This is a genomic window from Liquorilactobacillus hordei DSM 19519 (assembly GCF_019443985.1).
GTDB lineage: Bacteria > Bacillota > Bacilli > Lactobacillales > Lactobacillaceae > Liquorilactobacillus > Liquorilactobacillus hordei.
Window position 1 is genome coordinate 2,191,515 of the sequence record NZ_CP049303.1, and the last position, 48,614, is coordinate 2,240,128.

The window sequence follows — 48,614 nt, forward strand, 5'->3', positions numbered from 1 at the left end:
GGGACCTATCTGAACAAAATATTTTAGTAGATAAAAATTTAAATGTCTATTTAATTGATTTCGAGATAGCTAGTATCGAGAATGAGAAACTACCCATATCTGGTTTCACTGTTGGTAAGTCACTTATTGATTGGAAACATGTAAACAATCGACGTACCTCAAAAGAGGACGATTATTTTGCATTTGGCAGTATTATTTTTTTTATCACAACATCCTTCAATACAGGATTTAATGAAGCTACACATAATTACTCTTTGTCCGATTACTTCCAAAAACTAAATAATATTGCTTTATCTAGCTGTAAAGGTAACTACTTAAACCTCGCACTTTTAGCCGTTAAAATTATGCAAAAAAAGCAGTTACCATCCATTGATGAATTCCATAAATTTCCTACTAAATTGCAATTAACCATTGACGATAAGTTATTAGCAAAAAAGAAAAAAAATCTAGCACATCGTTACCTATATTTTAAATTAACATCATTAATCATAACAGATCGTAACGATGTTTTTAATTCAATAGGAATACTAAAAACAGCTAAATTTTATATGCAAAAAACGAATGACTTTACTATATATGATTGCTCCTATGTCAATAAATGGCACATCTTTTTCTAAACACTCGTTCTAATTCTGTCGGAATTAAACCAACTGATGTAATTTGAGGTTCGGATTACCAAGTCCTCAAAATTGGAAAAAGTTGTTTGAAAGGCAAACTCTCTCTTCAACAATGAGTGAAAAGCTTCAATTGGCCCATTATCATAAGGATAACCTTGTTTTGAGTATGAGTGGCTAATCTGATGCCGTTCAAGTAAAGTTTCAACTTCGTTGCTGGTGTACTGTGAACCCATGTCAGAGTGAAAATATTGTGGCTTTTGATGACATTCAAGCGCCTGATTAATCGTTTCTACAACTAACGGCGCCTCCATCTGACGACCAATCTTGAAAGCAAGAACTTGATGAACCTTTGGTTCGTAAATAGAACTGAGATAAACCCAGGTTCCTGGACGTAATTCCAAATAAGTAATGTCAGCACGCCATATCCTTGCATTGGGCTGGTGCTTGATTAAATTGGGGCGTTGTGAATGATCCACATGAGTGCCAGGTTTTTTAAATCGCCGATTCATTAAAGAGTGAATCTCCATTTCCCTCATTAATCGTAAAATTCGTTTTGACCCAACACGGATGCCTGACTTGCGAAGCACCATCGTTATTCGTGGATAACCATAGGCACGATAATTATTTTCCCAAATCAATTTAATTTTTTCTTTGAGCTGATTATCAACACGTTCGTGTTGACTAGGTTGATATCTTTTCCAATGGTAATAGGTGCTACGCGGTAATTTCAGTGCCGAAAGAATAATTGATAAGCGGTGTCGCAATAACTGATCTTCTATGAAGACAAGGCAATTAATTCGTCCTAATGCTTTCCCAGTAACACCGCCGCAGCTTTTAAAATTTCAAGTTCCTCCTTTAATCGCTGATTTTCCTTTTGAAGTTGTTTGAATTCTTTGGACGTTACTTCAGTACCGTCTTCTAGCTCAACTGATTTAGCGCCTTTAACCCAGTTATGAATTGCGGCTGGAGAAACACCGTATTCCTCGGAAAGCGAGCGAATAGATCTTTTCTCTTCACGATGCATCTTCACAATGCTGGCTTTAAAATCATCTTGATATCGTTTCATTGGAATGCTCCTATCTTGTTTTATTAATTATGGCATAACTGTTCAGAAATTTATGTACCAAATACTAGGATAGGAGCAGATCGTTTTAAGCAACGTTTAGAACAAGTAATCAAATATATTAGTTCTCACAAAAAAGAAAACTACAATCATTCAGTAATCAAGGGTGATCTTCCTTTAATTGGAATAATGTCTTGGGCAAGAAAACTTGAAAAGCACAATAATAAATTTTTGTATATAAAATTCACAGTTTCACTTCTTGATGAAATTAAAAAAGATATTTCTTCACTATATTCCGGATATGGTTTTGGTCTAGCAGGAATTGGTACAGAACTATTACAGAATTTACAGGACGAACAAGATAAAACTCTTTATAATCAAGAAATTAATCTTGTAGAACAAATAGCTACTGAGCTAAAAAAAAGAACTTATTATATAAATAATGAAATAAAATTTGATTATGGATCTCCACTTGGCTTTATTCAGAATGAAGATGTGAATAATTTTAGATACGGGAACAGTGGTATTGGGCACTTCTTTTGTAAATACTATGATCAATTCCATGATACTTCTATATTACGATTAATAACTCAATTACAACACAAAGTATTAAATTCATTATCAATAGTAAATGCTAATCAACTTGTTTTTAAAGATTTTGAAGGTGAAGCAACACAACTATCAGGTTTGGCACTTGGATATGGTGGTCCTCTCATATTTTTATTTGAGAGTTCAAAATTTATAATAAATCCAGCAAACTTGACTAACCTATCAAATATATTGCAGATTTCAGAAAAAAAACGAGATCTTGTATGTGCAAAATTATCAACGGGTGTTGCAGGACAGATATTGCAACACCATATTCTTGGTAACAATAAGTTAGTTGTAAAGTATCAAACTATATTATTGAATTTAAAATCAGAAAATAGTGATGTACCTTTTTGGACTCCACAAAATAAGTATTTTTCATATGATGATGATTTTTTTGAAGGAAACTCTGGTATTGTGTACTCCTTAATTATGTAGCAGATAGATTATGCGCTTAACACTTATTTTCTCGCTATTACTAATTAAAAAGATTATCCATCAACTCACTCTTCATAAAAACTACAACATTTATTATTCTTTGATTATTGCTATTACATTTCATATTATTTTTGGGTCAATTGGGCCATTAGGGCATGTTTTTAAACTCATTCCACAACACTAAAACTTCGCAGCATCCGTCCAAAATATGCCACCTAATATTTCGTTTCTTGTCAGTTATTGACAATTTAAAATAATCTAACGTAACAAAAAGTAACAGTATTCAAGTAAATACTTGAGACACAAAAAAGCCATGGCCCCTTTGAGGGAAGCCATGGCTTTTAATATTTATTATCGTTTGTTATTAAAGTTTTTCTTTGCTTACAATGTTCAACTTTTCATCCAAGTCATAAACAACTGGTTGACCTGTTGCCATTTCAACATCCATGATGTCTGCATCTGAGATGTCTTCAATGTATTTTGTAAGGGCACGTAATGAGTTACCATGTGCTGCGATGATAACATTCTTGCCTTCAAGCAACTTAGGAGCAATTTCGTCTTCCCAGAATGGGATAACACGTTCCAAAGTAACCTTCAAGTTTTCGCCACCAGGGATAGCACGTGGATCAAGGTCTGCATAACGACGATCTTGTGCTGCAGAGCCTTCATCGTCAGCACTCAAGAGTGGTGGAAGTACATCGTAAGAACGACGCCAAATATGAACTTGGTCTTCACCAAATTTTTCAGCAGCTTCTGCTTTATTTTGGCCTTGTAATGCACCATAATGACGTTCATTTAAGCGCCATGATTTTGTTTCTGGAACCCATAATTGACCTGATTCTTCCAAAGCAAAATGCAACGTCTTAATAGCACGAGTCAATACTGATGTATAAGCTTGATCAAATTCGATTCCTGCTTCTTTTAACTTACGTCCAGCTTCCTTAGCTTCTTTTTCACCTTGTTCACTTAAGTTAACGTCAACCCAACCGGTGAAAAGGTTCTTCAAGTTCCATTCACTTTGTCCGTGACGGATAAAAACTAATTTTGTCATAACTAGCAAAAACCTCTTTCATTTATATGATTTGTTTACAACTCACATTTTACACTGAAAACTTGAAAATTCATAGCCTAAAAAAGTTACAAATTGTGAAAAAAATAATTAGTTCTTTAAAGCCATCAAGATAGCATTAACAGCCTTTTCAACATTTTCAGGTGTTGTTGCAAGATTCAGTCTGATAAATCCGTTCCCAGCAGTTCCAAAGATTTCGCCATAATCGACTGCAATTTTTGCTTTGTGCTGTATTAGTTGGTGCAACTTCTTGGAATCTACAACCTTACGCATATCGACCCACGCTAAATATGTGCCTTCAAGTTCTGTAATTTTTATTTCGGGAACTTCTTTTGCAAATTGTCTTTTAAGATAATTAAAATTATATTCAATCAGTTCAATCATCCCATTCAACCAATCCGCTCCTTCACGATAAGCAGCTTCCGCAGCAACTTTTCCAATTAAATTACCACTTGGTAGACACAATTTTTCGATATACTCATCGTAACGTTCACGAATCTGTGGATTTGGTATTACTACATGACTATTTTGAAGGGCCGCTAAATTAAAAGTTTTTGAGGCTGCATCAAGCATGATAATATTATCGCGATAGAATCCATCTTTAATTGAGAGCGCAGAAATAAATTTGTTATTTCCCACAATCAGATCATGATGAATTTCATCTGAGATTACCAATACCTGCTCTTCACGGCAAATTTCAAGCAATTGTTCAAGTTCTTCTTTTTTCCAGACTCTGCCAACTGGATTGTGTGGTGAACAATTAATCAACAACTTAACATGTTCTTTTTTGATTTTAGTACGAATATCTTCAAAATCCATCTCATAGTGTCCTTGATTGTTCTTCAAATTTGAAACAACTAGCCTACGACTATTATTTTCAATCACATGCATAAATGGATGATATACGGGTTGCAACACCATGACTGCATCATCTTGAAGAGTCAAAATATTTACTAATGCGCTGATTGACTGAACAACTCCTGCCCCAAAACGAATCCACTCCTTATGTAGTTCCGTTCCATATCGCTCTTGCTGCCATTCAAAATATGCTTCGTAATAACTATCAGGGGTCAGTGAATAGCCGTACGCCCCATGTTCAATTCTTTTTTTCAAAGCATACATTACTGCTTCGGGTGCCTTGAACTCTGTATCTGCAACCCACATTGGGAGAAGATCATTTGATCCAAATCCACTTTTCATTCCATCCCATTTAACCGAATCAGTATTTTTGCGTTCAACTGCATATTTTTCTACAAAATCCGCAACCTTCATAACCATCTACTCCTTATGACTTAATTTATTCTTGATTTTACCTAATGTAGCTTTTTTCCGTTTGATAGGTTTCACACCTAATATATCCAGCAAGAAGGTAAAAATTGGAATACCAACAATTAATCCCCATACTCCGAAGAATTTCTCTGCCACAAATAATACTACGAAAGTATAGAAAATTGGGAGTTCCGTCTTATTAGACATCAACTTGGGATTAAGTACATAAGACTCCAATGAATGTACTACTAGTAACATAATAACAATATAAAATACATAATTAAGTCCACCTACCGAATAACCGATAATTCCCATCGGAATCGCTGAAATAATAACTCCAGCCACTGGAATAAGACTCATTAAAAAAATCAATAAAGACAAACTGAACAACTGTGGCATTTGCATTACTGCAAGACAAATTGTTGTCAATGTGGTATTCACAATTGCAATAATGAATTGAGTTTCAATAACTACCCCAAAGGTATTGACGAATTTTTCAGCAAAAAAATAGATATCTTTAAAAAACCAATCATAAGGTCCTGTCAAAAAGCTTCGCGAAAAACTAAACATTCTCTTTTTCTCAATCGTAAAGAAGAAACTTAGAAATAGTGATAATAGGAACGTAACACCCATTGATCCGATGCTTGTTACATACTTAAAAAGAATGGTTACACCATTTTTCATCTGTGACACAATAGTTGATGTACTAATATAATTATTTACATAACGCAAAATCTCGTTCCCATCAAAAGATGGTTTCTGATAGAAATTCATTACATACTTAACCATTGACTCTGTCTGATAGAACAGCTTAGGCAAATAAATTGTAACCCCAAGGTACAACGAACCGATTAGCAATAGGTACACAGCAGACACAATCAGTGGTGCTGGTATCTTCACGTACTTCCTAATAAAATTAGTTAAACTAATTACAAGGAAGGTAAAAATAAATGTTAATAATATTAAACTCAACAATTCACGCATCTCATACAAAACAAAAATTACGACCAACAATACTACTGTCCGCCGTAGCCTTACATTAGCTACAAATCTCTCCCATATTCCCAAAAAACCACTCCTAAGTTTATTAGTATTCCCTAATCTCATTGTACATAAAAAGAGGTACTGACAAAACCCTTTTTGCAATAGCTTTTGAAAATTACAATAAAATGTATTCTGTCTATCTATATTGGGTATTCAAATTAATTATACAAAAATATTGCTACCCCCATCCTATAATCATGACACATATCAGATGAGTGTAACAACATTAATCAAGTTTTTATTAATTTTTCAATTGTCATAGTTACTCAATATTTCACGTAACATTTCAAGACTTTTCTTTATTTCTTTACCAATATCAGTATCAGCTACCGTCTGCCTCTCAAGTTCTTGATTGACAATCTTTCTGGTGGAGATAATATCACGCCCATTTTTTACAGCATCATTTTTAGATGTAAAGGGGTGATGAGTTACTAACTGCAGGCCATAAGAATTATATAACAGTGTGTACCCACCAATTCCCGTAATCGGTTGATAGGCTTTTGAATACCCACCATCAATCACAATCATTTTTTTATTTGCTAAGATCGGCTCTTGTTCCTTTTTCACCGGTGTATGTCCATTAATCACGTGTCCATTTTCCTGATTGAGTCCAAACTCTTCAAGTAATTGCTTGCAGAACCATTCTTCCTTACGTAATTCAAAATAAGCATTTTTATGCTCAACCTTAGGCTCGTCTTTAGCTATGAAGTAACGTGCAAATGTTGTCATGCAATGTTTCCCAAAAAGCGGTGATAACGAGCCTTGCCATAGGTACCAAATCATATCAGCTTCAACACTTTCACCCTTGTGTACTTTGCGATAGGCTTTTTTTAGCTTCTGTTCACAAAAATCTAATAGTCTCCTACCCGAATAGCTTTCACCTTCATACTCAAATGCTTGAAATGTTCCATCTTTTGCAACTGGAATACACCCGTGAAACAATAAATTGCCATTATAGACTTTGTACATACTTCCCTTACTAACCAAAAAGTCCAAATGCTTTCTTAATTTGGTAGCATTCATAAATGAATTAAGTAGTGAACGAACAACTTCTGACTCCTCCTCGGTTAATTCAAAAGGTGCCTCATGATTTACGGTTCCAAAACATGTATTCTCTAATTTATAGTTAAGTCCATCTATCTTGATTTCTTTTTTTTCCCAATTGATTTGATTAAGTAACACCATCTCATCTAACTTGAACTCTGGTCTACGTTTCTTTAATTGGCCTTCCAACTTAAACTGAATTACTGCCACAGCTTGATGAATTTGCGTAATCTGTAATTTCTCATCAGGCATAACAAATTCTTCATTTTCAAGTGTTTTTGGCCTAAATGCCTCATTATCTTCATAATTTTTTTCAGCAAACATTGATAGATGCCGTAGATTTATCCCATAAGCTTCTTCGATGATGGCCAGATTATTATATCTTGCACATATTCGTAAAAGATTCATCATACATAGTGCTGAACCTGCAACTGCACCAAGCCATAAAACATCATGATTGCCCCATTGGATATCAACTGAATGATATCTCATAAGTGTTTCCATTATCTTATCTGGAGCAGGTCCTCTGTCATAAATATCACCAATTACATGTAGATGATCTACCACAAGCCTTTGGATTGTATAACATGTAGCCGTAATAAAATAGTCAGACTGTTTCAGATCTACTAAATTACGCAGAATTTTATTATAATAATTCTTCTTATCATGCTCTTGCTGATCGTTATAAAGTAACTCTTCTGTAATGTATACAAAATCTGGATTCAAAGCTTTTCTGACTTTTGATCTTGTGTATTTTGTAGCCGTTACCTTTAAGAGTTCAATCAGATTCGAAATCGTATTAAGGTACCATTGTTCTAGTGCTTCTTGATCAGGTAACTCACCTTTTTGAAATGCCAGCTCATCTTCAGGATAATAAATCAAAGTAGCAAAGTCCTGAATATTTTTTGGTGTCAGTCGGCCAGCGAAGTTTTCTACAATCTTTTGTTTAACATTTCCTGACCCATTTCTCAGGGTATGATCAAAGGCGTTGAATTCGCCATGCAAATCGCTAACGTAGTGCTCTGTTGCTTTAGGTAAATTTAAAATTGCTTCCAAGTTTGTAATTTCAGTTATTATTGCCTGTTTAGTTGGAAATTTTTCACGTACCAATTTTTCAACATATGACATATCGAGACCCCTCCTGTAAATCCGTTTTATCCTAAAAAGGATCACTCACAACGAATTGTCTAAGACACATCCCATCTTATAACAAATACCAATTTTCAGCAAATACTCATTTTCACTTGAAAAGCCTTGTCTATACTTATAACTATCCACTTTTAATTAACAATACCAATTTGTAATTATTTGAGTTTTTTTGTTGTAAAAATATTTTTTTAGTGATAGCTTATAGATATCATTTTATGTTGAATGGAATCTACAAGGAGGATTCGTTATGAATAATACAGCAATTGAGAAAACAGAAGCACGTGTTGAGAAGGATACCGTATGGCGTGTATCTAATCAAGAAAATGGCCATTTCTTAGATGTTGTTTTCTGTAAAGAACTTGAGAATACTATGAAAAACAAACGTAACTTTTCATTTAATCGTTTTGAATCGGAACAGCTTAACAACCTACATTCATTAGTTAGCAATTTAGATGAGAATTTCAAGTTGATCTTGGATGAGAATGTTATTGGTATAGATTATCTTCCACTATCATCTGAGGATGCAGCAGATTTAGTTGAGGCTCTTTAATTTTATGTAGTTTTTTGGGTTTGGTTCACAAAAAAGCATTGTTGTTCAGCTGGATAAGCTGGGCAGCAATGCTTTTTTTACTTTTTATTTATCGTTATATCCGTTTGGATGTGTTAAATGCCACTTCCATGCAGTTTCAATAATTTTATGAATGTCATCAAATTGTGGTTTCCAACCTAAAATCTTACGTGCTTTATCTGATGCTGCAATCAATGTATCAGGGTCTCCACCACGTCTAGGAGCAATTTCTGTAGGGATTTCCTTTTGAGTGACATCGCGAGCAGCCTTTAAGATTTCCATATTTGAAAATCCTGTTGAAGAACCTAAGTTGAAGGCTGTACTATCGTTGCCTTTTGTAAGATATTCTACTGCTAAAATATGAGCATCCGCTAAATCAAATGGATGTACATAATCACGTACATTTGTACCATCTGGTGTATTATAATCATCACCAAAAATTTGTAACTTTTCGCGTGTTCCTGCAGCTACTTGTAATACAATTGGTAATAAGTGAGTCTCAGGATTATGATCTTCGCCAATACTGCCATCTGGCTTTGCCCCAGCAACGTTGAAATAACGTAATGCGACAAACTTTATTCCATGAGCCAAATCTGTCCAATGCATTATTTTTTCCATTGCTAACTTACTCTCACCATAAGGATTGATAGGCTTTTGCGGATCAGTTTCCTTAATTGGTGTTTGTTCTGGAGTTCCATAAGTTGCAGCAGTTGACGAAAAGACAATCTTCTTAACACCAACTTCGGTCATGACTTCTAATAACTTAATCATTCCTGAAGTATTATTATCAAAATATTTAAGTGGATCCTTCATCGACTCCGGAACTACTGAAAATGCGGCAAAGTGGATGACTGCATCAATTGCAGGGTTCTCCTTGAAAACCTTACGCATGAAATCGCGATCTGCAATATCTCCTTGATAAAATTTGGCTTTGTCATTAACAGCCGCTCGGTGACCTGTTACCAAGTTATCTACAACAACCGTCTCCGTCCCTCTTTCAACCAAACGATCTACTGTATGCGATCCTATGTAACCTGCACCGCCTAAAACTAAAATTGCCATATTTGTTCCTCCTTGAGGAGAGTCTAGGTCAAAAACTTGATTTTGTCCTAATCTCTATATTTATTAGGAATTGGTGTGTTTCATAAGCCGAAACTTTCCGCTAACTTCAAAGTATTCATAGTAAAGTTTTCACTATGTTCATAATTTCGAGTTAATACTCAAGTTTTACTAACTTACGGCACACTCTCCTTTGTTTCATGTATTTGAAAGACTAGCAATCCTTCTTAGCTATTTTACCAGTATTAGCTGTTAAATTGTTGATTAATACCAAATTATAACTTTTTTATCAAAAACTATAGGATCTTTTGTACTATCTTTCTTCTAGACTTGTTGTTTTTATTAACTTGTGCTTAACTATTATTTAGAACCTAAGAAGGGGCAATCCGATGTCAGAACTAGTATATAAAAGATTAATTACTGATTTAAAAAAGAAAATATTCGCAGGTACTTTTCCAGACTTGCGCCTGCCTGATGAACGCTCTCTCAGCGAGGAGTATAGCGTGAGCCGTAGTTCAGTTAAACGTGCACTTAACCGGATGGCTAATGATGGCATTATCTTTCGAAAACGTGGTGCTGGAACATTTATCAATCCTCTATATCTAAAAAATGAGTCTGTCTTTAATTACGAAGAAGGTTCTAACTTAGGAGTCACTGATAACTTTAAAATGAACGGACAGCGTCCAAAAATCAAAGTCATTTCTTTTGAAGTCATTAAACCTAATCATGAATTGCGCCGTGATTTATTTCTCTCCCACGACGACTTTGTATACAAAATTGTGAGATTGCGCTTATTTGAAGATCAGCCTTTTATGATTGAAACAGGCTATATTCCAATTAGAATTGTGCCTGAATTAACGAAATCATCAATTGAAAATTCAATTTTTAACTATTTACAAAAAAATCATCATCAATCGGTAACTAAATCATTCCTTTCTGTTTTTGCGGAGCCATCAACTAAGAACGATCAAGAATTACTTGATTTGTCTCCTACTGAACCGGCGGGCATAATGGAAGGAATCTTTTTCCTTGATGATGGAACTCCTTTTGAGTTTTCACACATGCGATTTCATTATAAGTACTTGAAATTCAATTCTTTTGTTTCTGTAAACTAAAAATTTTAATTCTCTCTGGAGGTTCATAATGACGACTCTTTATATCATACGCCATGGTCAAAGTGAGGCAAATGCAGCTGGTATACTTCAAGGAAGCCTAATTGATACTCCCTTATCTAAAAAGGGTCAGCTTCAAGCAAAAAATGTGCGTGATGCTTTCGAAAAAGAAATGTTGCATTTTGACTTAGTTTTCGCAAGCCCATTATTGAGAGCGGCACAAACAGCAGCGATTATCTCACCACAAACCACTACTGTTTTTGATGACCGCCTAAAAGAATTCGATTATGGTGATTGGGATGGTCAAAAAGTTGCTGATATACATCGTCTTTTTGCTGAATTTTTCGATGAAAAAAAGAACCTGCTGCCAGATTCCGAAAAAATTTCACATGGAGACGATTTTGCATCAGTCACCACAAAATTAAATGATTTTCTTAATGAACTTGCTGTAAGATATCCAACTCAAGACATCTTAATTGCAAGTCATGGGTTCACAATAAAGTTACTTCTAAATGCAGTTTTGGGAATCAATAATCTAAGTGCATTGAATGAACCAGATAATGCTGGTCTCACAAAAATTGAATTGACTACTTCAACACAGACTCTTGTTTACTTCAATCGAGATTTAACTAACTAAACAACTTATTGCTCTTGCATAAACTTAATTGTTTGTGCAAGAGTTTTTTTGCTTTTTTTGTAGCAAAATCGAACTGATACTCATGGTTTACATTGGTTTTCTTGGAGAAGAAACGTTCAGTAACTCTTACTCCTTTATTTCTCAGCGAATTGGCAAGTTGTTTGCCTGAAGACTCAAAAGTAAAGCTGTTCCCATCCGTGATATAAGTAACCGGATAATTTTTTGTCACATAGTTAGCAATATTTGCTTCAGTCGCCAAACTTGATTTACTCCAAAAAAACTCATCTGTCATCGACCAGCCAACAGTATGAACAAACCAACGCATCAGCCAATTATTTGAGTTCTTTGTCTCGCGCTGAATCAGATCGAAGTTATATGGTCCACAGTACAGAATTGCACCTTTGAAATTTAGCTTGCTTACTATTTTCTTTGAGAACTTCCGTGCATATTTTTGATTTGTTTGAATAGTCATATATTGAGCTGCAATTTGTGCACCTGCAGAATCCCCACCAACAAAGACCTGGGGATTTTTATTCAAATCATATTTCTTGGCACTTTTAGTAAAATAATTTACTGCTGCAGCTAACTGCATTAGTTGAGTTGGATATTTTCCTGTTGGTGCAACCGTATAGTTGATGCTTATCACGGTTGTATCAGTTTTACTTGCAATATATGTGCCAAACTCATTGATGCTCTTTTTATCACCACCAATAAATCCGCCACCATGTACCCAATACAAAATCTTATTCTTTCCATGTATTCGCCTCGGATAATAGATATCTGCTTTTGTGCTTGCTGCATTACCATAAGCAATATTCTTGGTAATTCGCACTTTGTTCTTGGTCTGACTGTATAATTTTTTATTGGTTATCTTCACTGGACCATTAAATGCACGAGCAAATAACCATACACTTGGTTGAGGTGATATCACAAGTAACAAAATTACAAAAATGATTAGGCCTAACAAAATTTTTAAAACAATCTTCAGCAGCTTTTTCATTTTCTCCCCTATGATATTTATTTAAACTCACGTGCAATTTCACTCACAGTCATGTTCTGCTCACGGGCATGTTCAATCACTTCTTCGACATCCGCATCACTGAACGCTTTGACATCAATTCCTTGACTAGCAATTGCTTTTCGTGCTTGCTTGATCTGTGCTTTAGTAATTTTTCTTGAACTTATAGAAGAAGAACTTCCTCTATGTGAAGAAATAGTTGGTAAAATATCGGTTGCTGTCTTCTTCTCACTTGCCTCATCAGCGCTTGAAACATTATATCCTAACCGTGCAAGTACTTGATTATTACTATGCTCTAGATTTTGTGCCTTTTTTCTAATGTCTTGATAATAAAACTGGGTGATGTTTCCATATCCCAAAATCACTGCCAGCTTTGTATTCGAAGCCGTATACTCATAATTAGTTGCCAAAACTTTGGCCCGCTTATATGTTTTATTGAAGATTTTTAACTCATGTACAACCTCTTTAAGCTCAATTTCTTTAGAAACAGCTCTGAGCAACAGCATTTGTGAACCATTATCTACCTTAGTTACTTTTTTAAAATTAGCAATTGCTTCACTATAATTTTGACTTTTAATTGCAGCTAAACCCTTTTGATACTCCTCCAATTGTTGCAAATTCGCATTTGCAACACTATCATTCGGCCTTTTCTTCAATGCATTTCGAAAATGATTCTCAGCCTGATGGTAATTTGCATCACTAATAGCTTGTCTGCCTGCAGTCATCGCATTATTGTAATATTGTGTGGTTTCAACGTGCTTCGTATAACCATAGCCAATAAAAATCACTGCAATAACTAGTGTAATTATAAGCCAAGTTCTCTTACCCATTGACCAATTCCTCACTTTCAATTCGTTAACTGCAATTATAACATTTTTTCTTGTTTATTATGCGCCTAATCTCTTTACTAATTCGTCTGCTTTGACCTTTTATTGCCATTTATGTAGAATTAAAAGAAAAAATTAGGAGCGTATATGGACTCATCTTTATTAACAGAGATTATTAACAATTATGGATATTTGGGAATTGCTTTACTTCTTGCACTTGAAAATATTTTTCCACCAATCCCTTCTGAGGTCATTTTAGGATTCACCGGCTTTATGACCCTTTCTAGCAAGTTAAACATTGTAGGCAGTATCATTGCCGCTACGATTGGAGCTTTGATTGGAGCTTTGATTCTATATTTCTTTGGTAAAGTTATTTCAGTTGAACGTTTGGAAAAAATTTTGGCTGGCCGTCTAGGCAAAATATTGCATTTTAAGCCGGCTGATTTAGAAAAAGCCGCAGCATTTTTTAATCGCCATGGAAATTCTGCGGTCTTCTTTGGAAGATTTGTTCCAGTCGTGCGCAGCCTCATCTCGATTCCAGCTGGAATGGCTAATTACCCACTGGGACGATTCATCACTTTTTCAACTTTAGGGACACTCATTTGGAATACCGTATTAATTTTTATTGGTAGAATGGCTGGTCATGCATGGCCACATGTGATTAACGTGATTGAATCTTATGGTAAGGTTTTATTAATTGTGTTAATCATATTGTTCATCCTAATCTATGTTATTTATAAAAAGCGAAAAAAAAGAAGCTAACCTAGTTCACTAAGATTTGAGTATTGATAAAGAAATTAAGTTCAAAAGAAGAGTATGGCATAAGTCACGATTTCTCAACTTATGCTATACTCTTCTTCAAAAATATTCTAACTATTCTTTTTTTTGATACTTCTTCTTCAGATGCTTTATTACTCTAAATAATAATAAGACTACAAAAGTAAGCCATGATATAGTCTCAGCTGCTTTAATAATAAACGATGCCTGATATACTATATTGATTTTATTGTTGCCCTTATTTAAGATCACACCTATTGTATTGCGTTTAGTTTTGGTATAATCAACTTTTTTGCCATTAATAGTAACTGTATATGAATTATAATTCAAAAAAGGTAAATCTGCAGACACCTTGTCCTTGGAGGAATATATATTATAAACGATCCCGTTAGGTATACTTTGCGGTGTTATTTTTTCCCGATGTCCATTGATTAGCGCTACATGTTCCTGAATCTCAACCATGTATTTCTTCATACTCGTATACGGCCAATAGTCAATTGAACCCACTCCCTCATTGAAGTCTTTTACCATGTAGTTAAAGCCTTGCTTTGAGGTTATTTGATAGTCAGAAAAAGGTAATTTTTTTTCACTACTAGGTTTGTAGTTAATCACTGTCTGATTTGCTCGTGTAATTAGGAAACTGTAGGAAGCACCCAGCAATGAAATAATAACTACACCCAGTATAGCGGTTGTCCAACGATGAACATATTTCGTCTCTGTTATAATAATCCACAATGTTTCAACAGCAAACAATGCCAAAAAGAAATTTGAGATACACAAAATTCTACCTGTCCATTGAAGAACAACAATCGGTGTTTTGTTAACAAAATTCCAAACGCCTTCAAATACACTTGTTGTTGCGACAAAAAAAACAATTCCGATTGTACCTACAATCCTGTTAGTGATACTCTGTTTCTTCCATAAAAACAAACCTATAACTGTTGTTATTACTAACACCGCACCGACTGACTCATCATTATTCAATGCTTTGATTATGGCATCTCCTAAACCAATACCTGCCGTTGAAAGCGTACCAGATTTAGTAATGAACAGATGATTGCTTGTATATATTGTAAAAAGTGTACTCCAGTAAAATGCTGTCATTAGTATTGTAACAATGCCTGCGTAAATAATATATTTCAATTTTCGCCAAAAACCAGTAGCTGTAAATAAAGCAATTACAATAATCAGTATTACTACCACTAAATACATCAGAAAGCTCAATATATGTGAGTAGACAACCCCTGTCATCCCCAATGCTAATAACAGCCATTCTGCCTTTTCTCTAAAGAAAATACTGTAAGTCCCATAAACAATCAACGGTAAAAAAACATAACCTGCTGTCTGACCTACATCAAAAGTTAAAAACATCCAACTAAAATTATATGCTGATAAAACATAAATAAAAGAAAAGATTAATGCCTTCTTTTTATTACCATTCCAATATTTTAAACCACAGAAATATGAGACAAGCATAGATATAAATACTATAAAGCACCATCCAGAATAAATAGCTAAAATTGGGTTACCTATAACTGCCAGTGCTATTGCTAGCGGATAAATAGGTAAAATACCATATACCATGTTGATTGGTGTTCCTACTTGGTTCATTGCGTATGTCTCAATGTATGAGAAAAATTTTCCTTGCTTGATATTTTGGGCTACATCATATATCCGATTAAGATGAAATGACATATCTACGCCGGCATGTAGGGAATTAGCAAAGAAATAAGGCATCATCACTATCACACTAGCTATCAAACAAATTAATGCTGCTATCAGTTGTTTTTGTGTATTCGAAAGTTTATTTAATTTGACCACTCTTCTTCATCCTTTTCAGTTTTAGATAAATCAGTCCGACGATCAACAATAAAATTGTTAGTATGGAGATCACTCTTGCAACAATATATAACATTGGTGTGTTATATCTAATTTTTATTACAGCACTACGTTTATTTTTTACATGAACTTGTGCCAATGAATGCTTGCTTACAAAGAGTGTTGTTCTTTTACCATTCACATAGGCTGTATAATCTTTAGCGTTGTATATAAAGAACGGTAGAACAATGCTTGAATTCTTATTTTTTAAGTTGCCTACCTTATATTTCATCGCCTGATAACCTGATTCCATTGAACTAGCACTTAAATAATATTTGTACTTGTTTACAATAATCTGATGATAAAAAACCTTTTTTCTAACCACATTAGCCGCATATGGCACATAATCCTCATATTGTACTGACTCTGCTACCGCCTGGTTTAATGAGAGTGAATTTAAATACCCCTTTGCATTTAATCGATGTGCATAAGGTGTCATAAAATTCAATAAGACAAAGCCACAAAATAGTGCAGCTATCGGGTTAGTGGTAAAAATAAAGCGTGGCAAAATAAACAGTAAACTTGTAATCCAAGGATAAAGCCCAGTATATGCATTAGCTATTCCTTGGAACCCAATAAAATTAACTAGTACAGGTAGTTTCCCATGCTTTAAAGCTTGATAAATTGATTCCCACCTTGTTAAATGAACCCCGCCATCGTAAGTAACCTTAAAATAACCACCTAAAAATGCAGGAACTGTCGCAATAATTGCTAAAACTAAAAAAGAAGTATAAGATATACTTTCTCCCATTTTCTAACATGTCTGTAAATAATCATGAATATTATCCTTTTTTTGATATTTTGTTATGCTTTTGAATGCTACCCGTTTATAAAGGTAATCTAATATCTTATCGTCTTCATGAATTTTTTATGAACTTTTAGACACTTTTTGAATAAGGATTTCTTACACATTTACTTTTTTATCAACATTATCAACTATATAGTTATCTAATCTAGTTCATTATTAGTTCTTGTAAAATTTAAACTACTTCCGTAACAATGAACATTACAATTTTCAAGTGTTTTTACCTAGGTACATGCAAATTTGGTATAATAATAGAGAATGTAACCGAAATCATTATATCGGAGGGATCCTTTTTTATGAAAAAAATATCACTATATCACACAGAAATAGAAAATAAAGATGGTATCTCCGGTCATGTCCGCTCACTGACCGATGATGCATTTAACCAATTAACAAGTAGTCCATTAAAATCTGTCCCTGGAACTAATCCTGAGCAATTACTTGGAGCTGCACTAGCTACGTGTTTAAATGCTACTCTTGAAGCAGAAGAAAAACGGAGAAACTTGCCACATCAGGCCATTGTTCGCGTAGCGGTTGATATGGGTCGTGATTATCAGGGATTTCAATTCTGGCTACGAGTACAAGTCAAATTACCTCAGGTTGACCAACAAGAAGCACAAGAAATTTTAGCAATTTGCGAACAACGCTGTCCCGTTGCCAAACTGTTAGCTAAAAGTCAAAACGTTAAAATTGAATTGGTGAATGAGTTCGGATTCAAGGAGGAATTTAAATGAAGTATTTAGTAACTGACCAAAGAGACATCCGCTATAATCTAGCTTTAGAGACCTACTTAATGGAACAATCAGATTTGCAAGAACCAATTCTTTATTTTTATATTAATTCTCCCTGCATTATCCTTGGTCGCAATCAGAATGTATATGAAGAAGTGAACTTAGACTATGTTAGACAGCATCAAATAATTGTTACACGGCGTACTTCTGGTGGTGGTGCAGTCTTTGATGATCTTGGAAATGTCAGCTTTAGTTTTATTACTAAAGATGATGGTCATTCCAATGGTAATTTTTCAAAATTTACTGAGCCAGTAATTACTGCTTTGCATGAAATGGGGGCAGTTGACGCAAAATTAGTTGGTAGAAATGATTTGCAAATTAATGGTAAAAAATTCTCAGGTAATGCGATGCGCCTACAACGCGGAAGGATGTTTTCTCATGGAACCTTGATGTACGATGTGAATTTAAACGTAATTGCAAAAGCATTGAATGTACCGAAAGATAAAATAGCAGCCAAAGGAATTAAATCGGTTCACAGCCGAGTTACCAACCTTAAGCCGTTTTTTACTCCTAACTATCAGCAATTAACAATTGAAGAATTCCGTGATACATTGGCACAAAAGATTTTGGGCGTAACTGATTTAAACCAAGCCAATGAGTATTTTCTGGATGATACTGCCAAACAAGCCGTCGCGGATATAAATCATAAGATTTTCAGTGATTGGAATTGGATTTACGGAAACTCACCGCAGGCTTCTATTCAGCACCGACAACATTTTGACCAAGGAACAATCGATTTTCGCTTACAGATTAAGCATGGTTGTATCAGCTACCTGCAAGTTTATGGTGATTTTTTTGGGCAAACTGATGTTAAAAAATTTACTGAGAAATTGATTGGTGTTCGTTATGATCGAGATGCTATTACTGAGGTTTTAGATAAAGTAGACTTACAACCTTATTTTGGTAAGATTGAGCGACAGTCGATTATTGATTTGCTGGTAAGACAAGAATAGCTCACAAGAAGAAATGTATAATAAAAGCTGAGAAAATTTGAGTACTAATTCGAAATTAGACGAAAATTTTTCCCAGCTTTTTACTGTCTTTTTGTTTTAAATGAGGCTGTGCCAAAAGTTAAATTTTGACCCAGCCTCGCTAATTATTTCGTATAAACGTGTTCCATCTGTAGCATACTATTCTTTAATTTCTTGCGGTAACTTAATTGCAAATTTTTCGGCAATTGCAGTAATCTCTTGGATTGTTTTCGGATCTATGACAACACCATGCTTCGAATTATGGTCATAGTTACGATATTCACGGTCGCCAGGAATCATAATATGGGTTCCTGGTATATGATCTAAATTCCGAATACGCTCAAACATTTTTTCAGCATTAGCTTTCAAAGTTGCTAAATCACCAAAAAAAGCAGGGTTAATAACCATAAAGAATTGACTAAAGTCGTGCTTGCCAGTGTTGGTATCCGCCGAAATTGATCCTTGAGCTAAGATCCCCGTCAACAATTCAACAACTAACGAATTACCAAAACCTTTGTAGTTTGAATTTTCCTCCCGATTACCACCAAGAGTCAATACCCCACCACCGGATTGATGTTCCGTAAAGGCAACTTCAGATAAAATTTCAGCAGCTTTTTTCGAATCATGAATAATATTTCGCTCACGATCAATGGCCCATTCTCCCAAAATTGGCTTTTGGTTCTTAGCCAAAACCATAATTTTACCGCTAGAAACACTTGATGTCGCCCCATCAAAAACAAAAGGATGTGGATCAGCTGGGAAAGTAAAAGCAAAAGCATTTGAACCCAAGAAAGCTTCGATTGCATTAGTCGGTACAACGAGCGGTCGTGTATTAGTAGTCGAAATCCCAATCAAGCCTGCTTCGGCCGCTAAGCGAGAATAATACCCAGCTGTGCCAAAATGATTTGAGTTGCGAATAACGGCCATAGCAATATTAGTAGTTTTGGCTTTTTTTATTAGACTCTTAATTGCCAAAGCAGATGCAATCTGTCCCATATTTCCGTTAGCATCAAGTAATAGACTGGTATCCGTTTCTTTTAAAGTTTTGACCTCATTTTGTGGTTTGATAGTGCCATCTTTAACCATTCGGATATACCAATCAAGTCGTTGAATTCCATGAGAAGAAATTCCTCTTAAATCCGCATCCACTAAAGTATCAGCTAATAATGTGCCATCAGTAGCAGAAAAGCCAGCTTTTTGGAAGACTTCTTCTAAAAATTCAGTTTCAGCTGTAGCAGTAATTCGCATAAAAAACACTTCTTTCTTTAATTATTTTTAAACAACAAACAAAAAACCCGTTCGACACTATTCTCATAGTGCAAGACGGGTTGACCGTGGTACCACTTGCTCTTCATTTATCATTTGATAAATCTCAATGACATAAATTGTCAAAAAAGATAACGGATTTTACCGATTGAATAGCTTACACCATTCAACATTAATTTGAGCTCATTTTCATCAGTCGTTACCTACACCTTTTCAGCTCCCGGTGCTCTCTCTAAAATAACAAAACTGAATCTCTTCTCAAAAATTATTTACGTTCATTAAAGAACAAAACTTGATAGATGTCAATCATGAAAAAATTAACTTTCAATGATCATTAGCTGGCAAGGTGTGCTTGATCAATCAGATACAAAAATAAATTGAAATTCAAAATGATACAACATATACTAAAACTAATATTTTTTTAAGGAGTGAAACCATGTTTACATACAAAATTGATTCTGAAGTTAGTCTAGCGTTACCCAGACCCAAAATCGACGCCGCACCTCTTTTTCAAATTATTAAAGAGAGTCACGAAGAATTACAGGTTTGGTTGCCTTGGGTTCCCTCACTGAAAAGTATTGAAGATGAAGAAACATTTCTTAGTGGTGTCTTAAAAAACTTTGGTAATGAACGCTCATTAAATACAGTTATTCTATACCGAGACACCCCTGTAGGAATGATTAGCTTCAACAAATTTAACACAACAAACCAATGTGCGGATATAGGTTATTGGCTAGGAACTAAACATGTAGGTAATGGAATTGTTCACCGCGCCGTTGCCGGAATGTGTACGATTGGATTTACAGACTATGATATTCATAAAATCGAAATTCATGCAGCAGTGGAAAACGTACGCAGTAATCAAGTTGCAAAAAAAGCTGGTTTCCATCTTGATGGCTTACTTCGAGCAAACGAGTTGCTAGCTGATGGATTCCATGATGAAAATGTTTGGTCATTGCTTAAAGAAGAATGGGAAAAGCACTAGTTTCATGTCTTCAATTCTTTTCATTTTTACGAACTAACTCAACATCCAAAACATAAGTTCATCTAAACATTAAATAATATTTTTAACTATGAGCACCAGAGATCTATCTCTGTTTGACTCTTAGGCAGTAACAATATTATTTTTTATGTTATTCTGAAATTAGTAATAATTTAAAATTCAAGGTGATAATATGAAAGCACTATATTTTAATAATTTTGGAGATAACTCTGTTTTGAAGTATGGAAATATTCAGTCACCCCAAATAAATGCGGAGCAAATATTAGTTAAAACTCAATTTATTGGATTGAATTTTGCCGATATTTATCGTCGACGTGGCACATATCACATTGAAAAACACCATCCTTACATTAATGGTTACGAGGCACTTGGCGAAGTTGTTGCAGTTGGTAGCCATATTAATGACTTCAAGTTAGGAGATACTGTCTTCTTTGTTGATGTGCCTTTCGCTAATGCAGAATATGTCAGCGTTCCGTCTGAAAATGCAATTATAGTCCCTGAAAACCTAGATCCAAAAATAATTGCTTCTGTTGGCCTACAGGGATTAACTGCTGATTTTCTAGCACATGATCTCGGAAAAAACCTTCCCGGTAACAATGTATTCATTCACGGCATCAGTGGCGGTGTTGGCCAGATATTGTCACAAATGCTAACCAGTGATGGTATAAATGTTTATGGGATCACCTCAACACTTGCAAAGCAAACATTGGCTCTTCAACAAGGAGCGGTCAAAATTTTCTTAAGAAATACTCCTTGGAATCAGAATTTGAACGGAAAATTTGATACTATTTATGACGGTGTAGGAAAAACACTTGAACAGAGTCTAGCTCTTGCAACTAACAAAGGAAAAGTCATTTTTTATGGTATGTCTGGAGGAAATCCTCCAAAAATTGATCCCATTAAACTATTAAATCAATCAAAAAGCATCCTGACTGGAGACTTGTGGGATTATCTGAGTAATGCAATCGAACGAAAGAAGCGCAGTCAAAGATTATTTTCTTATTTTCAAGAAAATAAGATAAAGATTAGTGAACCAACAATTTTTTCATTAGCTGATGGTCAAAAAGCCTATGAGTATTTAGAATCTGGAAAAAGTGCTGGTAAAATTTTATTAAAGCCTTGAAAAAAATTTTAAAATGAATTTCAATATAGCAAATAAGGTGAATTATGCAATTAACAAAAAACGACCTAGCAAAACACTATTTTTATAAGACTGAATTAATCCAATTATGCCGTGAACGTAGATTACCAACATATGGAACAAAGGCTGAATTAAACTATTATTTATCTTGCTACTTAGATGGCATACCTTCAAAAGAAATCCAACCTCTACGCACAAATAATCGAAAAGCTCTAACAAAAACTGATATAAACTTAGAAACGAAATTAATTGGAGAAGGCTTCACGTTTAATGAGCACGCTCGTCTCTTCTTTGCCAACTATTATCATGTTAAAAAATTCAGTTTTAAAAAAGAAATGGCAATTATCAAACGACGAGTTGAAACCCAAAATCAGACAGAATACACTGTCAGAGACCTAATAAAAGAACTTAAGAATTCTAAAAAAATAGTTAACACACCAGAGGAACAAACTTATCAAAGGAACTCTCATCAAAATATTCAGCCGAACAAGTTGCTTTCCAACAGACTGATGTATCTAATGCAATATCTGTTGCTGATTTGAAACTTAAAACAAGTCAGCTATTTGGATGAGTTGATAGTATTATTAATAACGCCGTTATTTTTACCAAAGGTGCTTTGCATGAAGTTACCAAAGATGCTTGGGATCGAATCATGGCAATTGATGTAAAATCAGTTTACTTGATGACAAAAGAATTTGTACCTGACATGATAGAACAAAAAGCAGGTACAATTGTTAATACTGCTTCTATCTCTGGATTAACCGGTGATTATAATATGGCCGCTTATGATGCTGCTAAAAGGAGCATTAGTAAATCTGGTTCGTGCAATGGCCCTTGATTACGGTAAATATGGGATTAGGGTTAACAATGTTAATCCCGGTCCAACAATGACCCCCTATGTTTAAAGCCAATCCTCAATCAATAATTGATACCTTCAAACAGGCTAGCCCACTTGGAAAATTAGCGGAAGCAGATGATATTGCTCGTGTTATGTATTTCTTATCCTCTGATGAATCTAATCCAATTACTGGTGAAAATATTCCTGTTTCTGCTGGCTTTGAAGTTTATAGCGGCCAACCCGTTCAAAAATAAGATTTTTAATCCAGAAACTATGTAACCCCTAAAAAAGTGTTTCAGTAAATATTAGAAATTATTTTTAATATTTAAATGCCCTTCAAAAGTTAGATTCAAGGTTGTCCTGTAGAGAGTACTCTTCAAATAATCTCCGGCAAATGGAAAGCAGTAATTCTGTATCATCTCATTAAGAATAAAATCTGCCATTTTGGAGAACTACAACGTACTATGAAAGATTGTTCTCGCAGAATGCTGGCACTTCAGCTAAAAGAGCCAGAAATTGATGGCATAATTGAAAAAACTATCTATCCTGTAATGCCTCCAAAAACAGATTACAAATTAACTTCTTTTTGGAAAACACTAATTCCTGTAATTAAATCAATGGAAAAATGGGGGAACTTGTATAATCAAAGTGTAGACCGTAAAAAGTGATGTTACACTCAGAGATTCCCTACTAATAAGGTGAACTTAATACTTTTAGTTCTAAAAACAAAAAAAGACTGTGCCAAAAGTTGAATTTTGACTCAGTCTCACTAATTATTCTGTGTAGGCGTGTTCCTTAAGCAAAAACTTTCCGTCTAACTTCGAATTACTAATAGTAAAGTACCCGCCATGTTCGTAATTTCGAGTTAATACTCAAATTTTCCCGACTTTGTACTGCCTTAAAAAAGTTGGACATGTTTGTTTTAATTGTTAGTTAGATACTGTTTACGATATTCAACTGGAGTTAATCCATGCCGCTTAAGTGAAATTCGCTGGGTATTATACCAAGCAACATAATGTTCCACTAACGTACTTAGTTCATTGAGAGAAGTAACCTTAATGCGCCTTAAACATTCACGTTTAAGCATACTGAAAAAGCTCTCAACTGGGGCATTGTCTAAACAATTTCCCTTACGAGACATGCTTTGAATGAAATGATGATGTCTTAGTTTAGCTTGATAATTGGTCATTTGATATTGCCACCCTTGATCAGAGTGTAGAATTGGTTTAGTGGTTGCGGGAATCTTTTTAATGACTGTCTCAAGGGTTTGATCGATTAAAACACGATTGGGTGTTGAACTAACTTTAGCGGCTAAAACTTCATTACTAGCCTCATCAATAACTGTCGAAATATAACCCCATTTTCCACACGTAAGTTTAAACTGACTGACGTCAGTATGCAAAACAGTATATGGTTTATGGGCCTTGAATTGTTGCTTGAGCAAGTTAGGTACCACCTGTCCAACATGACCATGATATGAGTTGTACCGCCCAGAATGTTTTGAAAAAAGAGTAACTTTCAGACCCATAGAAAACATAATTTTACGAACAGTTTCTAGACAAAGTTTAACATGATGCTGTTTTAAAACAAATCTCATGCGACGATAACCATAAGTTTGATGAGAGCGGGCAAATTCTTGCCGAATAATTTGTTTAACCTGACGATATTTATCAGGCCGGTTTAGACAAGCTAAATGATAGTAATACGTCGAACGCGCAAGTCCCGCAACTTTTAAGAGCGTAATAAAGGGATAATCACGCCGCAATTCGTTAATTGTTTTAACTTTTAGTGCTATTTTTTGTTTCGAATTACGGCATCCAATTTTTTTAGATAAACATTCTCAATTTTAGTATAGGAAAGTTCCTGTTCTAAATGTCTGATTTGTTTTTGTTGTCTCTCTATTAACTGTTGTTCGGTCTTTTTCTTGGATGTTTCTTTCTTTTTCTTAACCATCTTGGGTCGTCCTATCTTAGATGAAATTACGGCTTTAATTCCAAATTGCCGCATTAATTTAAGCCAATTATAAACGACTGTGTGGCTGATATCAAAGTGGATGGCTGTTTTTTGAATACTGGTAGAATGGTTCAAGTAATAGGTAATAACCGCTACCTTGAAATCATTAGAATAGTGCCGGCGTTTAAGCTGTTTAAGTCCGGTAGGACCAAAAGCTTTATAACGCGACACCCAAATTACTAATGGAGTATCACTCGGCATCTTATATTTCAGACACAGTGTGTGGAGTGAATTTTCACCATTTAAATATTCTTTAACTACTTTCAACTTAAAGCTGTAGGTATAATTACGTGTCAAAAAAGCACCTCCAAAACTTGATTTACATGTCCAAGTTTTGTAAGGCACTTCACTTATGTCACACTCACTACTCTTTATTCATAAATATAATCGCGTGTTCGTGGTAAGTTCTTTCCACTTGGTCCCTTAGAAATCAAGTACTGAATACAATCAATATTGCCTGACTCAAAAGAAGCAGCACAAGCTTGCAAGTATAGATCCCACATTCGAATGAACTTCTCATCCATTTTTTCTGAGATTTCATCTAAATGCTGCTTAAAGTTCTCATCCCAAATCTCAAGTGTGTGTTGGTAGTGGCGTCTGAGCGTTTCTATATCAAAAACCTGCATTCCTGCGTCAATAATATGTTTCAAATTCTCATTCAGACCCGGTACATATCCACCAGGGAAAATATATTGGTTAATCCAACCATTATATGCTCCACCTTGTTGTCTGGTTATTCCATGAATTAAAGCAACACCATCATTACTCAAATACTTGGAAATCGTTTTGAAATAAGTTTCAAGGTTTTCCTTACCTACATGTTCAAACATTCCAACACTAGTAATGTAATCAAAGGGTTCATGTTTTAACTCGCGGTAATCTTCAAGATATACTTCTGCTTGACCTTCCAATCCCTCATCTACAATCCGCTGTTTAACAAATTTATACTGTTCTTCACTCAGTGTAATCCCAGCAACTTTCAGACCAAATTCCTTAGCGGCAGTCAGCATTAAGGTTCCCCAACCACAACCGATATCTAGCAATGTCTTTCCCCGCTGTGGATCCAATTTCTTAATAATGTGATGCACTTTATTCATTTGAGCCTGTTCTAAACTATCATCTTTGTGTTCAAAATATGCACAAGAATAGGTCATTGTCGGATCAAGCCATAGCTTATAAAAATCATTTCCCAAATCATAATGACTCTGAACATCATATTTGCTGCTTTTCTCCGAGTGCGATTGCTTCGGTAAAAATTTCTTTAGCTTGCTATTATAAAAGAAACTTTCAGCTGAATCATAAGCTGCTTTGACTAATTTCTGAATAGAACCATCAATCTGAATCCTACCATCCATATATGCTTCCCCTAAAGCAATTGATGCATTACGCATTATTTCTTTAACTGGAACAGCTTCTTTAAAAGTAATATTCACTTCTGGTGTTCCTTCACCATAAACTTCACTTTTTCCATCCCAATAAGTAACACGAACTGGAATATTAAAAGACTTACTCAAAATTTGCTTATAAAAAACCTTATCAATCACGGTAAAATGTCATCTGCCTTCCACTCACTTTTTGTTATTAAATAATACAATTCTAACACTAATTTTATTTTATTTCTAAGTAATGCGTACAAAAAATTTTTTTACCCAATTATAACTTTTTCTGTTGCATATCTATAATTAAAATCTTGTTCTTTCTTAGAAACAAATAGCATTAACATATACAACATTCCGACTCTCCCAACAAACATCAAAACAATAATCACACATTTGCCAACTAAAGTAAGCGAGCTAGTTATTCCCAGAGATAGACCTGTAGTTCCAAAAGCTGATGCGACTTCAAAAATTATTGAAATAAATGTTGCTTTCTCAGTAAAAGATAAAATTAAAGTTGCAGCCGTACACAATATCAGCGATAAATTGACAACCACAACTGCCTTTTGAATATCATCTTGTCCGATCCTTCTTCCGAAAATATTGACATACCTTCTTCCACGGATAAAGGACACCATATATAATATCAAAATTCCGATTGTCGTAGTCCTGACACCTCCACCAACTGAACTTGGACTAGCACCAATAAACATTAATATCGAAAATAATAATAAAGTTGTGGTTCGAAATCCAGTAAGCGAATCTAACTGAAGGCCTGCATTTCGTGTTGTAGCACTATAAAATAACGACGTAATTACTTTCTCACCCCACGGCATATGGATAAAACTATGTCCAACCTCCGACATAAAAATCAATACCGCACCTACTACAAAAAAAATAATCGCAAAGAGAAAAGCTAGTTTGGAAAATAATGAGAACCTATACTTTCCCTTACCATGTGTTCTTATCTTTAGAGCCATCCACTCACGAAACTCTGTTAGGACTGGAAAACCAATTCCGCCTATCAAAATCAATAAAATTACTAGTAACAAAAAAATATAATCATGTCGAAATGGCATTAGTGATTTGCCTGTTATATCAAAACCGGCATTAGTAACGGCTGAAATTGCAATATAAAAACCTTCGAAAAGTGCACTTTTTAAATCATACAAACTGTCTGTTAAATACAAATATCCTGAAAATATTATTCCGGCTATGAACTGTAAGGCCATCATTAATCCAAACACAGAGTATACTAAGCGAACAGTTCCACTCAATCGCGGTTGGTTCATATCGACTTGAATTAATTGCCGATGATGTAATGAAATTCTTTGTCCTGTTATAATCATTCCAACTGTTGCTATCACAGTAACTCCAAAACCGCCTATCTGGAACAAAAACTCCAACAAAAATATTCCATAATTATTATAAACTTCGTGAAGAGAAACAGTGCTAAGACCCGTTACACTAATAGTTGACACAGCCATAAAAAAAGTATCTAGAAATGATACCTTTACTCCTGGGTATCTAAAGAATGGTAGACATAATAGAAAAAAGGTTATCACAATCAATCCAAAATACGATGAAACTAATAATTGAATCGGGGTAAATCTTCCTCTTATTTTGGACAAAAAAGTCGTAATACTAAACATTACCTCATCTTTCCTTTACGAAATTATTTTAGAAGTTTCATCTTTGAATAACTGATTACAACTTTTTGTTTTAAGTCAAGAGCTGTCTCTGATCCTTTATACTCATCATCAAAATCAATTATTGCAGAATTTTTCAACTGCTTCTCAACAATTCCCTTAAAATGCTGTCTGTTAAAGATAAATGAAACATGTGTACGTTTTCGAAAAGCCTCACCTAACTTACTAACTTCTATTATTTGCTTATTTTGATTGTTTCTTTTCTCATCACTCATCGTTATTCCTCCTAAAAAAACCAAGCCTCTTTATAAAAAAGTCAGCTACTCTTAATAATTCGTCGCTGACTAACAACCTTAATTATAACGCTAATTTATAATTCAGACTAATACAGAGTTCGGTATTCTACCGTAATCGTGCATTTTAATGAATACATAGCTTCACAACGAAATTTAAAAAGTTACTTTATCACCTAGCATTTAGAACTTTACATTTCACACAATATTTGCTAGACTTAATTTGTTTTTAAGAGATTAACAAACTGGGGTGCCTAATTGGCTGAGAATTACCCATTGACCTGATCTGGACAATGCCAGCGGAGGGAGCTTTGTATCAATTGATTGTTATATTAATCAAAGCAAACAACCTGCCGGCATACTCATCACTGAGAGTATGGTGGCTTTTTTTCGCAATTCATTTCTTTTTGTTGTCTCCAAAATTTTAAAAGGGGCGATTTATTATGCAAACTGTTAATCATACTAAAAAGGGATGGTCTGTCAAAGATGTCATTTTCTTGGCAATCATCGCCATTTTCTTCGGAATTATCTATCAGGTTTGGAGCTTTGCCTATTACGCAGTAGCTGCAACACCGCTCAAACCATATGCCAATGACCTAACACTTGGAGTATGGATTATGGCCGGCCCACTAGCTGGGGTACTATTAAAAAAGGCAGGAGCATCCGTTATAGGGGAGTTATTAGCTGCTGCTGTTGAAATGTTGTTGTTTTCTAGTTGGGGAGCTTCTACCTTAATCTCTGGTTTTATTCAAGGAATTGGAAACGAGCTGGGATTTGCCGTTACAGGTTACAAAAATTGGGGAAAGCTCGGTCTTTTATTGTCTACGATTGGCTCAACTATTGTTACTTTTATTTGGGACTGGTTCCAAAGCGGCTACAGTGAATACCAAGTAGGATTGTTAATCAGCCTCTTTGTAATTCGCTTTATTTCAATTGGTTTCTTCGCTGGAATATTGGTATACTGGATAAAAAAATTAACAGATAAGTCTGGATTGATTAAATGAACATGTCCTTAAAAATAGAAGATTTAACTTTCACTTACGCAGCTGATTCCTATCCAATATTTGAGAATCTTAATTTTGAGTTGCAGCTGAATTCTTTTAACTTATTGCTTGGCCCTTCAGGAAGTGGAAAGTCTACTATTTTTAAGCTAATGTCTGGTTTATATCCACAATATAGTGGTATTAAACAAAAGGGGCACATCTTACTCAATGAGCAAGAAATTACAGATATTGTTCCTTTTGAGCGAGCACGACATGTTGCCATGCTTTTTCAGAATCCTAGTAGACAATTCACGATGAAAACAGTCTTTGAACAACTAGTATTTGCTTTAGAAAATATTCAATATCCCACTCATTTAATTGAAAAAAGGACACTGAATATCCTCAAAGAATTAAATTTATTTCAGTTCAAGGATCGAATATTACAAACACTTTCTGGCGGTGAACAACAACGCGTGGCCTTAGCAACTATTCTCGCACTTGATAGTCCCATCATTTTTTTGGATGAACCTTTTGCTAATATAGATTCTACTTCACGAGTCGAAATCTTAAATGAATTGAAACGTCTGCAACTCACGCAAAACAAAACAATTTTTATTTCTGATCATGATATTTCAGACTATGATGGTCTTGTTGACCACTTGTATAAAATCAAAGTCTCTGCGAAAAATTTAATTGAGTTACCGTTAACTGAACTTTCGAACCTACCGTCTCAACCTAATGTAGAAAAAAAAGACTTACCCAATAACTCAATTTTTTCATGGCAAAACCTAAGTTTCTCCGTGGGTGAGCGTTTGTTACTATCACCCAATTCACTTAGTATTCCTAAGGGATATATTGGTCTTTTATCTGGTGATAACGGTATAGGTAAGTCGACTCTCTTTGCCGCACTTTCGCACCAAAAAAAATACAGTGGTCATGTACTATACAATAACAAATCTTCTGAAAAAATCAGATTGCGTAATTGGGCAAAAATTGTTGCGCAGATTTTTCAAAATAGCAGTGATCAATTCATCAAACTCCATGTCAATGAGGAACTTGCACTCTCACAAGCAAACTCCCTTCATTCAGAATATTGGACAACTGCACGAGTTCAAGAAGCAGTTGAAAAACTTAATCTCACTCATGTGCTAAGTCATGTTAATTATCAACTCTCTGGAGGGCAACAAAAGAAAGTCCAAGCATTAGTCATGTTAATTATGTCTCAGCCTGTAATGCTTTTTGATGAACCTTTTGCAGGACTCGATCTTAGCTCCCTTGATAATTTGTTAACTCTGATTAAGCAAACGACTAAGGATCTAGAAATTGCAACATTAATCATTTCACATCAGCGTAGAGGTGTTATTGAAAATATTGATTACGAGTTCTTAATGGCTGGGCAGACTATCAGGCGATTGGAGGAAGATTAATTGAGTAGTAAAAGAATCAATCCTACAATCTTAGTAATTATTATGCTTGGTGTTGGTCTTCAAATTACATTTGCACATAGTGTCTCCACGAATATTGGAGTTGTTATTATTACTCTTATGTACCTTTGCTATTGCAAGACATCTGGCAAATTATTATTCCTAGCTAGCCTCTATGCTTTTCCATTAGCACTAGGAAGTTGGTGGTCGTTTATCGCATTTGGAACAGGAGATGTTTGGCATACTGCCTGGATTTATGCCTCTCGTGTTTACGCTTATCTCTATCTAGGAGCAATTGTTACATTGACAATTCCTATCAAGAATATTTTGTTGAGTTTATCACTCCATCTAAAACTATCTACGACCTTTGTTTACGGACTATTAGCTTCCTTCAATCTTTTAGGACGAATAAAACGACAATACAAAATAATTCGTTATTCAGCAATGATGCGTGGTACAACCTATCATTTTTGGAATCCTAGCCTTTATTTGCGAATCATTATTGTAGCCTTAAATTGGTCACAAGATTTGGCTGAAGCGATGACCTCACAAGGATTTAGCGAAGGAGCGCTGCGGACACTTACTTACAAGGACGATTTACCTAAATGGCAATGGGTACTAGCTATTTTTTTAATACTAATTTATTTCTTTATTTCTTTTTTGGTACGTCCTTGGTAAATTGTCTAAAATAATCGTTCTAAAATTATTATTGCTGAAAGAGAATAAAAGCTTTTTAGATCACAGAAATGAGAATATGATATAAGTAAAGCATCTCTAAAACTTGGATGAATATTCCAAATCTTGGAGATGCTTTTTCGTATAATTATAGTTTCTTATTAAGTTATATGTCAGATAAATAATAATTAAAACCAGAGTTTGCTAACTGTCAAAACAAATATCCCCAAAATAATCGATGATATAAAGACTGCTGCAAATGCAGGAAGTCCTCTCTTTAGTATCACCTTAAAGTTAACACTCATACCTAGCGCAGACATGGCCATCCCTAAAAAAATATATGCAGCTTTGACCAGAATATTTAACATATTCGTTCCTAATGGAGCAAAGGTTCCTACAACACTTGCAAGAATGAAGCCTGCCATAAACCAAGGAATCGGTAATTTCGCAGTTCCCTCTTTCTCAGTATTATCTTGTTTACTCTTTTTTTGATACCAAAAACCTATTAATAATGCTGCTGGGGCCAACATTAGTACTCGAGAAAGCTTAGTAATTATTGCATTATCCAATCCGACTGGTCCTGCAGCACTTCCTGCGGCTACAGCGTGTGCAATTTCATGCAGTGAACCACCCACAAAAACACCAAATTGTGTAGGTGTTAAGTCAAGTAATGGTTTTAGTCCCAGATCAATAAAAGTAAACACAGTTCCCATAATCGCAACGATTGCGACTGCCAATACTTCATTTTCGTGTTGTCGTTCTAATTTTTCTGGTGCTACCTTAATTTGTGGAGATATTCCCATCACTGCGGCGGCTCCACAGATTCCGGTACCACTCGCCGCTAAAATTGCTAATTCAGGTTCCACACCAAACTTTCTTTCAATCAAGTATGTCAAAAAGATTGTACCCGTAACAATCACAATTGCTAATAAAATCGTTTTAATTCCAGCTTGTGCCAACTGAACCAGATTTAATTTGAAACCAAGTAAAATAATTCCTAAGCGTAAAAATTTATTTGAAATAAAAGCTATTCCACCGCTCGCTTGATTTACTAGTTTCTTAGAAGATTGAAAAAACATTCCTAAAATCAATGCGATAATCAGTGCTCCAAAAAGTGATAAATATGGTAATTGTGCCAAAAACGTTCCGATTACAGCACAAATTAATGTCATCACAACTGCAAGCCAAAACGAATAACTCCTTATAGTTCCTATCATTTCCAATCCCTCTTTCAACAATTTACAGATTAATCATACTAATTATTACCCATAAAATAAAATTATGATTTATTATATTAATATAAGTAATAGTTATGTAGGAGGTTCTAATGATTTCACAAGAATATCAGACGTTTTTAGTCCTTAGCCAAACACTCTCATACACAAAAACGGCCCAACAACTTTTCATCTCACAACCTGCTGTGACACAACAAATTCAGCGCCTAGAAAACAGCCTTAATTTAAAATTAGTTATTTATAAGCGACCAAATTTAACATTAACAACTGCAGGCAAGCAACTCGCAGCTTTTTTAACTCGTGCACACGCACAAGCCATTAAAGTATTAAGTAATCTGCAAAATGACAATCAAAAACGTGAAATCTCATTTGGTATTACACGTTCATTAGGTGAAGTTATTGGCAAAAAGATGATTTCAATTATGTTAGACAAAGCTGATTTCACTACAATAAAGTGCCTTGCTGGAAATACCGCAAGTATTTTATCGCAGATTGACAACGGAACAATCGACTTTGGTATTGTCGAAGGAAACTTCGAGAAGCACAATTTTTCATACCATATCATTAGAAACGAACCCTTTGTACCTATTGTCAGTGCTACTCATCCATTAGCACGAAAACAAAGAGTAACTTGGAACGAATTGTTATCATATCCCCTAATCATAAGGGAAGAAGGTTCTGGATCACGGGAAATCTTGACTTCTCTTGCTCAAAAGGAAAATATAAGTCTTACTGATTTTTCTCAACTATTGACAATCTCCGAACCAACATTACTACGCCTTCTCGTCAAAGACGGAGCAGGAGTTAGCTTCTTATACAGAATTTTAGTAGAAAATGATTTAAAAAAAGGAGTTCTTAAACAATTGCCATTGCAACGTGGAGTGGTCGAGCATGAACTTTACTTTGTTTATGCTAAAGAAAGTTTTTTTGCTTCCGATTATGAGAAATGGTTTCACTCACTTGAGCAACTAAATAATTAAGTATTTGTAAATATTCTAAAAATCAGATTATATTTTATATAAACCTATCATTATTTTCTCGTTCAATATGATATTCTGACTCAAAGGGATTTAATTCATTGTATAGTTAGGGGAAATTATGATGAAACGCAAATTATTATTTGCCATTATAATAATATTACTTGGATGTACTTCAAGTTGGGGTGTCGTTCATGGTGCCTCCACAAAAAAAGCAGGTTTCAAAAAAACTGATATACCTACTTTCTTCATCCATGGCTACGGTAGCAGTTACCGTGCCGAAAGATATATGGTAAATTCTGCAACTGAAAATGGGGTTACCAATACTGTTGTTCGCGCAAATGTACGACGCAACGGCTCAATCCGTATACTACATAGTTCTCGCTGGACAAATCAAAGTTACAACCCATTAATAGAAGTTAATTTTATCGCCAATCATAATCGCAACTATCCTCGTTATGCTTTTTGGTTTGGCAAAGTTTTAAAACAACTTCAATCCCAGCATCACTTTACAAAGTATAATGTTGTCGCTCATTCATTAGGTAATCTTGACTTAATGTATTATTTACTTGGTCACGAAAAAAAGACTGCCCAATTAGTACACCAAGTTGACATTGCGGGGCCATTTGACGGTTCAAATATTGATGGTTTTCGCTTTCCCGATAATAAGTTAGCTGCTGATAGTCGTCCACAAAAAATGAGTGATTTCTATCACTTCTTCTTGAATCGAAAAGAAAATTATCCAATTAATCAGGTTCATGTACTCAACATCTATGGAAACCTGGACAACGGATCAAACTCAGATGGTCGTGTTAGTACCACATCTGCTCGTTCACTTAAATATCTAATCGGTAACCGTGCAAAAAGCTATCACCAAGTGGAATTTAAAGGCTGGGATGCTCAACATCATATGCTCCGACAAAATCCCCAAGTGAGCCAAAAGATAATCAAGTTTGTTTGGGGAAGGGATAATGATAGAGCATCATAAATTTAGTTAGTTTAAAAAAACTAAACCATTGGTTTACCAAAATAGAGGAGAATAGTGAAAATTGTTTTTTAATTTTCACTATTCTCCTCTATTTGTTTATAAAAAAGATATAATGCTGTAAATTCTTTTTTGAGTATAGTTGTAAAATTTACTTTTGCTAAATCGAATAATATATCACTTTCTACTTATCAATAAAAATAAAATCCTTGAGCAGTTGGTAAAGCAACTCTATCTCATAATTTTGAACCTTAATATTGAATTTTTGTTCCACCGGTTGAAAGATTCCTTTAGATAAAGAAATAAAATCTTTCTTCCTAGGAGTTAACGATGCTTCTTGGAATGAATTCTCTGAAACTGTTGTACTTACAAGCATTCGTTCAATCATAAGTGATAAATGCATATATAGATTTAATTTCAGTCTTGGTTCAAATTTTACGTTATAAAAATTCTCATAATGAGATACAATGTCTTGACTTTCTTGGATCACAACATCTGGATTTAAAATTTGCAAACGCCCACGGATTCCTTCAATTGATAAAAAGCGTAATAAGCGTTCAATCAGTAAATTACTAGATTTTTGAGTTTCTCCCGTTTGAAGTAGAATTGTTTCTAATTTTAATGAAACTGATTTGTCAAAAATATTATAAATGTTAATAATATCAATCCCCATATCACCGCTAACATCTGTAGTAGTTAAGATCAACTGTGTATTTGAAAAAAATTGACGATCATTATTTTTTAACAACGCATGCAGGTGCTTGTAATCAATGGCAATTACCTCTAATGATAGGGAAAGTGTTTCCTCAATCAATTTTTTTAATTCTTCCGAAAGACCTACTCCTGACATACATGAAACAATAATGTTTTTTCGATTCGATAATCCCTCATAGTATTGTGTATCTGTAGTTGAACTATATTTTTGGCTAGCATCTGCGATTGATTGGAAAAGTTCATTGCGTTGAATTCGCAAACCAATATCAAGTGCCATTGAAGTTGTAACATTATTAACAACTAAAAGTTCCTGATCGGATACTTTTTTTATTTCCCTGAACATTTCCCTTAGAGAACCCATATCAAACAAAATAATATTGCCTTTCGGAGAAGAACCTTGATCAACTAAGTAATCACGCACGTATGCATTTATCCTATTAATGGAAACATCAATAGGCATATCAAAAGCCTCAAAAAAATAGTTACCACAAAGTGTGTTGACGACCTGTTGAATACTGGATGCTGTGTGTTCTCCATGCGTAAGTAAAATTGCATTGTAGTGTACTGATTCAATCTTCTCTGAACACTGAACCATCAATACGAAAAATGGTAGATAATAATATGCACTTTTTATATTTTGAGGGGCTATTTTGTTAAGTAGTTGTTTAAATAGATAATGACTGCGCGGATATCGTTTTTTTATCTCAACTTGAAGTTTAGGTACAGATTCTGTAATTGGTAGATTATCACCACATAGACTAGCGAAGACAAAAGCAAGTGCAACATAGCGCCAAAAGTTGTCATCATCTTGAAAAGTAACTCCATATTGATGTGTAATAGCTTCCTGCGAAGATTGGCGAATTGTTTGAGAAAGTGCTGTTAAGAGAGATTCGCTAACAGTAGTATCAACCTGATTAAGCACTTTAAGCACTAAGAAGTTTTGCTCAGTGATAGTTTCCCCTGCGAGGAGTGATTCTGAAAGTTCTTTAAGTAAGTTAGTTGCTGTTGGCCCAAGCTGTAATGCACTAGTCACTAATGAAGTGATTCTCGTTTCTAGTAATTCACGATTTGGTGTTATACAAATTGCATTTTCATCGGCCTTACTAATTACTAATTGCTTAATATTAGGTGCTTTTGCGTATGCCTCTGCACACAATAACTGTATTCGATTGTTAAGTTCACTGATACTACCAACATTGGTGAATTTAGCCAACTTAATCAGTAAACGCGGTGAAATTACAATATCCTTACCTATTTTGTTAGCTTGCCGCTGTAAAAATAATCCTACAAATGTAATTCTTTCATCGAGTGGACGTTCATTGAGCAAACTCAAGCGAATTTGTACTAAAGCACAATTAAAATCAATATAATTTGTATTATTTAGGTCTGTGATTGCTGAAAAAATAAAGCGAATATTTGTTTTTTCTTGTTGATTAGCAAGCATAAAGAGTTCGTGCTGTTTTTCAGAATGCAGTACTTGCAAATTTTTGATATATAAAAATCCCGCTTGTTCCTTTTTGCCAATGCTTTGTACTTCTCTTTGCAATAAGTTGAATTTATTTTTATATTTACCACAATCAATTATTTTAAAAACTGCTTCTTGGGTAAAAATACCACGTTGGATTGCTTCCTTGAAGATACCTTGGGCAAGCGACAGTTTTCCAGTACCATGAGCACCTATGATTAAAATAGGAAGTCCATGGCCTGGATAAACAATTGCTTCTATAGCATGATTTATATCCTCTCGTAAACTGCCACGAAACCCTATCAATTCATCAAAAGCAGATTCATCCCTCTTAATTTGCCAGTACACAGGACGGCTCCCTGTTTTTAAGAGCTTTCCTTGTTTTTCTAGCTTGGATAAGTAACTACTTGTCACGCCTCGTGTCAGACCAACAGTATCAGCAGCCTGTTTGGTTGTAATACGTTCATCAGGAAATTGTTGCGCAATTGCTGCGTAAAGTTTTTCTATAGCATTCAAAAAAATCCCTCCTTAAGCACTATCAATCATAATTAAGCACAACATTCAAGTGACTTTTCAATGGTATATGCTTAATATAATAAGTGTAAGCGGTATCTTAATTTAAGTCTAGACAAATCTAAGAAATAGTTTACAAATTCTCATAACGAAAGGAGGTGCTTCCTTCACGATGACTAGTATCAATTGCGTAAAAAATAATTACACACCATTGATAATCAATCATCGGTTTCTGTAAAGCTATATCGATTATGATTTTACGGAAGAGGAAGAGATTAAAATGAAATATTTATTATTGGTTAGTCATGGTGATTTTTCAAACGGATTGAAACAGACTTTGAGTATGTTCGCGGGAGAAACTATTAATTCAGTTATTGCCGTTGGGCTAAAGCCTGATGAAACTAGTACAACTTTAGAACATCACTTCGAGACAATTTTAGAAAAACTTCCAACTGATGCTCAATTTATCGTTCTAGCAGATATTATAGGTGGTAGCCCACTTACAACCGTTTGTAACACTTTGAACAAATATAACAAATTGCAAGATAGCTTCATAATTGGCGGTATGAACTTCTCCATGGCACTAACTGCCTTGATGTCAAAAGACACAATGGATGAGGAAGAATTAAAAGCAAAAATAATGTCAGAATCAAAAGGTGCAATTAAGTTTTTGGATATAGCTGTTGCATCTGAAACTTCTGATGATGATATTTAAAGGGGGATATTATAATGTCAATTTCTTTTGTGCGTATTGATGATCGAATGATTCATGGACTTATCACAGTCCGTTGGGGCAAAGAATATCCGTGTGACGGAATTATTGCCGTAAATGATAAAGCTGCCAATAACCCTGTTTTAGCAGGTGCCTACAAAGCTGCTTCTGACAAAAAAACATTTGTTTGGACACTTGAGCATTTTGAACAGGTCAAGGATAAAGTTTTGAATTCTAAAACCAAGTATTTCTTGATTACTAAAAATCCACAAGATATGAAGAAAATCTTAGTTGATTTCAACTTTCAACCAAGTGACATAAAAACTGTTATCGTGGGTCCTGGTAACGATCGAGACAATGCAATAAAGCTTGGAGATAACCAGTCCTTTACTCAAGAAGAAGGAACGGCTTTTGAAGCAATTGAGAAAAAAGGTTACAAGGTAGATTTTGCACTGTTACCTGATCAACGATTAGGTAGTTGGGATAAATTCAAGTCAAAATTTGGTTATTAGATTTAAAAAAGAGGGGGATTTAAAATGACAATTAGTTGGATTCAAGCAGCACTTTTAGGACTGTTTGCTTGCTTATGTTCTAACTCATGTATGGCTGGCCAAGCGGTCGGTAATTATACAATCGGTCGTCCATTAGTTGGTGGCCTTATCTGTGGTCTTATTTTAGGTGATCTTCAGTTAGGAATTGCCTGTGGTGTTGCTATGCAGTTAGTTTATATTGCACTCGTTACACCAGGTGGAACGGTTTCTGCTGATGTTCGTGCAATTTCTTATATTGGTATTCCATTAGCTATGGTTGCTATTGCTTCACAGGGGTTAAATCCACTTGGTGGTAGTGCAGCTAACCTTGCTAAATCAGTCGGAACATTAGTTGGAACTGTTGGTACAGTTCTCTATTATGCTGTTGCTACTATGAACTTGGTTTGGCAATCATTCGGATGGAAAGATGTTCATAATGGGAAACTTAATAAATTAACGGCTGTTAACTTCGGTTGGCCTTGGATTTCTCACGCTATATTCTCATTCTTACCAACAATGCTTCTTACCTACTATGGTGCTACTGCTGTAACAGCCCTAAGAAATGCTTTGCCTATGGATGGCGTTGCTATGAAAACATTATTCACAGTTGGTGGCATGCTACCATGTGTCGGAATCGCAATTTTACTTCGCCAAATTATAGGTCGGACAGCTGATTTTATTCCTTTCCTTGTAGGTTTTACATTAGCAGCTTCACTAGGTCTTAATTTAGTTTCAGTCACAGTCGTTTCATTGCTGTTTGCAGTTATCATGTATGAAGTTGAAATGTCTAAAGGTGACAAACAAAACAACAGTGTAGTTCCTGAAGGTCCAAATAATGATGACGACGAGGAGGATATTTGATTATGGAAAATACTAATAACACAAAAAAACTTGATAACAAAACCCTGACAAAATCTTTTCATCGCTGGTTTTGGGGCGCGTTAACATGTTTCTCACAAGAACATATGCAGACATTTGGTTATATGGCATCAATGTTGCCAATTCTCAAGAAACTGTATCCAAAACATGAAGATCAAGTTAAAGCAATTAAGGCATATACAGCATTTTTCAATACTAATCCAATGTTAGGAACCGTAATTGTCGGCATTACAGCAAGTATGGAACAAGCACGTGCCAATGGTAAAGAAATTGATGGTGAAACCATTAATGATATGCGTGCTGGACTCATGGGACCAATTGCCGGAATTGGTGATTCTTTGATTGATGGAACTCTTATTCCTATTCTCTTAGGTATTTCTCTAGGTATGTCAACCGGGGGTTCACCACTTGGTGCAATCTTCTACATCGTTGCATGGGTATTAATCGCCTACTTCGGACAACGTTTCCTATATTTCCGTGGTTATCGTTTTGGAGATCAAGCCGTTAGTTTCTTAGTTGGTAAACAAGGAGCTGCTATCCGCCGTGCAATCGGAATTGTTGGTAGTATGGTTGTTGGTGGTGTTCTAGCTTCATGGGTAAACGTTACAACTTCACTTAAATTACATGGAGCAAATGGCAAAGTTTTCCTTAATCTTCAGAACAAATTAGACAGTATCTATCCTGGATTGTTAACAGTTATCGTAACTCTATTCTGCTGGTGGTTAATGACAAAGAAACATGTATCTGCTATTTGGACAATGGTACTTCTCGTAGTAATTTCACTTATTGGTGTTCTACTTGGTTTCTTCAATCCTGGTCTCTCATACTAAAAATAGTCAATAATAAGGGGGAAAGTAAAAATGACAATTCAAGAAATGAAAAAAGGATATGAGGAAGAGGTTGCATATCAGAAGCATATGCTTAAAAATTTAGGTTACTGGTTTCAGCTTTGGACTACTATCAGTGGTCTTGGAATCGTCGTAATTTACTTTTTCCATCACCAAAATTTTTGGCTTAATATACTTGGAATCTCCTTGTTTGTAATGGGTGCTCTGGGAATGCTGATATTTGGGTATGCAGGATGGAAAGGTCAACAAAATATTCATGCACTTATCCATGATTTTGATCAAAAACTTGAGTATTTCTATAAGACACATAAAAATACTGTAAGTTCGAATAGAGAAAAGATTAAACATTCATAATGTTTTCTCGTTAACGAATCAATAATAAAAAAAGGGGCTGTGCCATAAGTCCTAAGTGAAAGAGCTTCACCAGAGAAAGTAATGATTTTTCTGGTGAAGCTCTTTTGGTATAATTAAAAATAAAAAAGCACCGGTTGCAGCCAGCACCTTTACAAACAATACCCCTATAGAAAGGATAATCAAAATGTACGATAATTATAACATAAATCTGACTGTACTTAGTATCAAAACTGACTGGGAACCAAAAGAAAATCATCCTGCACGGATGATTAATCAAATAGTTGAAGACCTTAAAATTAAAGATCCCTACATCTTTGGACGTCCGCGTAAGTATGATCTGCGTGTACTTTTAAAATTAATTTTGTTTGCGTACACAAAAGGTATCTTCAGTAGTCGTCGTATTAATACCTTGGCAGAAGAGAATTTGGCAGCCCGCTGGCTGACGCAAGAACAAGTTCCAGCCTACCGAACAATTTGTCGTTTTAGAATTTCAGATGAAGTTGAGAACTTGATCAATCAATGCATTCAAAAACTAACCAAATATCTAAAGCAAAATAACTTTATTGATGAGGTTACTTTTATTGATGGAACTAAAATTTTGGCTGATGCCAATAAGTATAGTTTTGTTTGGCGTAAGAATACTGTTCGTTTTGACAAGCTTAATCGCTCTGCGATTATATCCCTTCTGAAAGAATTAAATGAAGCTAAGTTTAAATGCCAGCTCCCAGTAGAGACAGATCTTACTTTAGAAATGCTTGATGAAATTATCTTGCGGTTAGAGAATAACTTGAAAGATCTGAATAAAAAGATTGAAAAGGAGCACACCTCTCCAAACCCAGACGTCGAGAACTGAAATCGTTAAAACGAAAACTTAAGTTACGCCAAACTAAGTTATTGGAATATAAAATACAAACTGGAATTTATGGTAAACGAAATAGTTATTCGAAAACAGACCATGATGCGACTTTTATGCGTGTTAAAGAAGATTCAATGTTCAACGGACAGCTAAAACCGGCTTATAATCTACAAATCGCCACGAGTAAACAATTTGTAACTGCCTTTGGCATTTTTCAAAATCCAGGAGATACCAAAACATTAATTCCCTTTTTACAGCAGCAACAAGCAGCTGGAACTTTAGGTAAGTATATTGTGGCCGATGCAGGATACGGTTCAGAATCAAATTATCGATACTTTGAAGATGAATTACCTGAACATACAGCGTTGATTCCGTATGGGACAATGTTGAAAGAAAATAGTCGCAAATGGCAAAGCGATGACCGTAAGGTCATGAATTGGACATATCACCCTAAAGATGATTATTTTATTGATCCGCAAGGAGTTAGATTTAGTTTTTATACTTACCGTAAGCGCAAAGACAAGTACGGGTTTGTACGTGAATTTAAAGAGTATAAGGCAAACAAATATGATAATGATTTTCAAATTGACCACCGAGCGTTCACTAAAAGCGGAAATCTTCGCAAAATAAGTATTAATGACGCTTGGGAGTACTTCAAAAGCTAAGGAACGCAAGTTGCTTTCAAATCACCAAACTGGTTCAATTTATGGACGACGTAAAATAGATGTCGAATCAGTTTTTGGTGGATTGAAGGCTTGTTTGGGTTTTAAAAGATTTTCGGTTAGAGGTCTTGAGAAGGTAAAAAAGGAAGCTGGAATTGCCTTGATGGCAATGAACATTAGAAAATTGGTGGCAAAGGTTACCAACTATAACTGTTCTATAAACAAAAAGAAGAGATTAGCGAAAATCAAAGAACGATTTTCACTAATCTCTTCTATTTTGAAGGACTTATGGCACAGCCCCTTTTTTCTTTATTCTAAAAAGGAGGAATTTAAAATGACTTAAGCGACTATTACTCAAATAACAACGATTACTCGAATTTATAATTTTAGGAGGATACTTATAATGACTACTGCTACAAAAACAATCGTTAACTCACAGAGTCTAAGTCAAATAGATAATGCTCGAGATTCTGTTAAAACGGTAATCCTAGCTTCAATGATCGGTACAGCTATTGAATTCTTTGATTTCTATGCTTATGGAACTGCTGCTGCTACATACTTTCCAAAGGTTTTCTTTCCTGAGGTAACCACAACAATCGCTACACTACTAAGTCTGCTCACATTTGGCGTGGCTTTCGTTGCACGTCCTCTTGATCATTTGTCTTCGGTCATTTTGGAGACAAGGTTGGCCGTAAAAAAACATTGGTTGTTTCGTTGCTACTCATGGGTGGATCAACTGTATTAATTGGATTGCTGCCTGCCTACAGCACTCTTGGATTACTCGCAATTATCTTACTTTGCATTTGTCGTTTCGTTCAAGGTATCGGTCTTGGAGGCGAATGGTCAGGCGCGACACTTGTTGCTACAGAAAATGCTCCTGAGGACAAACGTGCACTCTATGGTGCTTTTCCAGAATTAGGTGCTCCTCTTGGCTTCTTCTTAAGCAATGGTTTATTTTTTCTTCTTGAATCTTTCTTAACTCCTAATCAGATGCTCTCATTTGGTTGGCGTGTGCCTTTTCTAGCTTCTGCAGTCCTTGTTGTTGTTGGTTTTTGGTCAGGACAAAGATGCAGGAAACACCACTATTCAGACAAGCACAAGCTAAACAACTGACTTCTAAATCTCCATTAACATTGGTCTTTAAGACTTCTTGGCGTCAGATTATCCAAGGTACTCTTATTGTTGCAGTAACCTATACATTATTCTACACATTGGCAACTTGGTCCTTAACTTATGCAATCACAAATTTAGGATTTTCTAATCGTGAATATTTATTTTTATTAATGGGTGCTATTATTGTTTTTGCTATTTTAATTGTATATGCTTCCAAACTTGCAGATATTTTTGGACGTCGCAGAGTTTTACTTGCTTCTTCAAGTGCTTTGATTGTCTTTTCACTGCTCTTTCCATACCTTTTACAAGGGCAGCGTAACTTTACAGGAGCTATTATCTTTTTAGTCGTTGGTTTTACATTAATGGGCGTTGCCTTTGGTCCAGTTGGTGCTTTGTTGCCAGAATTATTTAAGACGGAAGTGCGCTACTCTGGTGCCGGAATCTCTTATAATCTAGCCGCAATTGTCGGTGCAGCATTTACACCAATGATTGCAACTTGGTTAGCTAATAATTGGGGAATAAAATTTGTTGGCCTTTATCTTGGAATAATGGCTGTTGCTTGCTTAATTTCACTCTTAACAGTAGCGGAGACAAAGATGTTGATTTCTCTGAGTAATTAAAAGTCTAAATAAATTGTAACGAATAATTATATATAGTCTATAATTCAAAATAATGATTGAATAATTGGTTAAATATAAATTTTGATCCACTTTTTTATTTCCTTCACATAGATTCTGACTAATCAATTTTATCTTCTTTCAAAACATCCTCATTTATATTTAAATAGTCTTCACTTTCTAATAAGATTCTACAGTTACTAACAGATTAATTTATCTTTATTAGCACCACCAATTTATAAAATTCGAATACTATTATAACTTTTTTGATTCGTAAAACCCATTTTTTTGAAATCAAAGAGCCAGACCAAATTTAATTTTTGGCCTGGCTTCTTATTTTTCAAACATATATAACTCTCTTTTTTATTCACGCTAAAAGAAGAAAATATTTTTCTATATTTAAATTTACTGTAACCTTATTTCTTTAATTTTCCTACAAAGATCCTTATTATCAACACTATCCATGTTAAACAACTAATAAATAAACTGAAATAAAATAATTTGCTTGGTTGATAAGTTACAGTAATTTTATTATTCTTTTGTGCTGATTTAACTTCAACTGTTCCACGAAAGCTTTTAGTATGAGTTACACGTTTATATTTAATTTAACTTGTGTTCGATTATAATCGATAATTGGTAAATTTATATTCTCTTCTTTACCACTTTTATGGACTTGATAGATAATAGTGTTTGGTACAGTCTTGGGGACCAATTTAATCTCCCTTTTTCCTATAATAACATAATTGTTATATATTGATTGATTGTATGAACCAGTATCTTTATCAGCATATTTTGGATAATAGTCAGTTTCACCGTTTAAAACTAGATACGAAAAAATATTATTATAATTAGATTTATCAACTAAAGCATTAATCGGTAATGGTATAGGATCACCTTTACTTTCTAGTAAATAATTCTGATTAGCTGCTAAAATACGATCAAAAATTGATTGCATTGATCCATAATATCCAACAATACTTAAAAAAACAAAACTTATGATGGCTATTTTTTTAAGATAGTTCGTCTTAAACTGCTCAAGTAATTGACTTAATACCAACGAAGCCGTAATTGACAAGAAGAAGCTTGAGTAAGTATTAAATCTATAAGGAAATTGAATTTCACCCAAAATATTTAATGCTGTATGGCTATGATCAAGTAATCCCCATGGAACAAGAGTAGTAGACAAACACAAAAAGATAATTCCAATAATATAAATATTCTTTTCTACAATACTTCTTTTTACAAAATACCAGCCAAGAAGAGCAGTTATCAACATAATAATACCTATTGAATGATTAATTGAAATAGTATTCGAGACCGATGCAACTATCATTTCATTAAATGACATTAAAAAATCGAATCCTTTTTTAGGAGAGGCAAGATTTTGACCTATAAATCTGTAACAAAAGGTACTATAATAAAAGAACTCAACAATAATGTCAAACCTATTACTTTTACATAATGCAAGTATCCGTTCAGATTCAAACGTCTTTGAATAATAATTTTTAGAAATTACCAATCCCGTTAGAATCATACTTATTAGATAAACACTTAATAGATGGCTATATAACAACAAACTCATCCCTATTGCAAGTTGTGGCCATTTTTTTAAATTTTTCCAAAAAACATTATAAGCACCTAAGAAAATTAGAGGTACAAATGTATACGCAATAAATTCCCCTAAAACATAATTGTAAAGACCTAAATGTAAATGATATGGCGCAATCGTATAAATAAGTGCAAATATTAAACTCCGACCCCTATTTTTAGAAAAACTATACATAGAATAGTAAGCAATAGTTAGGGTGCTAAATAAAAAAAAGCCATACAAATAAAAAAAGCGCTGATTGGATTAAAATAAAATCTTAAAAAAGCCCACGGATACAAAAAAACGGTAGGATAAAATAGAAAATTACCTACACCAGTATGATTAAAAGTATAACTAGCAATAAAAGTAAGTAGATGATGTCCCCTTAAATTATGATATATTTCTTCAACTCTTGAAAAATGAAAACTACTGTCAGATGTTAAAGCAAGTTGATTGGATCCAAACAATATAGATGTATATAAAAAAGTAATAGCAGCTAAAAATAATATAATAATAAAATTTTTGTTAATTTTTAACAACGTTTTTCCCCCACAATAATAAAATTATAACCCCTGTTAGATATGATATCATAAGACATTTACTATGTGCGTCTAATTATAGTCCTACGAAAAAATAATTCAGTATTTCCTCATAATTTTTATTAATATCATTTAAAAAAAGTTGTAACTTTTAATGATCTCAATGTAGTAAAAATGAGAAATGTAATTACCAATCCCAATATATAACATAAAATTTCGAGTACTAATTCAAAGCTAGATTGGAAAATCTTAATTTGTAGAACACAGTTCTTTACAAGTAAAAAAAGATCTCCATAGAGACCTTTTCAAGGTTATCAACTTATTAAATTTGCTTACTTTTCTTCTGTTGCTGGTTCTGCATAACTAACTGAACCATTCTTTCTCTTGTAACCATTGTTGCCCATAGTAATAATAACGAAGCAATCATAAAGATAAGCATTATTCCAACTGAGAATAGAACCTGATTTGACCCTAATCCAGAAGTCAATGCCTCACGGAATCCAAGAATTGAATATGTCATTGGTAGGAAAGGATTAATTGCTTGGAAGAATCCATTCATACCATTTGTAATATCAATTGGGAATGATCCACCTGAACCACCTAGTTGAATAACTAAGAGAATCATTGCAGCAAATCGACCTGGATTTCCACCAGCAACTGAGAGGAACATTATCAAGTACATCGCAGTAAAGGAGAATATTAGCGCATTAAGAATCATTTGGAAAGGATGATCTGGTATCAATCCTACTGCCATCATTAACAATGTTTCAATTACTGCCGTACCAGTTGCTACAACTGCACCAACTGCAATCTTGCTTAAGAACCATTCTGTTCCTGTACCATCTGGTGTAGATAGACGACGTATTGGATATACTAGGTTAAAGACTAAAGCCAACATATAATGCAACTGAAAGCATATATGGTGCAAGTGCATACCCATAATTAGGAACAGTACTGTAATTCTTATGAGTCAGTTTAGATGGTGTAGCAAACATATTTGCTGTCTTGTTAGACGTCTTAACTGCATTTACCTTCTTCGCTCCCTTGCCTAAAGCTTTTGCAAGAGCCTTGTTTCCATCAGCTAACTTCGCTGAACCTTGTGTCAATTCTGAAGAATTAGCATTAAGCTGACTTGTCCCGCTTGCTAACTGGTTAACGCCGGATGAGAGTGTTGGCACCTTACTATTAAGTTGAGTTAACCCACTCGCAAGTTGTGCCGTTCCGCTATTCAAAGCAGCACTATTACTATTTAATTCGCTTGTCCCAGAAGCAAGTTGACTTACGCCCGAAACAAGAGTTGGCACATTGCTGTTAAGTGTTCCTAAACCAGTTGCAAGTTGTGAGGCTCCACTTAATAATTGGTTAGAATTATTATTTAATTCTGTTGTCCCATTTGCCAACTTAGAGATTGCTCCGGTCAAAGTCGGAAGAGCACTTAATAGTTTATTTGAACCTACACTGGCACTATTAACACCACTTGTATATTTAGTAACACCTGCTACTAGAGTATTGAGTTGTGTTCCAGTTGCATTTTCTTGCGCAATCTCTTTTAAAGTTTTTTCATTTACAGCAGATTCATTAAATGAGCTATTATTTCCTATTGAGTTGTTAAGACCGGAAGCTGCCTTTTGAGCAGCCGCAGTTAATTCACTTAATTGTGTAATCTTACCAGCTATACTATCTGCTGAAACATTAGACAAATCAATTTGTGAAATTGAGTTTGCTTTCTGAATTAATTCATTAAAGTTTTTAACAGCTTCCTCTAGTTGACTACTATTAATACTTGTTAAACTAGTATTTATAGAATTTGTAATATTCGTAGTATTTGTGTTAGCTGCTTTTTTTTTTCAAGTTCTGCCTTGTCACTAGTAGATAACGTTGCTGAGGTTTCTAGTGTATTAACTGCATCAGAAATAGTCTGATTATTAGCTTGAATCTGCTTTACCCCAGTTGTCATACTAGATAAATTATCTACTAACGGACTAAGTTGTGTTAATGTACTTCCATAATTTTTATAAAAGCTTTGTAAACTTTGTAAAAAAGTAATCATATCATTTAAGTTATTTAATTCACCATTAGAATTTAAACTTTGAACACTATTGTTAATCATTGTAGTTGTTATATTTAAAACAGAAACAGGGTAAGGTAAATCATTTGCTAATTTTTGTACATTAGAATTTATCTGCTTGGAGTTTCCCTTCAATGTGTTTAATCCTGTATTCAAATCTGTTAATCCACTTGTTAGTGAAGAAGTTTTACTATTCAAAGTACCCAAACCTGAATTAACCTGGCTGACTCCACTCGTATATGTTCCCAATCCACTCGACAGTGAATTCGAACCCGTAGCCAACTTGCTAACTCCACTCGCAAGTGTTCCTGTACTATTATTCAGCTTTTGTGTCCCTGTATTGACTTTAGCAACCAGCTGTATATTCTGATACACCACTTTGAAGTGCAGTTGCCCCAGTCGTCAACTTAATTACACCTTGACTCAAAGGTACCACACCTGTTTGTAATTCAATAACACCATCATTAACCTTCTTAACTCCTGCAGTATATGTGTTAAGTCCATCTGATAATGTTGTCGAGCCTTCTTTCAACTTATTAGCACCTTTAGAAGCTGTTGTGAACCCTGTTCCAAC

Annotated in this window: 48 protein-coding genes, 3 pseudogenes and 1 riboswitch (1 of these 52 only partly in view); of the genes and pseudogenes, 28 read left to right on the plus strand and 23 right to left on the minus strand. The window is 34.6% G+C overall.

Annotation, left to right across the window (positions count from 1 at the left end; all coding sequences use genetic code 11):
- Nucleotides 1-617 carry the 3' portion of a class III lanthionine synthetase LanKC N-terminal domain-containing protein gene (locus G6O70_RS11805; protein ID WP_057870370.1) on the plus strand. The gene continues 1,018 nt to the left of window position 1, outside the view, so 617 of the gene's 1,635 nt are visible here — the last part of the coding sequence; the start codon falls outside the window, past its left edge; the stop codon is at nt 615-617.
- Here the strand turns inward: G6O70_RS11805 and G6O70_RS11810 are convergent.
- Nucleotides 614-1,683 (minus strand): IS3-like element IS1163 family transposase gene (locus G6O70_RS11810; RefSeq protein WP_219934255.1). Its coding sequence is split into 2 segments (ribosomal slippage): nt 614-1,455 and nt 1,455-1,683, totalling 1,071 coding nucleotides; the frame shifts between segments, so codons are not numbered across the junction. The two genes, G6O70_RS11805 and G6O70_RS11810, sit on opposite strands and share 4 nt — an antisense overlap.
- A gap of 186 nt (nt 1,684-1,869) precedes the next feature.
- Here G6O70_RS11810 and G6O70_RS11815 point away from each other — a divergent pair.
- The gene (locus G6O70_RS11815) at nt 1,870-2,706 is read left to right on the plus strand and encodes a lanthionine synthetase LanC family protein (RefSeq protein ID WP_057869956.1); all 837 of its coding nucleotides are present in this window, start codon (nt 1,870-1,872) and stop codon (nt 2,704-2,706) included.
- Between the two features lie 364 nt (nt 2,707-3,070).
- Here G6O70_RS11815 and G6O70_RS11820 read toward each other — a convergent pair whose 3' ends face one another.
- The 4 genes from G6O70_RS11820 to G6O70_RS11835 form a co-directional block, all read right to left on the minus strand.
- A complete protein-coding gene (locus G6O70_RS11820; protein WP_057869957.1) occupies nt 3,071-3,757 on the minus strand; it encodes a 2,3-diphosphoglycerate-dependent phosphoglycerate mutase in 687 nt (228 codons plus the stop codon).
- Nucleotides 3,758-3,865: 108 nt separating this feature from the next.
- Nucleotides 3,866-5,047, minus strand: coding sequence for a MalY/PatB family protein (locus G6O70_RS11825; RefSeq protein ID WP_057869958.1), 1,182 nt, complete (start codon nt 5,045-5,047; stop codon nt 3,866-3,868).
- Between the two features lie 6 nt (nt 5,048-5,053).
- Complete coding sequence (locus G6O70_RS11830) at nt 5,054-6,112, minus strand: AI-2E family transporter (RefSeq protein WP_057869959.1); 1,059 nt, start codon at nt 6,110-6,112, stop codon at nt 5,054-5,056.
- 225 nt (nt 6,113-6,337) lie between these two features.
- Entirely contained in the window at nt 6,338-8,260 is a 1,923-nt protein-coding gene (locus G6O70_RS11835; RefSeq protein ID WP_057869960.1) for a fructose-bisphosphatase class III, read from the minus strand.
- 268 nt (nt 8,261-8,528) lie between these two features.
- Between G6O70_RS11835 and G6O70_RS11840 the strand changes: the two genes are divergently transcribed.
- Nucleotides 8,529-8,831, plus strand: a complete 303-nt coding sequence (locus G6O70_RS11840) for a hypothetical protein (RefSeq protein WP_057869961.1) — start codon at nt 8,529-8,531, stop codon at nt 8,829-8,831.
- A gap of 84 nt (nt 8,832-8,915) precedes the next feature.
- On the opposite strand, the gene galE is transcribed toward G6O70_RS11840, so the two are convergent.
- A complete protein-coding gene (gene galE / locus G6O70_RS11845; RefSeq protein ID WP_057869962.1) occupies nt 8,916-9,911 on the minus strand; it encodes a UDP-glucose 4-epimerase GalE in 996 nt (331 codons plus the stop codon).
- Nucleotides 9,912-10,297: 386 nt separating this feature from the next.
- Here galE and G6O70_RS11850 point away from each other — a divergent pair, with 386 nt between their 5' ends.
- The gene (locus G6O70_RS11850) at nt 10,298-11,023 is read left to right on the plus strand and encodes a GntR family transcriptional regulator (protein ID WP_057869963.1); all 726 of its coding nucleotides are present in this window, start codon (nt 10,298-10,300) and stop codon (nt 11,021-11,023) included.
- Between the two features lie 28 nt (nt 11,024-11,051).
- Nucleotides 11,052-11,657 carry a histidine phosphatase family protein gene (locus G6O70_RS11855; protein WP_057869964.1) on the plus strand — a complete coding sequence of 202 codons (606 nt, stop codon included), beginning with the start codon at nt 11,052-11,054 and terminating at the stop codon, nt 11,655-11,657.
- Here the strand turns inward: G6O70_RS11855 and G6O70_RS11860 are convergent.
- Both G6O70_RS11860 and G6O70_RS11865 read right to left on the minus strand, forming a co-directional pair.
- Nucleotides 11,650-12,657: an alpha/beta hydrolase gene (locus tag G6O70_RS11860; RefSeq protein ID WP_057869965.1), complete on the minus strand. Its 1,008-nt coding sequence runs from the start codon at nt 12,655-12,657 to the stop codon at nt 11,650-11,652. The two genes, G6O70_RS11855 and G6O70_RS11860, sit on opposite strands and share 8 nt — an antisense overlap.
- A gap of 17 nt (nt 12,658-12,674) precedes the next feature.
- Nucleotides 12,675-13,505 carry a tetratricopeptide repeat protein gene (locus tag G6O70_RS11865; protein WP_057869966.1) on the minus strand — a complete coding sequence of 277 codons (831 nt, stop codon included), beginning with the start codon at nt 13,503-13,505 and terminating at the stop codon, nt 12,675-12,677.
- 144 nt (nt 13,506-13,649) lie between these two features.
- Between G6O70_RS11865 and G6O70_RS11870 the strand changes: the two genes are divergently transcribed.
- On the plus strand, nt 13,650-14,264 hold the full coding sequence (locus tag G6O70_RS11870; protein ID WP_057869967.1) for a DedA family protein: 615 nt from the start codon (nt 13,650-13,652) through the stop codon (nt 14,262-14,264).
- Between the two features lie 111 nt (nt 14,265-14,375).
- On the opposite strand, the gene G6O70_RS11875 is transcribed toward G6O70_RS11870, so the two are convergent.
- Together G6O70_RS11875 and G6O70_RS11880 are read right to left on the minus strand one after the other, a co-directional pair.
- Nucleotides 14,376-16,100 (minus strand): glycosyltransferase family protein, encoded by a 1,725-nt coding sequence (locus G6O70_RS11875; protein ID WP_057869968.1) that lies wholly within the window; start codon nt 16,098-16,100, stop codon nt 14,376-14,378.
- Nucleotides 16,084-16,908, minus strand: coding sequence for a hypothetical protein (locus G6O70_RS11880; RefSeq protein ID WP_057869969.1), 825 nt, complete (start codon nt 16,906-16,908; stop codon nt 16,084-16,086). Before G6O70_RS11880 ends, G6O70_RS11875 begins: the two co-directional genes overlap by 17 nt.
- A 350-nt stretch (nt 16,909-17,258) precedes the next feature.
- Between G6O70_RS11880 and G6O70_RS11885 the strand changes: the two genes are divergently transcribed.
- Nucleotides 17,259-17,696: an OsmC family protein gene (locus G6O70_RS11885; protein WP_057869970.1), complete on the plus strand. Its 438-nt coding sequence runs from the start codon at nt 17,259-17,261 to the stop codon at nt 17,694-17,696.
- The gene (locus G6O70_RS11890; protein WP_057869971.1) at nt 17,693-18,706 is read left to right on the plus strand and encodes a lipoate--protein ligase; all 1,014 of its coding nucleotides are present in this window, start codon (nt 17,693-17,695) and stop codon (nt 18,704-18,706) included. Before G6O70_RS11885 ends, G6O70_RS11890 begins: the two co-directional genes overlap by 4 nt.
- A 177-nt stretch (nt 18,707-18,883) precedes the next feature.
- Here the strand turns inward: G6O70_RS11890 and G6O70_RS11895 are convergent, their stop codons facing one another.
- Nucleotides 18,884-19,972: an Ldh family oxidoreductase gene (locus G6O70_RS11895; protein WP_057869972.1), complete on the minus strand. Its 1,089-nt coding sequence runs from the start codon at nt 19,970-19,972 to the stop codon at nt 18,884-18,886.
- A 454-nt stretch (nt 19,973-20,426) separates the two neighbouring features.
- On the opposite strand from G6O70_RS11895, the gene G6O70_RS11900 reads away from it, so the two are divergent.
- From G6O70_RS11900 to G6O70_RS11920, 7 genes are all read left to right on the plus strand, one after another.
- A complete protein-coding gene (locus tag G6O70_RS11900; RefSeq protein ID WP_057869973.1) occupies nt 20,427-20,975 on the plus strand; it encodes a GNAT family N-acetyltransferase in 549 nt (182 codons plus the stop codon).
- Nucleotides 20,976-21,165: 190 nt separating this feature from the next.
- Nucleotides 21,166-22,116, plus strand: a complete 951-nt coding sequence (locus G6O70_RS11905; protein ID WP_057869974.1) for a zinc-binding dehydrogenase — start codon at nt 21,166-21,168, stop codon at nt 22,114-22,116.
- Nucleotides 22,117-22,160: 44 nt separating this feature from the next.
- Nucleotides 22,161-22,676 carry an SAP domain-containing protein gene (locus G6O70_RS11910; protein ID WP_187327480.1) on the plus strand — a complete coding sequence of 172 codons (516 nt, stop codon included), beginning with the start codon at nt 22,161-22,163 and terminating at the stop codon, nt 22,674-22,676.
- 74 nt (nt 22,677-22,750) lie between these two features.
- Entirely contained in the window at nt 22,751-22,972 is a 222-nt protein-coding gene (locus G6O70_RS12315) for an SDR family NAD(P)-dependent oxidoreductase (RefSeq protein WP_258236143.1), read from the plus strand.
- A complete protein-coding gene (locus G6O70_RS12320) occupies nt 22,962-23,039 on the plus strand; it encodes an SDR family oxidoreductase (RefSeq protein ID WP_258236171.1) in 78 nt (25 codons plus the stop codon). Before G6O70_RS12315 ends, G6O70_RS12320 begins: the two co-directional genes overlap by 11 nt.
- Nucleotides 23,032-23,226 (plus strand): SDR family oxidoreductase, encoded by a 195-nt coding sequence (locus G6O70_RS12325; protein WP_233419171.1) that lies wholly within the window; start codon nt 23,032-23,034, stop codon nt 23,224-23,226. Before G6O70_RS12320 ends, G6O70_RS12325 begins: the two co-directional genes overlap by 8 nt.
- A 93-nt stretch (nt 23,227-23,319) precedes the next feature.
- Nucleotides 23,320-23,640, plus strand: a complete 321-nt coding sequence (locus tag G6O70_RS11920) for a winged helix-turn-helix transcriptional regulator (protein WP_057869975.1) — start codon at nt 23,320-23,322, stop codon at nt 23,638-23,640.
- Between the two features lie 254 nt (nt 23,641-23,894).
- Here G6O70_RS11920 and G6O70_RS11925 read toward each other — a convergent pair whose 3' ends face one another.
- From G6O70_RS11925 to G6O70_RS11945, 5 genes are all read right to left on the minus strand, one after another.
- Entirely contained in the window at nt 23,895-24,737 is an 843-nt protein-coding gene (locus tag G6O70_RS11925) for an IS3 family transposase (RefSeq protein WP_219934264.1), read from the minus strand.
- A gap of 26 nt (nt 24,738-24,763) precedes the next feature.
- The gene (locus tag G6O70_RS11930) at nt 24,764-25,282 is read right to left on the minus strand and encodes a helix-turn-helix domain-containing protein (protein WP_219934263.1); all 519 of its coding nucleotides are present in this window, start codon (nt 25,280-25,282) and stop codon (nt 24,764-24,766) included.
- Nucleotides 25,283-25,356: 74 nt separating this feature from the next.
- On the minus strand, nt 25,357-26,529 hold the full coding sequence (locus G6O70_RS11935; protein WP_057870161.1) for an SAM-dependent methyltransferase: 1,173 nt from the start codon (nt 26,527-26,529) through the stop codon (nt 25,357-25,359).
- Between the two features lie 101 nt (nt 26,530-26,630).
- Nucleotides 26,631-28,013 (minus strand): TrkH family potassium uptake protein, encoded by a 1,383-nt coding sequence (locus G6O70_RS11940; RefSeq protein ID WP_083481942.1) that lies wholly within the window; start codon nt 28,011-28,013, stop codon nt 26,631-26,633.
- Nucleotides 28,014-28,036: 23 nt separating this feature from the next.
- Nucleotides 28,037-28,285, minus strand: a complete 249-nt coding sequence (locus tag G6O70_RS11945) for a hypothetical protein (RefSeq protein ID WP_057870159.1) — start codon at nt 28,283-28,285, stop codon at nt 28,037-28,039.
- Nucleotides 28,286-28,539: 254 nt separating this feature from the next.
- A riboswitch (TPP riboswitch) is annotated at nt 28,540-28,629 on the plus strand.
- 117 nt (nt 28,630-28,746) lie between these two features.
- On the opposite strand from G6O70_RS11945, the gene G6O70_RS11950 reads away from it, so the two are divergent.
- Genes G6O70_RS11950 through G6O70_RS11960 form a run of 3 tightly spaced genes read left to right on the plus strand, consistent with a single transcriptional unit; the run spans nt 28,747 to nt 31,388 of the window.
- The gene (locus tag G6O70_RS11950; protein WP_057870158.1) at nt 28,747-29,307 is read left to right on the plus strand and encodes an ECF transporter S component; all 561 of its coding nucleotides are present in this window, start codon (nt 28,747-28,749) and stop codon (nt 29,305-29,307) included.
- Nucleotides 29,308-29,309: 2 nt separating this feature from the next.
- Entirely contained in the window at nt 29,310-30,713 is a 1,404-nt protein-coding gene (locus G6O70_RS11955) for an ABC transporter ATP-binding protein (protein ID WP_233419183.1), read from the plus strand.
- Nucleotides 30,714-31,388 carry an energy-coupling factor transporter transmembrane component T family protein gene (locus G6O70_RS11960; protein ID WP_057870156.1) on the plus strand — a complete coding sequence of 225 codons (675 nt, stop codon included), beginning with the start codon at nt 30,714-30,716 and terminating at the stop codon, nt 31,386-31,388.
- 185 nt (nt 31,389-31,573) lie between these two features.
- On the opposite strand, the gene G6O70_RS11965 is transcribed toward G6O70_RS11960, so the two are convergent.
- Nucleotides 31,574-32,602 carry a YeiH family protein gene (locus G6O70_RS11965; protein WP_057870155.1) on the minus strand — a complete coding sequence of 343 codons (1,029 nt, stop codon included), beginning with the start codon at nt 32,600-32,602 and terminating at the stop codon, nt 31,574-31,576.
- Between the two features lie 110 nt (nt 32,603-32,712).
- On the opposite strand from G6O70_RS11965, the gene G6O70_RS11970 reads away from it, so the two are divergent.
- Both G6O70_RS11970 and G6O70_RS11975 read left to right on the plus strand, forming a co-directional pair.
- Nucleotides 32,713-33,600 (plus strand): LysR family transcriptional regulator, encoded by an 888-nt coding sequence (locus G6O70_RS11970; protein WP_057870154.1) that lies wholly within the window; start codon nt 32,713-32,715, stop codon nt 33,598-33,600.
- A gap of 118 nt (nt 33,601-33,718) precedes the next feature.
- Nucleotides 33,719-34,585, plus strand: a complete 867-nt coding sequence (locus G6O70_RS11975; protein ID WP_258236144.1) for an alpha/beta hydrolase — start codon at nt 33,719-33,721, stop codon at nt 34,583-34,585.
- Nucleotides 34,586-34,766: 181 nt separating this feature from the next.
- Here G6O70_RS11975 and G6O70_RS11980 read toward each other — a convergent pair whose 3' ends face one another.
- Nucleotides 34,767-37,277, minus strand: a complete 2,511-nt coding sequence (locus G6O70_RS11980) for a PRD domain-containing protein (protein ID WP_057870152.1) — start codon at nt 37,275-37,277, stop codon at nt 34,767-34,769.
- Between the two features lie 277 nt (nt 37,278-37,554).
- On the opposite strand from G6O70_RS11980, the gene G6O70_RS11985 reads away from it, so the two are divergent.
- From G6O70_RS11985 to G6O70_RS12015, 8 genes and pseudogenes are all read left to right on the plus strand, one after another.
- Nucleotides 37,555-37,989, plus strand: a complete 435-nt coding sequence (locus G6O70_RS11985; protein ID WP_057870151.1) for a PTS sugar transporter subunit IIA — start codon at nt 37,555-37,557, stop codon at nt 37,987-37,989.
- A 14-nt stretch (nt 37,990-38,003) separates the two neighbouring features.
- On the plus strand, nt 38,004-38,498 hold the full coding sequence (locus G6O70_RS11990; RefSeq protein WP_057870150.1) for a PTS sugar transporter subunit IIB: 495 nt from the start codon (nt 38,004-38,006) through the stop codon (nt 38,496-38,498).
- Between the two features lie 24 nt (nt 38,499-38,522).
- Complete coding sequence (locus tag G6O70_RS11995) at nt 38,523-39,377, plus strand: PTS mannose/fructose/sorbose/N-acetylgalactosamine transporter subunit IIC (RefSeq protein WP_057870149.1); 855 nt, start codon at nt 38,523-38,525, stop codon at nt 39,375-39,377.
- A gap of 2 nt (nt 39,378-39,379) precedes the next feature.
- Complete coding sequence (locus G6O70_RS12000; RefSeq protein WP_057870148.1) at nt 39,380-40,225, plus strand: PTS system mannose/fructose/sorbose family transporter subunit IID; 846 nt, start codon at nt 39,380-39,382, stop codon at nt 40,223-40,225.
- A gap of 30 nt (nt 40,226-40,255) precedes the next feature.
- Nucleotides 40,256-40,597 carry a hypothetical protein gene (locus tag G6O70_RS12005; protein ID WP_057870147.1) on the plus strand — a complete coding sequence of 114 codons (342 nt, stop codon included), beginning with the start codon at nt 40,256-40,258 and terminating at the stop codon, nt 40,595-40,597.
- 184 nt (nt 40,598-40,781) lie between these two features.
- A pseudogene (locus G6O70_RS12010) lies at nt 40,782-42,458 on the plus strand (IS1182 family transposase).
- A gap of 60 nt (nt 42,459-42,518) precedes the next feature.
- Complete coding sequence (locus tag G6O70_RS12330) at nt 42,519-42,860, plus strand: hypothetical protein (RefSeq protein WP_258236145.1); 342 nt, start codon at nt 42,519-42,521, stop codon at nt 42,858-42,860.
- Nucleotides 42,830-43,848: pseudogene (locus G6O70_RS12015) on the plus strand (MFS transporter). The gene G6O70_RS12330 and the pseudogene G6O70_RS12015 overlap by 31 nt, the downstream one beginning before the upstream one ends.
- A gap of 583 nt (nt 43,849-44,431) precedes the next feature.
- Here G6O70_RS12015 and G6O70_RS12020 read toward each other — a convergent pair.
- The 5 genes and pseudogenes from G6O70_RS12020 to G6O70_RS12040 form a co-directional block, all read right to left on the minus strand.
- Entirely contained in the window at nt 44,432-45,193 is a 762-nt protein-coding gene (locus tag G6O70_RS12020) for a hypothetical protein (protein WP_219934286.1), read from the minus strand.
- A 452-nt stretch (nt 45,194-45,645) separates the two neighbouring features.
- Nucleotides 45,646-45,972 carry a hypothetical protein gene (locus G6O70_RS12025; RefSeq protein ID WP_219934287.1) on the minus strand — a complete coding sequence of 109 codons (327 nt, stop codon included), beginning with the start codon at nt 45,970-45,972 and terminating at the stop codon, nt 45,646-45,648.
- Nucleotides 45,973-46,304: 332 nt separating this feature from the next.
- A pseudogene (locus G6O70_RS12470) lies at nt 46,305-47,399 on the minus strand (YhgE/Pip family protein); the annotation flags it as partial.
- A gap of 371 nt (nt 47,400-47,770) precedes the next feature.
- Nucleotides 47,771-48,418, minus strand: coding sequence for a hypothetical protein (locus tag G6O70_RS12035; protein ID WP_219934288.1), 648 nt, complete (start codon nt 48,416-48,418; stop codon nt 47,771-47,773).
- Nucleotides 48,387-48,614 (minus strand): hypothetical protein (locus G6O70_RS12040; RefSeq protein WP_219934289.1); only part of this gene is annotated, 228 nt, incomplete at its 5' end. The genes G6O70_RS12040 and G6O70_RS12035, both read right to left, overlap by 32 nt.

What these genes read in the sequence shown, in the direction of transcription:
- G6O70_RS11815 (WP_057869956.1), top strand. Translation starts at nt 1,870, where the DNA reads ATGTCTTGGGCAAGAAAACTTGAAAAGCACAATAATAAATTTTTGTAT.
- G6O70_RS11820 (WP_057869957.1), bottom strand. Translation starts at nt 3,757, where the DNA reads ATGACAAAATTAGTTTTTATCCGTCACGGACAAAGTGAATGGAACTTG.
- G6O70_RS11825 (WP_057869958.1), bottom strand. Translation starts at nt 5,047, where the DNA reads ATGAAGGTTGCGGATTTTGTAGAAAAATATGCAGTTGAACGCAAAAAT.
- G6O70_RS11835 (WP_057869960.1), bottom strand. Translation starts at nt 8,260, where the DNA reads ATGTCATATGTTGAAAAATTGGTACGTGAAAAATTTCCAACTAAACAG.
- G6O70_RS11840 (WP_057869961.1), top strand. Translation starts at nt 8,529, where the DNA reads ATGAATAATACAGCAATTGAGAAAACAGAAGCACGTGTTGAGAAGGAT.
- galE (WP_057869962.1), bottom strand. Translation starts at nt 9,911, where the DNA reads ATGGCAATTTTAGTTTTAGGCGGTGCAGGTTACATAGGATCGCATACA.
- G6O70_RS11850 (WP_057869963.1), top strand. Translation starts at nt 10,298, where the DNA reads ATGTCAGAACTAGTATATAAAAGATTAATTACTGATTTAAAAAAGAAA.
- G6O70_RS11855 (WP_057869964.1), top strand. Translation starts at nt 11,052, where the DNA reads ATGACGACTCTTTATATCATACGCCATGGTCAAAGTGAGGCAAATGCA.
- G6O70_RS11860 (WP_057869965.1), bottom strand. Translation starts at nt 12,657, where the DNA reads ATGAAAAAGCTGCTGAAGATTGTTTTAAAAATTTTGTTAGGCCTAATC.
- G6O70_RS11865 (WP_057869966.1), bottom strand. Translation starts at nt 13,505, where the DNA reads ATGGGTAAGAGAACTTGGCTTATAATTACACTAGTTATTGCAGTGATT.
- G6O70_RS11870 (WP_057869967.1), top strand. Translation starts at nt 13,650, where the DNA reads ATGGACTCATCTTTATTAACAGAGATTATTAACAATTATGGATATTTG.
- G6O70_RS11880 (WP_057869969.1), bottom strand. Translation starts at nt 16,908, where the DNA reads ATGGGAGAAAGTATATCTTATACTTCTTTTTTAGTTTTAGCAATTATT.
- G6O70_RS11885 (WP_057869970.1), top strand. Translation starts at nt 17,259, where the DNA reads ATGAAAAAAATATCACTATATCACACAGAAATAGAAAATAAAGATGGT.
- G6O70_RS11890 (WP_057869971.1), top strand. Translation starts at nt 17,693, where the DNA reads ATGAAGTATTTAGTAACTGACCAAAGAGACATCCGCTATAATCTAGCT.
- G6O70_RS11895 (WP_057869972.1), bottom strand. Translation starts at nt 19,972, where the DNA reads ATGCGAATTACTGCTACAGCTGAAACTGAATTTTTAGAAGAAGTCTTC.
- G6O70_RS11900 (WP_057869973.1), top strand. Translation starts at nt 20,427, where the DNA reads ATGTTTACATACAAAATTGATTCTGAAGTTAGTCTAGCGTTACCCAGA.
- G6O70_RS11905 (WP_057869974.1), top strand. Translation starts at nt 21,166, where the DNA reads ATGAAAGCACTATATTTTAATAATTTTGGAGATAACTCTGTTTTGAAG.
- G6O70_RS11910 (WP_187327480.1), top strand. Translation starts at nt 22,161, where the DNA reads ATGCAATTAACAAAAAACGACCTAGCAAAACACTATTTTTATAAGACT.
- G6O70_RS12320 (WP_258236171.1), top strand. Translation starts at nt 22,962, where the DNA reads ATGGCCCTTGATTACGGTAAATATGGGATTAGGGTTAACAATGTTAAT.
- G6O70_RS12325 (WP_233419171.1), top strand. Translation starts at nt 23,032, where the DNA reads ATGTTTAAAGCCAATCCTCAATCAATAATTGATACCTTCAAACAGGCT.
- G6O70_RS11940 (WP_083481942.1), bottom strand. Translation starts at nt 28,013, where the DNA reads ATGTTTAGTATTACGACTTTTTTGTCCAAAATAAGAGGAAGATTTACC.
- G6O70_RS11945 (WP_057870159.1), bottom strand. Translation starts at nt 28,285, where the DNA reads ATGAGTGATGAGAAAAGAAACAATCAAAATAAGCAAATAATAGAAGTT.
- G6O70_RS11950 (WP_057870158.1), top strand. Translation starts at nt 28,747, where the DNA reads ATGCAAACTGTTAATCATACTAAAAAGGGATGGTCTGTCAAAGATGTC.
- G6O70_RS11955 (WP_233419183.1), top strand. Translation starts at nt 29,310, where the DNA reads ATGTCCTTAAAAATAGAAGATTTAACTTTCACTTACGCAGCTGATTCC.
- G6O70_RS11965 (WP_057870155.1), bottom strand. Translation starts at nt 32,602, where the DNA reads ATGATAGGAACTATAAGGAGTTATTCGTTTTGGCTTGCAGTTGTGATG.
- G6O70_RS11970 (WP_057870154.1), top strand. Translation starts at nt 32,713, where the DNA reads ATGATTTCACAAGAATATCAGACGTTTTTAGTCCTTAGCCAAACACTC.
- G6O70_RS11975 (WP_258236144.1), top strand. Translation starts at nt 33,719, where the DNA reads ATGATGAAACGCAAATTATTATTTGCCATTATAATAATATTACTTGGA.
- G6O70_RS11985 (WP_057870151.1), top strand. Translation starts at nt 37,555, where the DNA reads ATGAAATATTTATTATTGGTTAGTCATGGTGATTTTTCAAACGGATTG.
- G6O70_RS11990 (WP_057870150.1), top strand. Translation starts at nt 38,004, where the DNA reads ATGTCAATTTCTTTTGTGCGTATTGATGATCGAATGATTCATGGACTT.
- G6O70_RS11995 (WP_057870149.1), top strand. Translation starts at nt 38,523, where the DNA reads ATGACAATTAGTTGGATTCAAGCAGCACTTTTAGGACTGTTTGCTTGC.
- G6O70_RS12000 (WP_057870148.1), top strand. Translation starts at nt 39,380, where the DNA reads ATGGAAAATACTAATAACACAAAAAAACTTGATAACAAAACCCTGACA.
- G6O70_RS12005 (WP_057870147.1), top strand. Translation starts at nt 40,256, where the DNA reads ATGACAATTCAAGAAATGAAAAAAGGATATGAGGAAGAGGTTGCATAT.
- G6O70_RS12330 (WP_258236145.1), top strand. Translation starts at nt 42,519, where the DNA reads ATGACTACTGCTACAAAAACAATCGTTAACTCACAGAGTCTAAGTCAA.
- G6O70_RS12020 (WP_219934286.1), bottom strand. Translation starts at nt 45,193, where the DNA reads ATGTCATTTAATGAAATGATAGTTGCATCGGTCTCGAATACTATTTCA.